Raw genomic sequence first — 56,992 nt, 5'->3', positions numbered from 1 at the left:
GATAGGCAGGCTGCGCAAGTGCCTTGAACCGCGCGTAGAGACGGCCAATCACCACCCCGGGATCGCTATGTTCCTGTGCCAACCGCGCGCTCATGCCGGAACTTTCTCGCTGCGGTCTTCGCTCAGCATGGCGGCGAAGCTGCCAATGGTGGCAAATTGTTCCGGGCGCAGCGCGCTTGGGTCGATCTCCAGCCCCGGCAGCCGCTCTTCCAGCATCATAAAGAGTTCAAGCAGAAGCCCGCTATCAATGCCCAGATCATCTTCGATCCGGCTGGCGGAGGTGATCGTGTCGCTGCTGTCCATGTCCAGAAGCTCTGCGACGGCGGCGATTACGTGGGATTCATATGTCTGTGTCATGGTTTTCTCTGTCCTGTCTTAGGTTGCGGGTTGCAGCGTGGCGGCCTGGCCCGATGCCAGAACGGCGCGGTCGATCTTGCCGTTTTGCGTGCGTGCAAGGCTTGTGTAGGTTTTGATTTTTGCGGGCACCGCCTGCGGATCGAGCCGATCACGGCACCATGTCAGCAACGCCTGAACACTGGTGCCGGTTTCCACATGCGCGACGCAGATCTGCCCGTGAACCGGATCTGCCTCGCCCAGCACACAGGCGGCGGTCACCTCGGGATGGGCGATCAGCGTGGTTTCGACCTCGATCGGCGCTACCTTCTCGCCGCCGATCTTGAGAATGTCATCGGAGCGCCCCACGAAATAAAGGAAACCATCCGCATCAATCCGGCAGGTATCGCCGGTATAGAGCACCCATTCGCCCGCCAGCGGACCGGGCTTCAGCCTTTTTGCGGTGGCCGTCGGGTTCTTCCAGTAGCCCTTCATCACCGTGGCGCCCCGGATCACCAGCTCGCCGGTGGCGTTGCGGTGATGCGCAGTGCCGGCCTCGTCCACCACCCACATTTCAGTGTTGGGAATGGCGATGCCGACACTCATTTTGCGGCCCTCCAGCTCTTCCGGCGGCAGATAGGTGCAACGGTGGCATTCGGTCAGCCCATACATTGAAAAGACGGTCGCCTTGGGCAGCATCGCCTGGAGCCGGTCGATGACGCTTGGATGCAATGCCGCTGCGGTCGAGGACACCAGCCGGATTGCGCCAAGGTCAAACCGATCCGCCAAGGGCGCGATGATCGGCACCATGCTCGGCACGATCGGAAATACCGTCGCCTCAGTGTCCTGGAGACGTTTCAGGGTAAAGAAGGGCTGGCCGAAAGAGGGCTCCGCCTCCACTGCCGCCCCGGTCAAGGCCGCCATGGTCAGCTGATGCAAACCGTAGTCAAAGCTCATCGGAACCGCGACAAAGATGCGATCTTCGGCGCGATATCCGAGGTAGCTTGCAACCGATCGCGCTGCGGAGGTCATGTTGAGATGCGAGAGCATCACCCCTTTGGGATCCCCGGTGGAGCCAGAGGTATAGATGATCACCGCAAGGTCCTGGTCAATCACATCAGGCCGCCGCAGCGGCTGCGCCTCGCCCCGGTCCAGCAGCGCATCCAGCGGGCCCGGCGCGCTTTGCGTCGCTGTTGTCAGCAGCGGGATCTGCTCGGCCAGATCGGCCATGGCGGTGCAGATTTCCTCTGCGGTGTCGCCATCAGCTAGAACCGCGCGGGGCGCACAATTGTCGAGGATATAGGCGAATTTGCGTGCCTTGGTGCTGGGGTTCACCGGCACCGCGACTGCACCGGCGGCCAGAATGCCCCAGAAGCTCGACGCAAAGGCGACCGAATTGGGCATCGACAGGATCACCCGATCTCCGCGGCGCACGCCAAGATCTTCCAGCGCATCGGCAATCCGCGCGGCCGCTGCCGCCAGGCTGCGATAGTCGAACCGACGGGTGGCATCGGCAATCGCCGGCGCATGCGGGCGATTTTGGGCCGCTTCGGCGAGAAAATGGGTCAGCAGTGTTCCTTGAGCATACATTCTGTGGCCTCCGATCTATGTGTGGTGAGGGGGAAAGAGGAAAAATCGGGCGAGGATGGCGGTGGCGGCGTCAGCGAGCAGGCGCCCACATAGCCCCCCATCCCCACCGAGAGCAGGGTCGGCGCTTCGGCCAGGGGCGTCGCCAGCGCCTCGGCCAACAGCAGAAAGGGATCGCAAACGTAGCAATGGCCGACATCGGGCAGCAGGCTGAGCCGGATCCGCGCCTCGTCGAGACTGAACGCGCGGCAAAAATCCTGCCAGGCCAAGCGGTTGACATTGTGCGGCAGCAACAAGCCCTGGCCCTGCCAGTCAAAGCCGGTCAACTCCAGCGCCTCGCCACAGATGCGCTGATGCGCGGCGAAGAATGCGCCGGTTTCCTGCGCCGTGCCGCCGCGACCGGCTGCGAATTCAGGATGGGTGCGCAGCACAATCGGCGAAATCTGCGCGCCACTGGGGTCGAGATCAACCAGCATGCCGCAAAAGGCGTCGCCCATCAGCGTGCAGCCCGGCACATAGCGATCCCCGAGCGGCACACCGATATGGCTGTCTCCGCCCAGCACCAGAACCGCGCGCGCCAGGCCGGAGACCAGCAACGTGCGCGCCAGATCCAGCGCCCAGAACAAGCCGCCGCAATTGTATTGATCCACCTCGTAGCAGCGTGTCACCGAGGCTAGAAATGGCAGCTCTTGGCGCAGCCGATCCATCGGCGAGCGCCCGCGGCCATATTGCAGCGGCTGTCCACGCACATAGATCAGCGCATCGGGCGCCTCGCCGCTATGCGCCGCAGCAAGCCGCGCCACCAGGTCGGAAAATACCCCGTCCAGCGTCTCTCCCGGGCGGGTGGCAGAAACATGCTCCATGCCGAACATGCGCTGGAACACCTTTGCCTCTGCCGGGCTGCCGCCCGCGGCGGCCACGATCTGCGCCGCGGAAATACGGTGATCGGGAATATGTGTGGCAAGCGCAGAGAGTCTCATGACAGATCCTCCCGACGCCGGAAGGCAACCGTGGTCACGCGATCCTCCTCCTGCGACAGCAGAAGCGCATGGCGCGCGAGGCCATCCTGGGCCAGAGCCGCAAAGGGGGCCGAGCACATCCGGCTGGGATCTTGTGCCAGCACCGGCCCCCCGGCAGCCAGCGCTGCACAATGCGCTGGGGCCGCAATCACCGTGGTGTCGCCCCGCGCAATGCCCAGCTCGTCGCAGCGGGCCGCGACCAGCCCTGGCAAGTCGCTTGCATGCAGGCCGCGCCGGGTCTGATAGCCCGCATAGGCAAATTCGCCGATGCCGTCGCGCTCCAGCACCATGACGCAGGCCGCATTCTGCGGCTCCAGGCGCGCGATGGAGGGCGAACGATAAAGCAGGTGTTTCTGATCCATCACCATCACCAGCGCCTTCTTGCGCGTGTCCCGCAGCATCCGCTCGGCGCAATCCAGCGCGTAGAAGGGGGCCGACAACCCCCGGTCGGAGATCGCAAAACCGAACCCATCCACCAAACCCAGCTTGTGCAGGGCGAAATTGGTGACCGAGCTGCCCAGGTGCAAATCCGGGGTCCAATGGGCCAGCAACACCAGATCAATGTCCCCAAGGTTGCAGCGCGCCTGGAGCTGTTCCAGCAAGACATCCGACATCGCCGCAAAGGACGCCCGGTCCGGTGCCGTCAGCCAGGTTGTTACATTGCTGTCCTCGGACCGGGAGTAGGTCAGCCCGTTGGATTGGAAGAACCGCGCATTGTAATCCTCCCAATAGTCCTGCTGGTCGAGCCAATTGGGATCCACCTGCTCCAGCGTCTCAAAGACATCCGCCAGCAGGCTGTCGCGTGAAAGAAAGAGCGTCATGCCCGCACCTCCGCGAGATAGGCGCGGAAGGCCGCCATCAGGTTGATGTTGGAGGTGCCCTCCATATACTCGAACGCCTTGGCGTCGCGCATCTTGCGCCGGAGCAACGCATCACTGAGCATGGCGTCTGGTGCCTCGGCGCCGATGCGGGCCACCAGCGCATCGGAAAACGCCACCGCCTGCACCTTGATCTCGCTGACCCGATGCGCGCGGGGGCGGCCTTGCATATAGTCGTGCAGAACCGCCGCGAGCCGCGACAGCAGCGCCCGATAGCTGCCTTCGGCATCCTCAAAGCCAAGGGCGCCCGCCTGCTTGAGCCGATCCAACATGCCGCGCGCATTGCCCAGGGCCAGGGCCGCCACCACCGGGCGATTGCGCTCGAACACGCCGTTGATCGCCATGAAACCGTCGCGCAGGCCAGCCGTTCCGGCCGCATCGCTGCCCAGCACCATCTCGGGCGTGACCGCGACATCCTTCATGTCGATACGGCAGAGATCCGCCCCGCGCAGCCCGGTTGTCGGCAAGCGGGTGATCTCGACCCGGGATCCGGCCTCTGCCAGATCCAGCATCACCAGCGCCGGCCGCCCGGTGTCGCTGCGGCGGGCAAATACCAGACCGATCTGCGCCCGGGCGATATTGCCGACCAGCATCTTGCTGCCAGAGAGCGACATCCGGCCATCGGCAGCACTGTCGAGCCGGGTCTGGCCCGCCGAGGCGTCAGAGCCGACCTCGGGCTCCGTCACCGCAAAAAATGTGCCCTGCGGCCCGTCACGATAGGCGCGGAAAAACCGCGCGATCTGCGCCTCGCTGCCCGCAGCGAGCACCGCCCCGCCCGACAGCGACGGCCCCGGCAGTGCCATGATGCAGCTCGCATCAAACCGTGCCAGCCGCTCGATGATCGCCACATGGAGATCATAGGGGCAGTCCTCCAGGCCAAGCGAGGTCTCCGACAATGGAAACCCGTTATAGGCGGCGGGCACCCCAATGGTGGTCAGGGCCCGCAGCAGCGGGTTCTGCCACAGAAGCCCCCAGGCGTCGGGGTCGCTTTCCAGCTGCCCGCCGACCTCTTCACAGAGCCCCTTGAGACCCCAAAGCTCATCCAGCATTCCGCTGCCAAAGGGGCCGGGCGTCGCCGGGGCCTGCGCCGCGATATCGTCAGCCGCCGGCAGCAGCTGCGGGGCCTGCGCCCTGAGCCGTTGACGCCAGTCCGGCGCGGCCTGCACCAGCGTAAGCCTGTCACCATCGGCCATCACCTCGGCCGGGGTGCCAAAGCCCAGGAAATTCACCGGCGAATGGCTCGGCCCATAGGCGCCCGACTGGTGAATGCAGATCAGATCACCCGGCTGGGGATCCGCCAGATCGACGCCAGCGGCGATCACATCCATCGGCGTACAGAGCGGCCCGGTCACCGACCAGCGCGCCACCGGCGCGTGCTGCATGGCGGGTGTCTGCGGGATCAGCGAAATCGGGAAATTGCGCCGCATGAAGCCCTGCCCCGCTGCCGCCGCATGCACGTTGGAGCCACCGTCACAGACCGCGAAATGCTCTCCCTTGCTGGTCTTGCGACGCAGCACGCGGGTGCAGAACAGCCCCGCCTCCGCCACCATGAAACGGCCCAGTTCTATGGCAACATGGGTATCGCAGTATTTGTCGCGAAAGGCGGCGATCAGCGGGCGCAACGCGGCGCCGACCTCTTCCAGGTCCAGCGCGGTTTCCTTGTCGGAATAAGGAACGCCGAAACCGCCGCCCACATCGACAAACTCCAGCGGCATCGCCGCCTCGTTGATGATCTCCTCGGCCAGCGCCAGCACCTGCCGGGTATTGGCCGCCAGGGTCTCCGCCGACAGGATCCGCGTGCCCATATACACATGCAGCCCCGCCAGCCGCAGATGCGGCAGCTTCGCCAGCAGCGCCAGCGCCTGGGTCAGGTCCGTTTGCTCGATGCCGAACTGCGTGGCCTTGCCGCTCATGGTCAGCCGCGCGCCGGTGACGGTGAAATCCGGGTTGATGCGCAGCGCCACCGGCTGGTGACGCCCCTCATCGGCGGCAATGCGATCAATATCGCGCAGCTCCTCCAGGGATTCCGCGACGATGGCCTTCAGGCCAAGCTGCACTGCCCGGCGCAGCTCCTCCTGTGACTTGCCCGGCCCGACCATCAGAATGCGAGCGGGCACAACCCCCGCCGCCAGCGCGGTTTCCAGCTCCAGCCGCGAACAGACCTCGGCGCCGGGGCCTTCCTGGGTGAGCGTGCTCACCACCGACAGATTGGGGTTGGCCTTCAGCGAATAGAAGAACTCCGCCTGCGGCAGCGCCGCCCGCAGGGCCGCCACCCGGGCGCGCAGCCGCGCCGCATCATAGAGATAGAACGGCGTGCCCACCTGCTCGGCAACGCGCTGGAGCCGCTGTGCGTCGCTCGGGGAAAGAGTGAAATCCGACATTGCTCAACCCATCATCGCTTGGGGCGCGTGCTGCGCGGCCAGGAAATTCGACAGATCGGCGATGTCGCCGCGACCGCCTTCGGTGCGGACCTGATCCATGAAATCATAGACATCGACGTCGGTGTTCTCGCTCAGGGTGACGATGAACTGCACCAGCTCGATGGAGTTCAGCAGCCCCCCCTGCCCCAGCAGCGGCTCCCCGTTTGCGGCGCGCTGCAGGCGTTGCGGACCCAGACCAACCTCGCTGAGGCTGGCCAGAACGGTGGTGGAATAATTGGTCATCTTGAGTTCTCCTATTGGCAATTTCTGGAACGATGCAGGTTCCGGGTTGAGGACGTGGAGGGAGCGAAAGGGGCGCGTCTCAGCGCACCTCCAGGAACGCGGCAGAGGCGGTCGCGCCAAGCCCGATACTGAACAAGAGCAGCCGGTCGCCGGCACTGAGCCGCCCGCCGCGGGCGGCGGCATCGAGGTTGAGAAAGGGATCCGCGCCAAAGCAATGGCCAAACCGGCCAAGGGTCGAAAGCTCGATCATGCCGGAGGCGAGACCCAGCTTGCACGCGATCTGATACCAGGACGGCGCATTCACATTATGGGGCATCACCCGCGCGATGTCGCTCAGCGCGATCCCGGCGCGCGCCGCTGCCGCCGAGATCGCCTGCGTGGCAAACTCCAGATAGGCTTCGTCAAACCCCTCCAGATAGTTTTCGCCGCGCAGACCGGTGTTGCGCCAGAACTTGGTGGCGTGTTGGCGATGGGTATCCAGCAGCGCATAGGGGCCTTCGGTGTGACCAACCGGCACCGCGACGGCTGCTTCTCCCATGATCGTGGTGTTCTCGATGACCCGGATCGCGGGGTGAAAGGCTTTCTCTCCGATCAGGATCAGACCGGTTTGCCCCTCCTCCAGAAGATCGGCCATCACCCCCAGCATGCTGAGGCCCGTTGCGCAATGGTTCATCGTGGCGCTTTGGCACTCCAGCCCACGCCGCCTGAAAGGGGCCAAAATATCCGACGTCTGACCGTTGAACGGGCTGGTCGAGGGCAGCGTGTGGCAATGCACCACCTGAGCCAGGGTCGCGTCGTGATCGGGGTTGCGCGCCAGCACCGCATCACTGGCGCGGGCGATCATCTCGTCCAGCGGCTCGCCCGCATCGCAATGAAACTGTTCAAAGCCGAAAAAGCGGGAATAGAGCCGCATCTGATCGCGGCTCAGCGATAGCTCCTCCTGGAGGTCGCTCAAGGCTTCCTGCCGCTCGGGATAGGCGATGGCGATATCGAGGATATGAAGCATCAGACTGCGCTTTTCTGGTTGGCGTTGCGGGAGAGGAAAGCCACGACCGCGCCCTGAAGACGTTGATCGGACAGAATGCTGTGATGGTTGCACCGGTCGAGGATGAGTGGCCGCGAGGCGGCAAGCGCCGCGATCTCATGCGCTTCGGCAGGCGGCACCTGCCAGTCGCGCGACGCGTGCACCACCAGCAGCCGGCCCGGAAAACGCCGGTAGACACGGGGACCGACCTGACGCGGATCCTCGCCGTCGCGGCGTCCGTACCAGGACAGAAGCGGCGCCAGCAGATCGGGCGAGGCACCGCTCACCCGCAGATAGCCTTGCAGCATCTTGGCCATCGACAGATGGCCGCAAACCGTGACCAGCCCTTTGCTGTCGAGACCGGCCTCGATGGCCAGGGCCGCCACCAGCGCGCCTGCCGAATGGGCGATCACCGCATCAAAGCTCTGCCCCTCATAGGCCCGCGCCAGCCGCTGTGCCTTTTCCGCGAAACTCAGCCGCTCGGCGTGGTTGTCGCCTTCGCCCGGCAGATCCGGGACGATGACCGCAATGCCAGCGCCCGCCAGGGCCTCGGCCAGTGGCATCACCATCCTGCGATCCGCGTTCCAGCCGTGCAACAGCAGCACCCGGATCGGGCTTGCCCCGTTCAAACTGCGCTGCGCGAGGGGGGCGCCCTGGCGCCAATCCGGCCGCCAGATCCGCTGCCGGATCCGCCCCCCGCCCGGGCGCATGCCTTCAAAGCGGGACAATACCACCCGGGCGCCCCGCTCCGGCGCAAAACGCGCCAGCAGGGCGATTTCCTTTCGTTCCATCCGCCCACGCAGGGCGCGAAAGGCAAACGGCGGGCGGGGGCTGCGGCGGCCGGTCACCGCACCGGTGAGGCAGCGCAGGGTTTCCGCCAGGCACAGACCCGGCAAGGCCAGCTCAAACAGCATCCGCATAGCCTCCGACGGGCTGCGGCGCGCGGCGTCCGAACTGGCGCAACAGCAGCAGCAATTGCAGAACGAAGAGGCCAAAGCTCAGCAGGGCAAACCCGGTCAGGATTTGCAGCACCAGCGCCATGTCGCCCTGGCTCTGCGCCCAAATCAGCGCCACGCAGGTGCCCCCCTCGCAGAGCACGGTGGTCACCAGAACCAGCCCACCGCGTCCCAACTGTTCCAGGATCACCTGCAACATGGCCGCCGCCGGGGTCAGGAAAAAGGTCAGCAGCAGGCCCTGGAACATCAGCTCCGTGGCGTGACGCAGGGCGGCGGATTGGCTCGGCACCAGAAGATCCAGCATTCCGTTCCAATGGGGCAGCGCCGCCGCGGCCAGCGCATAGGCGGCCAGCATGATCGGCACACCATAGGCCAGATAGCGGAACCGCGCCTGCCCCTCGCCAGCCTCGGCCAGCTGATTGACCAGAATGGCGATCGCCGATCCGATCGCGATCGCCGGGATCATGAAGGCAATCCGGTAGCGCAGGACCACAAAGAACGCAGCCGCATTCTCGGACCCGAGGTCGGACAGGATCGGGTAGGCCACCGAGGCGCTGACAAAGCCGACGATGATCGAGGCAAAGACCGGTATGCCAACCCCGGCCAGCAATTGGCGCAACCGGGCGCGGCTGGCCTCGCTGTTCGGCATCTCACCGCCGCGCACCTCCCGCCACAACAGGGTCGCAATGACGGGCAAGGCGATCAGCGGTCCGGCGACATTGGCCAGCAACACCGCGTCAAAGCCCCACCCCAGCCGGTCCGCGAGGAAATACAGCACCCCGAGGTTCACCACCATCAGCAGCGCAAAGGGCAGCAGCCCATGCAGGATCCGCCCCTGCCCGCGCAGGGCCCCGTAGAAAATATCGAAGATCACAAAAGGGATCATCGACAGCACGAACATCGGGAAATGTTCCAGCGTTGTGGCGATCACCGGGTTCGCCACCGGCAGAAAGTGATGCACCGCTTTGCCGACAGCGGCCACGAGACCAAAGATCACCAGCCCGATCGCGCAAAGCTGCAAGGTCACCCGCCAGACCCCGCGACGTGGCCAGTTGTGCCGGGACCGGGCGCTGAACACCTGATTGGTGATCGCCAGCCCCTCCATCAGGGCCAGGACCAGCAGGAAACTCGGCTGCATCAGCGACAGCACATGCAGGGCGCCGGTATCCGTCACCCGGGACAGCAGCGCGACATTTCCGAGGTTGAGCGCAGAGGTGATCGCCGCACCTAGCGCAAAGGGGATAGCCAAGGCGAGGATGCGGCCCAGCGATCTCGGGATCGAGGGTGTCTGCATCGCAGGCTGAATCGTGTTGGCATCACTGGGCATCAGGGGGTCTCCTGTTGAAAGGGCGTGGCAATGGGTCGGTCAAAGGCGGTGTCACGACCAAGCAAGAGGTATCGCAGCGGTGCACGGCTGGGGGTTTCACCAGAAAACAGACGATGAGTCGGATCGTTCAGCACCAGCACCCGCTGGGCCCCCTGTGCGAGCACCCGGGCGAAATCGAGCGCATCGCGCAACGCCCGGCGGCTCTCGACCCGCAGCGCATGCACCGGGCCGCGATAGGCGATCCGCGCCAGCAGCGGCGCCAGGATCGGATTGCGGGTGTCTTCCTGATGGCCCCGATGCAGATAGACCAGCAGCGGCTCTTCACCCAGCGCGCGCAATTGGCGCCAGTGGCTCTCCAGGTCTGCCGGGTGCAAAGCCGTCTCACTGCCGTTGCGAAACAGCGCAACCTGAAGCGGGCACTCCGGCGCGACGTCGTGAAAGGCGCGCCAGGCGTGGGTTCTCGGCCCGCTTTCGGTGCAGTGGCGCGGCTCCGCTCGGAAGGGCAGTGCGCCCGTCGCCAGTACCGAAACTGTCCCAAGGGAGATACGTGCCATTCGCTCACCCCCTCTCTGCAACCGGCGTCAGCGTCGCCCGCAAGAGACCGGAGAGATACTCCAGCCCGTTGACCTCACCTGCGCGAAACCCGTGCCCGCCCATCAGCTTGGCGGCCTGCTGGCCGTGCTGGTCGATCTGGTCGTGCAGCCGCGTTGTCGCGATCTCGCCACCCTGCTCCAGCTCCTCCTGCACCTGCGAGACAAAGGCGCCGCTCTTGGAAAATTGCGCCTTGATCAACGGTTGGTGCAGCAGCCGCTGGCCAAAGGCCTGACGCGGCTCCAGATGCCGGTAGGACAGATCCAGGATGCGCGCCAGAAGCCCCAGCCGCAGCGCGACAAAGACCTGCGCCAGCTCCGGCGACAGCGCCGTGGCGGGCCGCGCCGCCACCCGCGAGAGGCCAAGACCAAAGGCCGCAAGCGCGGGATCGGCACCGCAGCTCTGCGCCTCTTGTGCCCGTTCGGGCTGATCCGGGTCGATCAGCGGCGCATCCGTGCCATGCACCGCATGGGTGCCGGCCAGCAAGTAGCCCTCCTGCCCGGTCAGCGCCAGGCAGGCTTGTTGCAGCGCGGATCGGGGCGCCAGGCAGCGCGCCGCCTGAAAGGCCTGCGCGCCGGGAGAACATGCGCGCGCATCAAGCATCGACCAACCCCTGGGCTGCCAGAAGCTGAGAGTCGATATAGCTGATCAGACCGCTGGCATTGTTGAAATCGGCCTGTCCGATCGCCTCGGGTTCAAAGCGCAGCCCCGGCAGCCGGTCTTCCAGGCTCAGCAGGAATTGCACAAACATATAGCTGTCGAGGTCGAAATCGCGGTCAAAGCGGGTGGTCTCTGTGATCGTACCGACCTCGCGTTCACAGATGTCGCTGAGCGCCTCGGACAGGGTCTTGAGCAGGGTGTTGGTCATGGGAAGGTCCTCATTCAGGTTCAGAAAGGTTGCGGTTGAAAAGACATGTTGCGAAGGTGACGCCGGTGCCGGCGGCCAGCATCAGCACCTGGCTCTCTTTGCGCCCCGCCGCCTCAAAGGCCGCGAGATTGGCAAAACCATCGGAACAATAGGCGTGACCGGCCTGGGCCAGATCGCCGTGGAAACAGCGGTCCTGCCAGTCAAAGTGACGCAGTATCGCATCGGTGACCGGCCGGTTCAGATTGTGCGGCAGGAAGACCATATCGGCAGCAAGATCGGCGTCGTATCGCGCCAGGCTTTGCTCGATAAATGAAATGATTTCAGGTGCATAACATTCCTGCAACGCCTTGCGATCCGCGCCGCTCATCCGGTCCGGGTTCTGGTGGAACCGGGACAGGTGGCGCAGGTGGCTATTCACCAGATGCCAACGGGCGGGGCCGGCATTGAACAGCGCCGCCGCCGGGATCTCGGCCAAGAGCCCTACCGGCAGGCGGCTCACCGAGGGGTGAAAGGCTTTCTCGCCGGTCAGGATGATCATCGGTTGGCCCTCGGCGAGGCCGCCAAGCCGCGCCACATGCATCTGCACCAGTGCCGAGGCGCAGCTGGTCAGGGTCAGCGCGGATACTTCCCAGTCCTCAAGCCCGTGATCATCGGCCAGGCGGCGCAGCCAGTTGCGGTCGCTCAGCGTGTTATGGGTTTGGGTGCGACAATAGATGAGCCGCCCCGCGGGGGCCTCCGCTGGCAGGGCCGCGACTGCCTGCGCCAGCGCCCCAGCCAGCATATCGCCCAGCGTTTCGTGGCTCTGCGCCACCGCTTGCAATCCGAAAAAACGCTCATACATCAAGGCCGAGCGGGGCGTCAGCCCATGGCTTTCGCCCAGGGCGTCAAGCGGGCGGTGCACGATGCCATGCGTGGGCAAAGCAAGAGAACAGAGAGCGGACAAGGCAGATATCCTTCACGAGAGCGATGCTGGCACCGGCCCGCCGAACCATGGGGATCTTGCCGACGGGGTGTCCTCTATTGGCTATCTGCCGCGCCAATCGCTTGCGTCCTGTTTCAAGAAACAGGACAGACCAGATCGCGTAATTGCACCTCAGAACAGGCTGGGACGCGCGTTCAACATCACGATAAGATTTTGATTTTATGATGTAATATCTTAGATCGCGCCGTTTTGTCCGATGCGGATCAAGGGCCTGCCGATGCGGGATTTCCGGGCGTTGAACGCTGCGACTGCATCCCTTGGAAAGCGCCACGTCCTACATTGCGCAGCGGCGATCCGGTTGCTGGTCCTCGCTGCATCATTCAGGATCAGTCAGGATCTTGCACGACGGGGCGCAGCGCAGCAGCAACGCCGCCCGCATCCCCGTGTCCCGGTCCAGATCCGGGGTCTTGGTCGTTGCACATCACAGGATCAGGAAAAAAGCGGCCTGCCAGAATCGCATGGCAAGACCACAAAAGCGTCAGCGCGCGGTGTGATCCGCGCGCTGGTCTGTTGGTTTATCTGGTTTGGAGGTCGCAGCCGAAGGCCGCGCGGCGGCGGCGTCAGATCACGACAGATGCGCCGTCGCCTCAATCTCCACCAGCGCCTCGTCCTCGACGAGGCCCGCGACCACAACCATGGACATGGCGGGAAAATGCTTGCCAAAGACATCGCGATAGGCGGCGCCGACCTCGGCCTGCCGGGCAAGATATTCGGATTTGTCGATCACGAACCAGGTCAGCCGCGTCACATCCGACACCTGCCCGCCCGCTGCGGTCACGATATCGGCGATGTTTTGCAGGGCCTGCCGCATCTGGCCGACAAAGTCTGTGGCCACGAACTGCTTGTTGCCGTCCCAGCCGATCTGGCCCCCGATATGCAAGGTGCCATCGCTGGTCAGCACGCCGTTGGCATAGCCTTTCGCAGGCAGCCAGCCCTCTGGCTGAATGATTTGGTGGGTCATGATGTGTCCTCTTGTAATTTCTTGCGTATGGCATCGGGCCACGCAGTGGGTTTACCGGCCTGATCGACATTGACCACCGTGGCCTCGGCCTCAAAGCGTGTCTCTTGGCCGCAGGTTGCGTCTATCCGGTAGCTCAGCGACGAGCGCCCGCTCCGCGTCACCGTCAACGCCAGTTGCACGTGATCGCCGTGACGGCTGGGCGCCAGGAACCGGGTTGAAATCTCCGCCGTTGGTACTCCGTTGGTTTGCAACAGCACCTCGAACGGCCAGTCCAGGACCGCGTCGAAGAAATGTTCGACGCAATCGTTGATCATCTCGAAGTAGCGCGGGAAAAACACGATGCCCGCCGGGTCACAGTGTTTGAACAGGATCTTTTGATCAAAGGTGAAACGCACCCCCATGGCTCAGCTCCCCCGCACCTGGGTCCGCGGCAACGTCGCCCTGGCTAATGCCGCCAAAAGCCGGGCGGGCGCGCATCGGTTCAAAAAGCGACCACTCACGTCACAATTCCCCCCTGAGCGCCCAAAGCTCCGGGAACAGCTCAACCCCCAGCATGCGGCGCAGATATTGCACGCCCGAGGTGCCGCCGGTGCCGCGCTTGAAGCCGATCACCCGCTCCACGGTGGTGACGTGGTTAAAGCGCCAGCGGCGGAAGTAATCCTCCAGATCGACCAGCTTTTCGCCCAGCTCGTATAGCGTCCAGTAGCGGTTTACGTCGCGATAGACGGTTGCCCAGGCGGCCTGGATTTCAGGCTGCGCCGTATGCGGGCCGTCCAGTTGGGGCGCGGGCATCGCATCGCGGGTGCCGTAGACGTCGTCAAACAGCCGCCCGACAACATCGTCATAGAAACTGGGACGGGCCAGTTCCGCAGCCAGCCAGTCATGCACCTGCGGCACATGCTCGTGGGGTTGCAACATATTGGCGTTGCGGTTGCCCAACACGAATTCGATCATCCGATACTGGTAGGACTGAAACCCCGAGGAATTGCCGAGGGTCTGGCGAAAATGCGTGTAGTCGGCCGGCGTCATGGTGCGCAGCACGTCCCAGGCATTGTTGAGCTGCTCAAAGATGCGGCTGACGCGGGCCAGCATCTTGAACATGGTCGGCATTTCGCCCAGCCGCAGCGCCTCGCGCGCGGCGGAGAGTTCGTGAATGGCCAGTTTCATCCACAATTCGCTGGTCTGATGCTGGATGATGAACAGCATCTCGTCATGGGCGCTGCTGAGCGGCGCTTGCTGGGACAGGATCTCGTCGATCCTGAGATAATCCCCATAGGACATGGCCCCGTCAAAACTCATGCGGGCGCCGTCCTGTTCGGGGTTGAAGGGTGTGCTGGTCATGACGGATCCCTCAGGCGAAAGCGCTGGATCTTGCCGGTTGCGGTCTTGGGCAGCGTCTTGGCGAACACGATCGAACGGGGATATTTATAGGGGGCGATCGTCGCCTTGACGTGGTCTTGCAGTGTCTTGGCCATTGCCGTGCTGGGCACTTCGGCGGCGCTCAGCACAACATGGGCCTCTACGATCTGGCCGCGCTCCTCGTCGGGCACGCCGATCACCGCACATTCGGCCACCGCGTCATGGGCCAGCAGTGCGGCCTCGACCTCTGGGCCGGCGATATTGTAGCCCGACGACAGGATGATGTCGTCATTGCGGGCGGCAAAGTGGAAATAGCCGTCTTCGTCCTGCACAAAGGTATCGCCGGTGATGTTCCAGCCATCCTGCACATATTCCGCCTGCCGCTCACCAAAGAGATACCGACAACCGGTGGGGCCCCGCACCGCCAGCCGCCCGGGCTCGCCCCGTGGCAGCTCGGCACCATCGGGGCCGACCACCTTGGCCTCGTAGCCGGAGACCGGTTTGCCGGTGCAGGCGGGGCGGTGGTCCTTGAACCGATTGGTGACAAAGATATGCAGCATCTCGGTGGCGCCGATGCCGTCCAGCATGGGCTTGCCGGTCTTGGCCTTCCACGCGTCATACACCGGCCCGGGCAGGGTTTCCCCTGCTGAAACCGCCGCCCGCAAGCTCGACAGATCGGCCCCCTCATCCATCGCCTGCATCATCGCGCGATAGGCGGTCGGCGCGGTGAAACAGACCGTGGCACGGTATTTTTCGATGATCTCGACCATATTCGGCGGAGAGGCGTTCTCCAGCAGGGTCGCCGCCGCCCCAAAGCGCAGCGGGAAAATCGCCAGCCCGCCAAGCCCGAAGGTAAAGGCCAGCGGCGGCGAGCCGACAAAGACATCCTCCGGCGTCACCTCCAGCACCTCGCGGGCGTAGCCGTCGGCGATGATCATCAGATCGCGGTGAAAATGCATTGTGCCCTTGGGGTCGCCGGTCGAACCGGAGGTAAAACCGATCAGCGCCACGTCGTCCTGCGCCGTCTGCACCGCGTCAAAGCGCACGGGTTTCTCCAGCGCCAGCTTGTCAAGCGCGGCATCGTGGTTCGAGGTGCCATCAAAGGCGGTGACCGAGGTCAGCACCGGGCATAGCGCGGCGCAGGCGGTCATTTCCTCCATCAAGCGGCTGTCACAAAGCGCATGGGTGACCTGCGCCTTTTCCACGTATTTCGCCAGCTCCGCGGCGCGCAGCATCGGCATGGTGTTGATCACCACCGCCCCCACTTTGGTGGCGGCAAGCCAGCAGGCCACCATCGCCGGATTGTTGGCCGAACGGATCAGCACACGATTTCCCGGCTTCACGCCCAGATCCTCGACCAGCACATTCGCCAGCCGGTTGGTCCAGTCGCTCAGCTCCTTATAGGTGCGCCGCCGTCCGTTGCCGATCAGGGCGGTGTGATCGCCAAATCCCTTTGCAACCATCGCATCGGTCATCTCGACACCGGCGTTCATCCGGTCGGGATAGTCGAACCCGTCGAGCAGCAGGTCGGGCCAGCTGTCCGGCGGCGGCAGGTTGTCGCGCGCGAAACTGTCCACATGTGCCGATTGTCCAAGCATGCTAGTGTCCTCCCATGGCCGCCTGTGTCTGGCGCGCGATCACCACGCGCTGCACGTCCGATGCGCCTTCGTAGATCCGCAAGGCGCGGATTTCGCGATAGAGCTTCTCCACCGTCTCGCCGGATCTGACCCCGTCGCCACCATGCAGCTGCACGGCGCTGTCGATGACCTTCTGCGCGGCCTCGGTGGAATAGAGCTTGGCCATTGCCGCCTCGCGGGTGACACGCGGCGCGCCCATGTCCTTGGCCCAGGCGGCGCGATAGGTCAGCAACGCCGAGGCATCCACGTCCAGCGCCATATCCGCGATATGCCCCTGCACCATCTGCAAGTCGATCAGCGGCGCACCCTGCACGTGCCGGGAGGTGACACGTGCAAGGGCCTCGTCCAAGGCGCGCCGGGCAAAGCCCAGTGCCGCCGCCGCCACGGTGGAGCGAAACACATCCAGCACCGACATCGCGATCTTGAACCCCTGCCCCGGTGCGCCCAGCATCGCGGATGCAGGCACCCGGCAATCGCTAAAGCGCAAGGTCGCCAGCGGGTGCGGCGCGATGGTCTCCTGCCGCGCGGCAATCTCGAACCCAGAAAGCCCCGCTGGCAGGATAAAGGCCGACATGCCCTTGGCCCCCGGTGCCTCGCCGGTGCGGGCAAAGAGCGTGTAGACATCCGCAATGCCGCCGTTGGAGATCCAGGTCTTTTCGCCATTCAGCACGTAGTCGTCCCCATCGCGCACGGCGGTCATGGTGTTGCTGGCGACGTCGGAACCAGAGCCCGGCTCGGTCAGCGCAAAGGCGGAAATCGCCTTGCCCGCGCGGGTCAGGGGCAGCCATTCGGATTTCTGCGCCTCCGAACCAAAGAGCGAAATCGCCCCGGTGCCCAGACCCTGCATGGCAAAGGCGAAATCGGCCAGCCCGTCATGGCGCGCCAGCGTTTCGCGGATCAGGCAAAGGCTGCGCACGTCCAGCCGGCCATCCATCGCACCGGAATGCGCGGCAAAACCTGCCTCGCCCAGCATCGTGACCAACTGGCGACACGCGGCATCCGTGTCCCTGTGATCGACCGTGCCAAGGTTGGCGGCGGCCCAATCGTCCAGCGTGATCGCCAGTTCGCGGTGCTCAGGCGCGAAGAACGGCCAGTCAAGAAAGCTGCGGTCAGTCATCAGTTGCCCTCGAACACTGGTTTTTCCTTGGCGACAAAGGCGTGATAGGCGCGGTGGAAATCCTGCCCCTGCATGCAGATCGCCTGCGCCTGCGCCTCGGCCTCGATCGCTTGCTCCAGCCCCATTGACCATTCCTGCGCCAGCATGGTCTTGGTCATCATATTGGCAAAACCCGGCCCGGCCGCGATCCGTGCGGCCATGTCCTGCGCGGTGGTCAGCAGATCATCCCGCGCCACCACGCGATTGAAGAAGCCCCAGCGCTCGCCCTCATCCGCCGACATCGCCCGCCCGAGATAGAGCAGCTCCGCCGCGCGGCCCTGGCCGATGATCCGTGGCAGCATTGCACAGGCCCCCATGTCGCAGCCCGCCAGCCCGACCCGGTTGAACAAGAACGCCACCTTGGCCTCCGGCGTTGCCACCCGCAGGTCCGACGCCATGGCGATGATCGCCCCTGCCCCGGCGCAGATCCCGTCCACCGCAGCGATTATGGGCTTGCCGCAGCCAATCATCGCCTTGACCAGATCGCCGGTCATGCGGGTAAAGGCCAACAGCTCTTTCATGTTCATCTTTGTCAGCGGGCCGATAATGTCATGCACATCGCCGCCCGAGCTGAAATTGCCGCCATTGGAGCCAAAGACCACCGCCTTGACCTCGTCATCGTAATGCAGGTCGCGAAACCAGTCGCGCAGCTCCGCGTAGCTGTCAAAAGTCAGCGGGTTCTTGCGGTCGGGACGATCCAGCGCCAGATGCGCGATCCCCTCCTCGATCCGGCATTGAAAATGGGTCACGTCGCTGCGCATGTCAGCCCTCCTCCAGCGTATCAGAGAGGGGGTCGGCCCCCTCCCCCACCCCCGCCACATCATCGGCGTTCAGCCCGGTCAGGATTTCGTCGATCCAGGCTTCGTGACGGCTGGCGTGTTCGGCAAAAACCGCCTGTCCCTTGGGTGTCAGCCGCACCAGATTGGCGCGTCGGTCGTCCGGCACCGCGACCCGCAGGGCTATGCCTTCTTCGGTCAGCTTGTCGACGATGCCGGTGATATTGCCGTTCGAGACCCGCAAGCGCCGCGAAATCTCGCTCATCTTCAGGCCCTCGGGGGTGCGCGCCAGCGCCGACATCACGTCAAAGCGTGGCAGGGTGGTCCCCAGTTCGGCGCGCATCCGGCGGCGCAGCTCCTCTTCGATCAGGCCCGACGTCTTTAGCAGCCTCAGCCAGAGCCGCAGCCGCGATTTCGACAGCGGATCGCCCTGGTCGGTTTCTGCCAGTTTTGGTGTCATATCTCGCCCCCCGCAACCGAGAGCGCATGGCCGTTGACCGAGCGCGCCGCCTCGGAGCTCAGCCATAGCGCGGCGCCCGCCACCTCATCCGGCTGAATGAAGCGCCCTTGCGGATTGCCCGCCACCAGATTGGCCCTTGCGGCGGCCTCGTCCATGCCGGTCTTTTCCATGATATTGTTGATGGAGCGTTCCAGCAGCGGCGTCTCGATGAAACCGGGGCAAATCGCGTTGGCGGTGATCCCGCTGCCGCCCAGCTCCTGCGCCAGCGAGCGGGTCAGCCCGACAACCGCGTGCTTTGCCGCCGCATAGCCCGACACATAGGCGAACCCCTTGAGCCCGGCGGTCGAGGCGACAGCGATCAACCGCCCCCAGCCCTCGGCCTTCATATCCGGCAGACCAGCTTGCCAGACATTGACCACACCGCCAAGGTTGACCGCCAGCATGGATTGCAACTGCTCCGGGGTCATGCGGTGGAAGGGCACGCTTTCGGCGGCGCCGGCATTGGCCACCACGACGCTGACCGGACCATTGAGATCACGCGCCTGACCAAAGGCGGCTCTCACCGCCTCCGGGTCGGTCACATCGCAGCACACCCAGCCGATGAACTTGTGCTGTTTGGCCACCTCGCGCAACGGCGCCTCGCGGCGGCCCATGATGGTAACCTTGGCCCCCGCATGGGCAAAGGCCTCGGCCATGGCGCGGCCCACGCCGGTGCCGCCGCCAGTGACGATGATGTGACGGTTCTCAACGCTCATACCCGGATTGTCTCCGCTTCGCGGTCCGCCAGACGCCAGGCCTGATCGCGACCGGCAAGATAGGGCAGCGGCCAGTCCGGGGCCGCCCGATCCCCGAGGCGCGCGGCCTCGTGCAGGGTCCAGAACGGATCGGCAAGATGCGGACGGCCCCCCGCCACCAAATCGGCACGCCCCGCCATCAGGATCGAATTGGCATGATCGGCCTCAAAGATATTGCCGACGGCCATGGTGGCGATCCCGGCCTCGTTGCGGATGCGATCACTGAAGGGGGTCTGGAACATGCGGCCATAGACCGGCTTGGCCTCGGTGCTGGTCTGGCCGGCGCTGACGTCGATGATATCCGCGCCCGCCTCCGAGAACAGTCGCGCAATCTTGACCGCCTCTTCGGGGGTGACGCCATCCTCGCCCAGCCAGTCATTGGCAGAGATCCGCACCGACATCGGCTTGGCCTCGGGCCAGACCGCACGCATGGCCTGAAACACCTCCAGCGGATAGCGCATGCGGTTTTCAAGGCTGCCGCCATACTCATCCTGGCGCTGGTTCGACGCTGGCGAAATAAAGGACGAAATCAGATAGCCATGCGCCGCGTGAAGCTCGATCATGTCAAAACCGGCGCGATCCGCCATTTCCGCAGAGGCCACAAACTGGTCGCGAATTGCGTCCATCTCCGCACGGCTGATTTCGCGCGGCGCCGGGTTATTGGCAGACCAGGCAATGGCAGAGGCCGAGACGGTCTCCCAGTTGCCGCTCTCCAGCGGCGCATCCATCTGCTGCCAGCCCAGCTGCGTGGAACCCTTGCGCCCCGAATGCCCGATCTGGCAGCAGACCTTGGCGTCGGTCTGATCATGCACAAAATCCGTCAGCCGGCGCCATGCGGCCTCATGCGACGGGTCATAGAGACCCGGACAGCCCGGGGTGATCCGCCCCTCGGCCGAAACGCAGGTCATTTCGGTATAAACCAACCCCGCCCCGCCCTTGGCGCGTTCGCCATAATGCACCAGATGCCAATCGGTGGGGCAGCCATCCTCGGCCTTGTATTGCGCCATCGGCGACACCACGATGCGGTTTTTCAGCGCCATCTCGCGCAGCTGGAACGGCGCGAACATCGGCGCGCGCACCGGCGCATCCTCGGCCACGCCCGCGCGGGTCTGGAACCAGCGCTCGGCGCTTTCCAGCCATTTCGGATCGCGCAGCCGCAGGTTTTCGTGGGAAATCCGCTGCGAACGGGTCAGCAGGGAATAGTTGAACTGCACCGGATCCAGGTCGAGATAACGCTCGACCTGTTCGAACCACTCCAGGCTGTTGCGCGCCGCCGATTGCAGACGCAGCACCTCCAGGCGGCGCTCCTCCTGATAGCGCTCGAAGGCCGCTTCCATCGTCGGTTCGGAATGCAGATAGCTGGCCAGCGAGATCGCACTGTCAAACGCCAGGCGTGACCCCGACCCGATCGAGAAATGCCCGGTCGCCGCCGCATCGCCCATCAGCACCACGTTTTCATAGTGCCAGGTCTCGCAGATCACCCGCGGGAAATTCATCCAGACCGCCGCGCCGCGCAGATGCGCGGCATTGGACATCAGCTCATGCCCGCCCAGGTGGGACGCAAAAATCTGGCGGCAGGTTTCGACGATCTGCTCCTTGGACATGCCCTCGAAGCCCCAGCGCTCCCAAGTGTCCTGCTGGCATTCCACGATGAAGGTCGCGGTGTCGTTGTCGAACTGGTAAACATGGGCCCAGACCCAGCCATGTTCGGTCTTTTCAAAGATAAAGGTAAAGGCCCCATCGAATTTCTGATGAGTGCCGAGCCAGACGAATTTACATTCCCGCACGTCGATATCAGGGCGGAACTCCTCGATATACTCGGAGCGCACGCGCGAATTGATCCCATCCGTCGCAACCACCAGATCATAGTCCTTGCGGAACACTTCGGCGTTGTCGAATTCGGTCTCAAAGCGCAGATCCACGCCCAATTCGCGCGCACGTTCCTGCAACAGGATCAACATCTGCCGCCGCCCGATCCCGGCAAAACCATGGCCGCCCGAGACGGTGCGCACCCCATCATGGATGACCGCGATATCATCCCAATAGGCAAAATGATCGCGGATCGCCTGAGCGCTGACCGGGTCGTTGACCTCCAGGTTTTCGAGCGCGTCATCAGACAGCACCACCCCCCAGCCGAAGGTGTCGTTGGCGCGATTGCGCTCGAACACGACGACCTCATGCGACGGGTCACGCAATTTCATCGAGATAGCGAAATAGAGACCCGCCGGACCTCCTCCGAGACATGCAACACGCATTGTTGGCTCTCCCTGCCGGTAATTCATCCGGGGTCTGGCCCGACCCTTGAGCAAAGCCTAGGTAAGAACCGAATTTACTTCAAGTATAAAATATTCATACCTGAAAGAAACTGCACTCCGCCACACGGTGCCAACAGGCTCTCAATCGGGAACCATTGCAGGAACTCGCTGACCCAATTCATGCAGGGTGATGAGTTTGGCGGGTCACGGGTGTGCGAAGACGTGGCAGACACATGTCCGGGCAGAAAAAAACCCTGCCGCAATGGCAGGGCTTTTTTTCAGTTTCATCAGCTTTTTGCCAATGATCGCAGCATCCAGGCCGCCTGTTCGTGGAAGGCACTTCGCGCGGTGGCCATATCCTCGGTCACCGGATCCTTGCGCTCGCCCGCCAGTTCAATCAGCGCATGCAAGCGATGGGCCAGTTTTTCGTGATCTTTCGCCAGGTCAGCCACCATCGAAGCTGCATCGCCCTGTGCATCAGGGTCTGCCACCCGGGACTGTTCGATCACATCCTCCAACCGGGAAGGCGCCAGATGGCCCAAGGCACGGATCCGCTCTGCCAGCTGATCGGTTGCCGCGAACATATTGCTGTACTGCTCTTCGGTCAGTTTGTGCACGGAATAGAAGAGGGAACCTTCAACATTCCAGTGACAGGCATGGGTCTTGAACACCAGCCGATAGGTGTCGGACAGAACATGTGACAGCGCGTCGGCCAGGGTCGCGGTATCGCGCACGCCGGTCGATACGCTGCTTTCGGACGGGACAACTTTCAGGGCTTCAGCCATTGTGTACTCCTATGTTGCGTTCAGTGAGACAACGCGCGCAGGTCGCGAAGGTTCCGAAAACACAGACCGAATAGGCAGAATAGCGGCGGAACTGCCTGACATGACGCTCCGGCGCCAAAGCAGCTCGGTTGCAGGATGGCGTCGCGCCATACCGCAAAAGACATGAACAGCCCGGCGACAGACCGTGTGGGAGCGACGGACATAATCGTGAGGCGCATTGCCAAGTGATTTTCCGCCGCAGCGACATCCCGCGCGGGCCATGGCCTGGGACAAAGAGGCCAGATCAGTCCTGATCGCGCCCTTTGTCCTCCACCGGTGTCCAGGTCAAGAGCAGCGCATAAGCTGCCCAGGCGCCGACCGCGCCGAACATCAACGCCCAGCCGGGGCTGCCTGTTGCAAGCTCGACCAGCGCCCAGCCCGAAGCCATCACAACCGTCAAAACCCGCCGCCACAGCGGGTTAAAGAACGGGTGGCGCAGGTCAAACATGCGGCTTGGCCGGGGTGGGTCGACCCGCCACCGACAGCCCGGCGGCATTGCACAGCATCGCGATGTGATCATATCCGATCTTCGAATAATCATAGGGCGGCGCCTTGGCCGGGTCCTGTTCGGCCTCGACGACGATCCAGCCTTCATAGCCCATGCCCGCCAGCTTGTTGGTCACGGCGGCGAAATCAACACTGCCCTCGGCATCACCCGGCACCGTAAAGGCCCCGGCAATCACCGCATCCAGAAACGACCAGCCTTCGGCGCGCGCCCGTGCTGCGACATCGGTGCGGACATCCTTATAGTGCACATGCCGGATGCGATCACCCCATTTGTCGAGCGTGCCAAGCACATCCGCCCCGCCAAAGGCCAGATGCCCGGTATCAAAAAGCAGCGTCACCTCGGGCGAGGATCCCGCCATCAGCGCATCCACATCTGCCTGATCCTCGATCATCGAGCCCATGTGGTGGTGATAGGCCAGGGCCATGCCCTCATCCGCCATCCATTTCGCCAGCTCCGAAAGCTTGCCCGCATAGGCGGTGATGTCATCGCGCGAGAGTTTTGGGCGGCGGCCAAGCGGCACCGCCTGATCACCCTGCACCGTGTTCGAGCATTCCGCATAGACAAGGCAGGGGGCGTTCAATGCCGCAAACTGGGTGACCTGTTCGCGCACCGCTTCGATTTCCTCGGCGACCGTGTTTTTCATCAGATTGCCGGAACACCAGCCGCCGCAGAGCGCGATGTCGTAGCGTTCCAGATAGGCCCGCAGCCCCTCGGTGTCGGCGGGCATGCGGCGGCCGCGTTCGACGCCGGTATAGCCGATCTCGCGCGCCTCTTTCAGCGCCTGCTCCATCGTATAGGCGGCGGTCAGCTCTGGCAGGTCGTCGTTTTGCCAGGCGATGGGAGAGATACCAATGTGGATCATGGTCAGTCTTTCTTAATCCGCGCGCTGCTGCGCGGTTTGTTTTACATATTGGGCACGGGCCGCGCGAACCTCTTCGCGTTCGGACACCTCGGGCACCGCCACATCCCACCAGAAGCCACCGGCGCCGGTGCCGGGGTAGGGGTCGGTGTCAATGACGATCACCGTCGGAATGTCGCGTCCGCGCGCCGACTGGATCTGCTCTTCCAGCTCAGCTATCGACGCCGCCTTGACCGCATGAGCCCCCATGGCGCCCGCATGGGCGACAAAGTCGATCTCGGGCTGCGCCTCCACATCGGTCGAGCTGTACAGATTGTTGAACTCCGCGCCGCCGGTGCCCATTTGCAGCCGGTTGATGCAGCCGTATCCGCGGTTGTCGGTCAGCACCACGGTAAAGGGCACCCGGCGCATCACGGCGGTGGCCAGCTCGGAGTTGGCCATCATGTAGGAGCCATCGCCGACAAAGCAGATCACGTCACGATCCGGGTTTGCCTGTTTGATGCCCATCGCACCGGCCACCTCGTAGCCCATGCAGCTATAGCCGTATTCCATGTGATAGCCGCCCTGCCCTGCCCGCCACAGCGTGTGCAGCGCGCCCGGCATGGTGCCCGCGGCGCACATCACCACCGTGTCGGGCAGCGCCTGCCGCTGCACCGCGCCGATCACCTGCGCGTCACTGGGCAGCCCAGAGCCATTGGGCGCCGCCATCACCGCATCTGTTGTCTCGTACCAAGCGGCGCGCGCGGCGCTGTCATGGTCGGGCCAGCGCTGCGCTCCCAGCGCATCGCTGATTTTCTCCAGCGCCACTTTGGCATCGGCAACGAGGCTGATCGCATTGTGTTTGGCGGCGTCGTAGCCGGTGACGTTGATCGAAATCAGCCGCCGTGCGGGATTTGCAAACACCGTCCAGGACCCGGTTGTGAAATCCTGAAAGCGGGTGCCGACGCCAATCACCAGATCCGCCTCGCCGAGCGCCCGGTTGGCCGCATCGCCCCCGGTCACCCCCGCCGGACCCAGATTGCGCGCATCATCCCAGGCAATGGCCGACTTGCCGGCCTGGCTCTCGACAAAGGGGATATTGTGCTGCGCGGCAAAGGCTTGCAGGCGCGCCTCGGCAGCGGAATAAATCACACCGCCCCCCGCAACGATCACCGGACGTTGCGCGGCCTTGATCGCAGCCACGACCTCCGCCAGCTCTGCGGCGTCCGGTTCCGGGCGACGGATGCGCCAGGTCTTGGGCGCAAAGAAGCTCTCCGGGTAGTCAAAGGCTTCGGCCTGGGTGTCCTGACAGAAGGCCAGCGTGACGGGGCCGCATTTGGCTGGGTCGGTCATTGTTTGCAGGGCACGCGGCAGCGCGGTCAGCAGGTGCTCGGGGCGGCTGATCCGGTCGAAATACCGCGACACCGGCCGCAGGCAGTCATTGGCGCTGACCATGGCATCATCGAAATCCTCGATCTGTTGCAGCACCGGATCCGGCGCGCGGTTGGCAAAGACATCACCGGGAATGAACAGCACCGGCAGGCGGTTCACATGCGCCAGCCCCGCCGCAGTCACCATATTCGTGGCGCCCGGCCCGATCGAAGAGGTCACTGCCATCGCCCGTCTGCGCTTGCTTGCCTTGGCATAGGCGATGGCGGCATGGGCCATGGTCTGTTCGTTCTGGCCGCGCAGGGTCGGGAAATCCTCGCGCGCGTGATAAAGCGCCTCGCCCATGCCCGCGACATTGCCATGGCCAAAAATTGCCCAGATGCCTTCGATAAAACGGCTGGGCTCTGCTTGGCCTGCTGTCTCGCCGTCGTCGATCATCTGCACGGAGAGCCATTTCACCATGGCCTGCGCCGCCGTCAGCCTGATTGTTCCGCTCATTGGTTTATTCCTCGTTCAGACGGGCCCCGGCCCGTGCCTTGTCCCAGATCGCGCAGAGCCGCGCATAGCGCCCGGCCATCTGCTCTACGGCCTCTGCATCTGTCATCTCACCCTTCAGCCAGGCGCGCGCCGCATCGCCAAAGATGGTGCGCCCCACCGCAAACCCTTTGACCAGGGGCTGTTTTGCCGCCAGCGCAAAGCTCTCCGCCAGGGCGGCTTCCGGCGCGTCCAGCCCCAGTACCACAATGCCGCGGGTTCGGGGATCGTTGCGCATAATCGCGTCAACCGCCTTCTGCCAGGCGGCATCGGTCTTGAAGGGCTCCAGCTTCCACCAATCGGGATAAACACCGATATCATAGAACTGCTGGATCAGGGTTGCGGTGCTGTCGTCATCCACTGGCGCGACTTTGGAGGGGATCACCTCCAATAGCGTCTCAAGCCCCGCCCGCCGCGCTGCGGTAAACAACCGTTTGACGCGCTCTTCCTGCATCGCGCGGGTCTCGGCGCTATCCTCCGGGTGGCAAAAGACCAGCAGCTTGACCACATTCTCGGCGGCCCATTCCCGCAGGCCACCAAGATCAACGCCAAGCTCGGGTTCAAATTTGATCGGACGCGAGCCGGGCAGCTCGGTCGGGCGACCGATCCACAGCCCACTGCCAGAGGCACGATGCAGCGCCGCGCGGCCAATGCGATTGTCGCATAAAATGCCATAGCCCGGTTTGCCGTCCTGAACCCTTAGCGCCGCATCGAGGCAGAGTTCCTTGAAGGCGCTGCCTTTTTCGGGGGTATAGCCCGCCATTTCCTCCAGCTGCTTGCGGTGATCAAAGGCAAAGCTGCGCAGCGCCTGCCAGTCGCCGCCGGGACGCGTATGGCGGGTGCTGGCCCAATGGACCTGCTCCAGTTCCGCATCATTGCGCAGATCGGGCTGTTTGATGCCGCGCTCAAAGAAGAATTGCAGCTCATCCCAGGTCGGATACGCCGGGGTGCAGCCATGGCGACTGACCGCAAAGGCACCGCAGGCATTGGCGTATTTCAGCGCGGTGGGCCAGTCTTCCCCGTCGAGCCAGCCCTTGAGCAGCCCGGACATGAAGCCATCCCCGGCCCCCAGCACGTTGAAGACCTCGATGGGGAAACCGGGGCCGGTCTGGCCGGCATCAAGGCTCTCGGGGATATCGCCGGTGAAGGCCACGGCCCCCATCGGCCCGCGTTTGCACACCAAGGTCGCGCTTGAGACTGCCCGCACCGCGCGCAGGGCTTTGATCGTGTCGGTAGAGCCACCGGCGATGTGGAATTCCTCTTCTGTGCCGACGATCAGGTCAAACAGATGCAGGGTGGATTGCAGCTTTTCGGTGACCTCGGCGCTCTCGGCAAAGCGGCTCTCGCCATCGCCGTGCCCCAGCACCCCCCAGAGGTTTGGCCGATAGTCGATGTCCAGCGCCGTCTTCACGCCGTTTTCCCGCGCAATGGTCAGCGCCTTCAGCACTGCGGCGCGGGTACGCGGGTGGCTCAGATGGGTGCCGGTGGGCACAACGGAGCGGGCGCTCTTGATGAACTCCGGGTCGATATCCTCTTCGCAGAGCGCCATATCGGCGCAATTCTCGCGATAAAAGATCAGCGGAAACTGCTCTTGGTCGCGAATGCCGAGGATCACCAGCGCGGTCAGTCGCTCGGGGTCGGTTTTGACGCCGCGTGTCTCGACCCCCTCGCGGGCCAGTTGTTCAAGGATGAACCGGCCCATATGTTCCGCGCCAACCCGGCTGATCAGCGCCGATGTCAGCCCCAGCCGCGCCGTCCCGCAGGCGATATTGGTGGGCGAGCCACCGATATATTTGTCAAAGGAGGCCATATCCTCCAGCCGCCCGCCGATCTGCGCGCCGTAGAGATCCACACCGGCCCGGCCGATGGTGATAACATCAAGCGGTTTGGTCATTTTCAAAATCCTCAAGTCTTATGGTCCGCCCCTCTGAGGCCGCCATGGCATGTATGATCCGCTCGATCTTCAGACCTTCGGCAAAATCGGGGCCGCAGGCGGGGCCACCAGCGATGGCACGGCACAGATCGCGCGCCTCGATCACCTTCTGTTCGTTGAAGCCGAAGTTATGCCCGGGGGCCGGGCAGAAGGCGGAAAAATCGGGCTGTTCGGGGCCGGTCAGATGGCGGGTAAACCCGGCTTCTCCTGCGCGATGAACCCAGAGTTCGTTCATGTTTTCCTGATCAAAAACGATGCTGCCGTCGGAGCCGTGAACCTCCCACTGCAAGCGGCATTTGCGCCCCCGCGCCACCCGCGAGGTGGCAAAAGAGCCCTGCGCGCCGCTTTTGAAGCGGATCATCGCCAGCGCGCTGTCTTCGTTTTCGACCGGCTTCATCCCATCCGGCGCGCGCCGCTCGGGGATGGCGATCTGGGTGATCGCGCTGAGGTCTTCGACATCGCCCATCAGTTGCAGCATCTGGCTGACCAGATGGCAGCCCAGATCCCCAAGCGCACCAAGGCCGCCGCCCGCATGGGTCATGCGCCAATGCCAGGGCAGGTCGGGGTCGGCGCTGTAATCCTCGTCATAGACCCCGCGAAAGCTGCGGGGCGTGCCGATCACTCCCTGGCGCAGCATCTCGACCGCGGCCTGAAAGGCGGGCGCGCGGGTGTAGTTGTAGCCCAGAATGGTGACCTGCCGCGGGTGGCGGCTGGCCAGCCGGGCCATGGCGCGGGCATCCGCCAGGGTCAGCGCCATGGGTTTTTCCAGCCACAGGTGCTTTCCCGCCGCCAGCGCCGCCTCGGCGATGGGGCGGTGCAAGCCGTTTGGAACCGTGATCGACAACACATCGACGGCGGGATCCCGCACCGCCTCCTGCCAGTCCGCCGTGGCCCGGGCAAACCCGAATTGCGCGGCAAAGGCGCGGGCCTTGTCCTGCGGCGTGTCGCACAGAAGCTCAAGCCGCGGATGCGCCCCGCCAAAGACCGCCGCAACATTGCGCCAGGCCAGGGCGTGACATTTGCCCATAAACCCGGTGCCGATCAGCGCAACACCCAGTGGTTTTTCCGGCATGATGGTGGTCATCCGCAGCTCCTTTTCCCGCCTGCCGTCACAGCAGGACGGCTTGCCCGCTTTTGGCCGATTGCAGCGCCGCATCCGCCAGTTCCAGCGCCCGCAGCCCGTCCTGCCCGGTTGTCTCGGTCGGCTGGCCCTGCTCCAGCGCCGCGACAAAGGCGGCGATCTCCGCCGCATAGGCCGCCGTGTAGCGCGACATGAAGAAATTCAGCAGCGGCGGCTTGGTGTAGCCCTCGCCATTGGCGATCTCGATATTGGCTTCGCGCTGGTTCATCGCAGAAACCGAACCTTTGGAGCCATGCACCTCGATGCGCTGATCATAGCCATAGCTGGCGCGGCGGCTGTTGGTGATGGTGCATTGCTTGCCCGAGGCGGTGCACAGGATCACATTGACGCTGTCATAATCGCCGAGTTCCTCGATCTTGGGATCGGTCAGCACCGAGGCCTGCGCCATGACGCTTTCCACCTCTTCGCCCAGAAGCCAGCGCGCGACGTCGAAATCATGGATGGTCATATCGCGAAAGATACCGCCCGAGCGGGTGATATAGTCATGCGGCGGCGCGCCCGGATCGCGCGAGGTCAGGGTGACCATCTCGACTTCGCCAATGCGGCCCGCGTCGATGGCGGCCTTGAGCGCGCGGAAATCCGGGTCAAAGCGGCGCTGAAAGCCGACCATGAGCACGCCATCTTCGGCCTCGACCGTCTCGATCACCTGACGCGCCCGCGCCACGTCCAGATCAACAGGCTTTTCACAAAAGACCGCCTTGCCCGCCTTTACGAAGCTTTCGATCAGATCCGCATGGGTGTCGGTCGGGGTGCAGATGATCACCGCGTCGATGTCGTCCGATTGCTCGATCTGCTCGATGCTGCGGATGTCGCAGCCATATTGATCGTGCAGCGCCTGCGCCGCGGCCTCGATCGCATCCGCCACGGCAACAAGCGTCGCGCCGGGCACCTCCGAAATCGCTTTGGCATGCACCTGCCCGATCCGCCCGGCTCCCAGGACTCCAAATCTGACTGTCATTTTCTTTCTCACTCTTGGTCGCCGGCGATGGCCGGGCGGTTCGGCATAAACGGGCAAGCCCGCGATGTGGTCTTGATCGGTCCGTGGCCCGATCTGTCAGGCCGCGTCGGAATATTCCGGTTGGGTCTTGGCGCCGGTGATATAGGCGACGACATCCTCGCCCGTCACCTGCTGATTGCGGATATCGAGGTTGGCGCAGATGCGCCCCCTGCGAAACACCACGATACGGTCGCACAGATCCATCACCTGCCGCATGTTGTGGCTGATCAGGATCAGCGGCTCGCCTTGCTCCTTCAGCGTGCGGATGATGTTTTCCACCTGCGCGGTTTCCTGCACCCCAAGCGCGGCGGTTGGCTCGTCCATGATCGTCAGCTTGCTGTGAAAGGTCGCGGTGCGGGCGATCGCCACACATTGCCGCTGGCCACCGGACATACGTTCGATGGTGCCGCGAATGTTGGGGATTTTCACCCCGGTTTTCTCCAGCGCCTCGATGGTGCGTTCCCGCATCGCCTTGTAATCCAGGATCGAAAACGGCCCCAGCCTGAACTTCACCAGCTCGCGGCCGAGGAACAGATTGTCGGGCACATCCAGCTGATCGGCCAGCGCCAGCGTCTGGAACACGGTTTCGATCCCGGCATTGCGGGCGTCCATCGGGTTTTCAAAATGCACCGGCTTGCCGTCGAATATCACCTCGCCCCGGGTGCGGGTCTCAACCCCGGTGATCTGGCGCACAAAGGTCGATTTCCCGGCGCCATTGTCCCCCATGATCGCCACATGTTCGCCCCGGCGCAGGGTGAAATTCGCATCATTCAGCGCCTGCACGCCGCCGTAATGTTTGGTCAGGTTGCGGGTCTCAAGAATGATATCGCCCAGGGCGGCACTCTTGCCTGTGTTGGTTTGCACGTCGCTTGCCATGATCTTCCTCCCCTAGGACCGTGCGGCGGCACGATGACGGCGCCATTGGTCCAGAACCACGGCTGCCACAATGATCACGCCCTTGACCATTTCCTGGTAATAGGCGTCGAGGCGCAGATAGGTGAAACCCGAGATGATGACCCCAAAGATCAGCGCCCCCAGCACGGTGCCCACAATAGAGCCGCGCCCACCGGCAAGGCTGACACCGCCGATCACGGTCATGGCGATGGCGTCGAGCTCATACATCACGCCCATGCCCGCCTGCGCCGTCAGGTTCTTGGAGGCCAGCACCAGCGCCGACAGCCCCGCGAGCATCCCGGCGATCGTGTAGACCAGCACCTTGTGGCGGTCGACCTTGATGCCCGACATGCGCGCCGCATCCTCGTTGGAGCCGATGGCATAGGTGTGTTTGCCATAGACCGTGTATTTCAGGATCAGGTGGAACAGCAGCGCCAGCCCGACAAATATCACCACCGGCGACCAGCCGGACATGCCGTTCCCGATGCTCGAAAAAGGCTCCGTCGGAAAGGAGATCGGCTGCCCCTTGGACCACCATTTCGCCGCGCCGCGTGCGGTCACCATCATGCCGAGCGTGGCGATAAAGGGTGGAATACGGGTATAAGCGATCAGCAGCCCGTTGATTGCACCCGCGATGATGCCGACGGCAAAGGCCACCGCAATGGGGACCAGCACCGGCAGATCCATCCAGCCCTCGCCAAACACAGCCTTGGGGTTGGGGTTGCCGTTGACCAGCGCCGTCTGGGCAAAGCTCATGGCGATCATCGCCGTCAAGCCGACAACAGAGCCGGGGGACAGATCAATCCCACCCAAGAGGATCACCTGGGTTGAGCCGATGGCGATCATGCCGATAATCGACACCTGAAGGATGATGATCTTCAGACGTGCCATATTCAGAATGGTGCCGTCCCGCGCCGTATTGAAATCAAACAGCAGGCTCTGCCCCTTCATATAGGGCAAGACCTGCCCCAGGACCTCAAAGATAATCACGATCGCGACCAGCGCGATAAGAACGTTCATCTCGTTCGGCCAGGCGCGTTTTTTCGAGTCGAACGTCAACCCGCCAATTCCATGGGACGTCTCGGACATCCTGTCTTCTCCCTTTTTCGCGACCTTGTCTTTGTGATCAAACCGAACGGCGCCGCGTCCGCCCGTTAGACCAATGTCGCGTTTGCCTGCCTGGTCCCTGCCCTCGCGCCGGAACCAGGCGGAGCGGCGCCCAAAGGCACCGCCCATGCGTTTTTATCGACCTCAGTTTTTCGACATATACATGTCGAGCGTCGCGGGGGTGACCAGCTCGAAGGGGATGTAGACCTTCTGCTCCACGTCCTCGCCCCGGGCCAGTTTCAGCGCCGCATCCAGCGCGCCGGCGCCCTGCCCTGCGGCGTTCTGGAACACGGTCACATCCAGATCGCCCGCTTCCATCGCGGCTAGCGCGTCCTGGGTGGCATCGACACCGCCGACAACGATATCCGCCATATCCAGCCCCTGCGCCTTCATTGCCTGAATGGCACCGATCGCCATTTCGTCGTTGTTGGCGATCACCGCGTCAAAGGCTTCGCCGGTGGACAGCCAGTTGGTCATCAGATCCTGTGCTTCGTCGCGCGACCAATTGGCGGTCTGCTGATCGACCACCTCGATAAAGCTGCACATGTCGGTGCCGAGGATGTCCTCGACATCCTTGGTGCGCTGCACGGCCGCCTGGTTCGACAACTCGCCCATCAAGACATAGGCCTTGGCGCCGCCAGATTTGCCCATCGCGCGCAGCATCTTGCAGACCTCAAAGCTCTCGAGCGTGCCGGATTCGATTTCGTTCGACGCTACAAAGGCCTGATTGTCCGGCAGCGAATCCACATTGATCGGCTGGCGGTTCACATAAACAAGCGGAATACCCGCATCGGCGGCCGCCTTGGTCATCGCAGCGGTTGCCGAGGTATCGACGGGGTTCACGATGATCGCATCGACACCCGAGGCCGCGAAGTTGTTGATCTGGTCCAGCTGCTTGGCGACGTCGTTCTGCGCGTCCTCGATCTGGACATCGACACCCTCCATGCCGTCGGCCAGGTCCTGGATCCCGTTGCGCAGCACGGTCAGAAAGTTGTCGTCAAACAGCGCCATCGACACGCCGATGTTTTCGGCCATGGCAGTGGTGGACATGAGCGAAGCCAGGCCCGCCGCAATCAAGGTCTTTTTCATGGTTTTCCTCCCTTTGATGGTGTCCGGCGCACCGTTCCTCTGCCGGAAACCCCCTCCTCAGGGGCCGTTGCGCCTCTGGCTCAGCCTGCGTTCGGCTGAAGCGCGGAAGCGATAAAATCAAACGAGCGCTTGAGCGCCGCATATGGCTCACTCATCGCGTGAACCTCGGGGGCGAAGCATTCAAAGGAAATCGCCCCTTCGTAGCCCGCCGCGCGCAGCGCCTTGATCTGCTCGATATTGCCAAGACGATCATCGGCGTTGACCAGAACGCGATGTTCGTCCTCCATCTGCGCCACGGACGGCGCCGCATCCACAACACCGGACACATGCAGGATGCCGGTCTGCTTGGCGAACATCGCATCCTCTTCGGCCAGCCTGTGATGAAACGTGTCATGCACCAGCTTGTAGTGATCGCCGGCGCCCAGATCCTCGATCACATCGACCAGCTCCGCCTTGGAGCGCAGCGACGAGCGGGCAAATCCCAGCGGCTCTACCAAGGCGACCATATCCGCCGCTTGCAGCATCGGCAGGATTTGCTTGAGCGCGATGCGCAGATTGGCCTGCCGCTCGCCATTGCCGGTTTGCGTGCCGTCATTGCGCGGGATCAGGCTGATGGTTTCCGCTCCCGACGCCTTGGCCGCAGACAAAAGCGCCTCGACCTTGGTGCGGATCTCATCGGACCAGGAGTTGAAGGCGTAGACTTCGCTCAACCCCAACAGGCGCAGGCCCCGGTCCCGCGCCATTGCACCGGCCTCTGCCGCGTCCAGCCCGTCAAACAGCGGACGGCCCAGATCATTGCGCACCTCGACGCCGACACACCCCAGCGCCTGCGCCAGATCCAGAAACGCGGTATAGCCAAGACGGCGGACCGTCATCTGGTTCAACGCTGTTTTCATCCTGACCCTCTCCCCGACACCCTGTTTGGTGTGGGCGGACGCTGCGCCATGTCAGGGGAACGGTCAATTCATCGCCGCGTGGTTTTCGCCAAGAATGACGTTTTTCCGCGCATGCACGGTGACGTATTTACGTCATCACAACATTTCAGACAGCACCAGATGCGGGTCGAGGAAATGCTGCCCGGCGATGCCGTCATCACCTTCCTGAACCGAACGCACCATATGCCCAACAAGATCCGCACAGAGGGCGGGGAGCGGTGTGGTAATCGCCATCAACACATATCCGTCGGCCAGGGCGGCGCTGCTTTCCTTGGTGACCTCATTGACGATCAGCGCCACACGCGGGCTGGCGTGGGCCTCGCGCAGGGCCGCGATCGCGCCCTCCATGCCACCACCGGCGACATAAATCCCCTTTAGATCAGGATGTCTGCCCAGCAGATCCAGCGTCGCCTCATAGGTCAGCTGCCGGGTTTCCAGGTTCACCAGCGTATCGAGAACAGAAAACGACGGCGCGTTTTCCCGCACAAAGGAGCGAAACCCGACCTCGCGCAGATCATGCCCGTGCCAGCGATTGCCGCCGACGAAAATTGCCAGTTTTCCCGGGATTGGCACCGTCTTGGTGATCATCCAGGCGGCAACGCGCCCGATTTTCATATTGTTCATACCAAGATAGTTCCGGCGCACGCCCTGGGCAAAATCATTCAGCAGGGAAAAGACAGGCACGCCTCTTTGCTTCAGATCGCTCACGACCTGCGCCATCAGCTGATGATTGACCGCCGTCGCAGCGATGGCATCGCAATGCGCGAGGCTTTCCAGCCCCTTTGCAAAATCCTCAGGGCTCTGGGAGGAGGCAAAGCGCACAACGGCCCGCCCCCGGATATCCGACCGCGCCGCGACCGCCTGTTCAAGCTCGCGCGCGAAGTTCTGGTAGAACTCCTGGTTTTTCTTGATGAGCAGGAAGCCAAAGGTCATCTCCGGCACTGCGGCATCAAGGTTCCGTTCGATCAATCCGCGCGCGTGATAGCCAAGCTTATGCGCTGCCTGCGCGATCTTGCGCATGGTTTCCTCGCGCACCTTTGCCCGGCCATTGAGCGCGCGATCAACGGTTGTGACGCTGACACCGGCCTCTCGGGCGACATCCTGGGTGGTGGGGCGACGAGCCATGAGAGTCTCCATGACGGTTTTCCATCATTGGGCTACCCCAAACCTTCGTCTTCCGCAATGCCAGCGCAGTGGGGCCCCTCGCCAGTTGCGCCACCCGATGGGCGTCACCTCATGGCCGGATGATCCTGCTGCGCGATTTTGCGGCTCAAATACTCCAGCGGATGCAGCGCGCGCGCACCGGCAAAGCGCTTGACCTGAGAGCGGCAGGAGAACCCGGTCGCCAAGGGGGTTCGGGTCGGATCGGCAATCTCATCCGCCCAATGCATCTCGAACAGCTGTTTTGACATCGCGAGATTGCTTTTCTCATGACCAAAGGTCCCCGCCATGCCGCAACATCCCGTTTCCTGAACAGCGAGGCGCAGCCCCAGCGCGTCAAAGATCGCCTGCCAGCGTGTGGAAACTGCGGGATCGGCGGTGCGCTCGGTGCAATGGGCCAGCAGCACCGCATCTTCAGCCCGCGCCAAACGCGGCAGCCTGATGTCCCCTGCGCGAATTTCCTCCGCCAGAAACCTGTCGATGCTCCAGAGCGTGTCGCAGCGCAGACCCAATTGGGCATAGTCGTCCCCGGCCATGGCAGAAATCGCGGGCTCTATTTCAACAAGCGCATCATACCGCGCGGCATGGCGCATCAGGCTGTTGTAGCGCTGTCTGGCGATGCGCTGGAACCGGTCGCGAAAGCCCAGAACTGCCTCCGCCTTGCCGCTCGCCAATCCTGACAGACGCGTCACGCGGTATCCCAGCGCCTCCAGCACGATCTCGGCGGCCTCGATGACGGAACCATCAAAGGTCGCATTGAAATTATCCGCAACCAGCAGGACGGATTTGCCTGCCCTGTTCACAGCCCGTCGCTTGCGGGCCGGCGCCACATGCGGCAGATCGACAAGGCCGATCCTGTCGCTCAGGGGTCGCATCAGGCGCAGGCCAACATTAAACAGCCCCGGCGCCGTGCGCATCAGCGCGCCGAGCGGTTCCATCATCAACAGCAGGCGATGGCGCAACGGACGGCGGCGGCTGGCGAAATACTGCGCCAGGAATTTCGACTTCATCGCCGGGATATCGACCTTGACCGGGCAACGCGAGGCGCAGGCCTTGCACGAGAGGCAAAGCGCCAAATTCTTGTAAAGCGCCTCTTCCGCCGTGGTCTGCGCCGCCCTGTCGTCACCGTCGCGCAAACGCAACCAGTCGCGCAGGAGCGCGGCACGCCCCTTCGGCGCATAGCGGCGGTCGTTGGTCGCCTTATAGCTCGGGCACATGGCATCCGACACGGTGCGGTTGAAGCAGGCCCCATTGCCGTTGCATTGCACCGCCTTGCCGAAGTCTGACAGATCCTGTGGCGCGATCTGCGCATCCCGGGGGCCGCGAAACGGCACTGCATCGAGAGCAGTCAGCGCCGCTTGCGGCGAGGGGGTCGCGATCTTGCCGGGGTTCAACAGGTTGTCAGGATCAAAGGCCGCCTTGATCTGGCAAAGCGCCTGATAGAGACGATCGCCAAAGACATTCGGCACAAATTCACCCCGGAACCCTTTGCCGTGTTCGCCCCAGAGCACCCCACCATGGGCGCGGGCCAGCGCTTCGACCGCGTCAGAGACATCCCTGATCCGCGCGGCATCTTGCGGCTGACGCATGTTCAGGGCGGGGCGCACATGGATGCAGCCCACATCCGCGTGGCCAAACATTCCATAGGCCAATCCGCGCTGATCCAGAATCTCGCGAAAGCCAGCCACAAAATCCGGCAGATGTTCGACAGGAACGGCCGCATCCTCGACAAAGGGCGTGCCCTGGCGGGTTGGGTCCATACGACCCAAGAGCCCGACGCATTTCGCCCGCAAGGCCCAGACCTGAGAGATGACCTTTGCATCCTCGACGGTATTGGCACTGATCACCGATGCGGGGGCATCCGCCTGGAACGCCTCCAGCCGCGCGATCGCCGCCGCCAGCTCCGCCCGGTCCTGCGCCTGAACCTCGACAAAATTCATGCCCTTCACGGGCCGGTCACCGGAGATATCAAGGATGGGCGCAATATCGGCCCAGACGTCATCGTCCTGTGCCAGCCCCAGGATCTTGTCGTCGATGAATTCCACCGCCGTGGGGTCCGCCTGGGTCAGGCGACCGGCATCCGCCAGCGCGGCAAGCGCATCATCATAGGCCAGAACCAACAGCGCCCGCAGCGGCGCCTTGGGCAGCAATCGCAGTTTCATCCGTTTGGTGAGCGCCAGCGTGCCCTCGGACCCGGCCAGCAGCCGGCTGAGCACCATGCCGCCGTCTGCTGTCATCGCGTCGCGCAGATTGTAGCCGGTCAGCCCCCGGTTCATATCGGGAAAAACCCGCGCGATCTCGTCGCGTTCCTGAGCGCAAATATCCCGCAGGCTGCGGTGCACCCGGCCTGCGATACCGTCTTGCGCGCAGACCTGTTCCAGCTCCGCACCAGTCAGCGGGGCCGCATGCCAGTCGCTGCCGTCCGAGAGCACCACATCCATAGCGAGGATATGATCCGAGGTACGACCAAAGACGCGCGAGCCCTTACCGGAGGCATCCGTCGCCGCCATGCCGCCCAGTGTCGCCTGCGCGGCGGTCGAGACCGTCGGCCCAAAGAACAACCCATGCGCCGCAGCGGCGGTGTTCAACTGCTCCAGAATGACACCGGGCTGCACGATCGCCGTGCGCGCCTCCGGGTCGATCATCTCGATCCGGGTCAGGTATCGCGAACAATCGACCACGATCTGATCGGTCAGCGATTGGCCGTTGGTTCCGGTCCCGCCGCCCCGGGCGGCAAGCGGCAGTTTGCAAATGCTTGCTGCCCGCATGATACGGTTCAGATCGTCGGGTTCGCGGGGGAAGAGCACCGCGCGTGGCACAAGTTCATAGACCGAATTATCGGTGCCGAAGACGCTGCGCATGTCACCGTCTTCGGAAAACGCGCCCCTATAGCCCTGCCGTTCAAGCGCGGCCAGGAACGCCGCAATCGACGCCTGACCGAGCGAGACCTCCCCCGCGCCGTCCATCACGCGACCTTCAAGACGTCCGCAACAAGGTGCCCCTGCCCCAGTATGTCCAGCGCCGCTTTCAGGCTCTCTGCCTCGGTCTTGGCATAGAGCGCCTGCTCGTCAAAGACCTTGGTCTGGATCGCAGCCTCGAAAATCTCCTGGTTGGAGGAAAGGCCGAAGTTGGATTGCTCGTCCGAGCCGAGGTTTGACTGAAAGATCCCGGCGGCGGAGACCGGCAGGAAATCTTCATAGGTCTGCGGATCGGCGATCAGATCGCCCGAGGCAATCAGATCCTCGATCGAGGCAGCCGCCGGTACATTCTGCCCCTTTGCCCCGAAACGGAAATAGGCGAGGTTCTCGCGCCGCAGGGTGGTCAGATCGTCAGGAAAGGCGGCAAATTCCTCGGCCAGGGCCGCCATGTATTCCTCTGCGCGCTCGCCATTGGGGCCAACGGAAACCCGCGCCCGGGTCTTGGCAAGGCAATCGTCATACAGCGCCCGGCCCGCTGGTTTCAGGGCGACGCCGCGCTGTTCGATCTCGCCGAACCGGGCGGTGTGGGTGCCGGAAACGCCGTCAAAGCTCACGTCTTCCTCCAGCGCCTTGAAGGAGGTCTGGCGCAGCAGGATGCTGGCGGCGCGCTGCGGCGGGCCTTCGACGATGGCCTTGGGGGTGATGCCGCGTTCGGGCATGCCTTTCTGCACCGCGTCGATGTCGAGCGTGCGCGGGGTCAGGTGGTTGATATGCGGGCCACGGAAACAGACCACATCGGCGATCAGACGATGCGCCTTCAGAAGCGCCGCATAGGTCTGAGCCGACACCGTGGCGTCGGAATGCCAGCGGAAGGTTTCCAGCGCCTCGGTGACAAATCCCTGCGCCAATGCGGCGGTCAGACCACCCTCGGCCTCGGCCAGGTCCAAAAGCTCCAACGCGCGGTCGGTGACGATCTGACGTTTGGACAGGATGACCTCGGCCTCGCGGGCAAGCTCTTGATCTTCCAGCAGATCAAGCCGGATCAGCGAGCAGAACACCCGAAACGGGTTGCGCGAGAGCGAGGCATCCTCGATCGGGCGGAAGGCGGTGGAATGCACCGGCAAACCGGCGACGGAGAGGTCGTAGTAGCCCACCGGATACATGCCCATCACCGCAAAAATGCGGCGCATATTGTTGATTTCCTCGGCGGTGCCGACGCGGATGGCGCCGTGACGCTCGACGCTCAGGCGGGACAGCTCGCCCGCATCCTCCAGCTGGCGGCGCAGGTCTGGATTGGCGGCCAGCGTCGCCGCGTTCACGTCCTGCACCAGGTCGATCAAGGTGCCGTATTGCGGCACCTCTTCGCGGTACATGTCTGACATCGCGGTGGAAAACAGCGTGCGAATATCGTCGGGATGCATTTTTTCGGACATGGGTCTTCCTTAGGCTCGTTTGGCCGAACTGGTTCGAAGTGGATTGGGGGAGACAGCGTGGGTGAGGGTCGCGCCGAACTCGTAGTAGGCCGCGCGGGGGGCGCGCAGGGACTCGGCATAGGCCGGGACGATATCAAGCGGCAGCGCATCGACCTCGCCAAACAGCAGCGCGCGCGCCGCGCGTTTGCCAAAGACGGTGCCGGGGCCGATGCCGCGCCCCGAATAGCCAAACACGCTGAGCGCATCCGGCCCGATTTCAACGACCTTGGGCAGGTGGTCCGAGGTCATGGCTATGGTGCCTTCCCACTCGTGCTCAAACGGGACGCCGGCAAGCTCGGGATAGATTTGCGCCAGTTTCCGGGCGGCCCAGTTGCGATGGATCGCAGCCCCCGGCGCGTTGAGATTGCCGACACCGCCAACAATAACGCGCCCCGCGCGATCAATGCGCAGCGAACTCATCACCAGCGCCGTGTCCCAGCAGCCTTCGCCGCCGGGCAGGATACGGGCGCGTTGCGCATCACTCAGCGGGGCGGTGGCAAACTGGCAGTAATGGAAGGGCACAAAGGCAGGTTTGGGCGCGCCGGAAAGAGCGCCGATATAGCCGTTGGTCGCCAGCAACAGATGCCGCGCGCGAATGCGCCGCCCGTTGCTCTGGACGTGCCAGCCCTCGTCAGAATGGGAAATCTTCGTAACCGCGGAGCGTTCAAAAACACGCGCCCCGGCAGATAGCGCCGCCCGCGCAAGCCCACGGCAATAGCCCAGCGGCTGGATCGCCCCGGCGCGCGGATCGAAAAGCGCGCCAAAAAACGCCTGCGAGCCGGTCCGTCGGATGGTTTCCTCCCGGTCCAGGAGTTGCAGCGGCGCGCCGCTGGCATTGCCCTGGCGGAACCGCTCCTGAAGATCTTCGACACCCTTTGGCGCATGTGCCAGGTGCAGGGTCCCGTTGCGCGTCGCCTCGCAGTCGATGTTATGCGCCTCGATCAGGCGATAGACCTCATCGGGAGCCACCGACAGCGCGTTGATCAGGCGGGTGCCGGGGCCATCGCCGATCTGTTTCTTGATCACCTCGGGCGGCAGCCAGAGCCCGGCATTGACCAGCCCGACATTGCGCCCCGAGCCGCCGTGCCCGATCGTCTGGGCCTCCAGCAGGACAACATTCGCGCCCGATGTGGCCGCTTCCAGCGCGGCGGAGCAGCCGGTAAAGCCGCCCCCGATCACAACGAGATCCGTCTGGAGATCCTCGCTCAATGCCGGGACCTCCAGTGCGCCGTGATCGCTTGCGCGCCAAAGCGAGGTGTGAGGATCAGATGTCAAATTTTACTCCCTGAGCCAGCGGCAATTCTGCCGAATAGTTCACGGTGCTGGTCTGGCGACGCATGTAGCCCTTCCAGGCGTCCGAGCCGGATTCCCGACCGCCGCCGGTTTCCTTCTCGCCCCCAAAGGCCCCACCGATTTCCGCGCCAGACGGACCGATATTGACGTTGGCGATACCGCAATCCGAGCCGACAGCCGACAGGAAAGTTTCCGCTTCGCGCACATTCAGCGTGAAAATACAGGAGGAAAGCCCCTGCGGCACGTCGTTCTGAAGCTCGATCGCCTCGTCCAGCTCCTCGTAGTCCAGAACATAGAGGATCGGGGCAAAGGTCTCGGTCCGCACGGTTTCGGTCTGAGCCGGCATCTCGACCAGCGCGGGGGCGATATAGGCACCACCCGGAACGCCATCGGTGACGATCGCGCCACCATGCACGGTGCCACCATCGGCGCGGGCCTTGTCAAGCTGGGCCACCATCGCATCGCGCGCGGCCATATCCACCAGCGGCCCGATCAAAGTGCCCTCAGCGCGGGGATCGCCGATCGGCAGGTTGGCATAGGCGCCTTTCAGCTTCTCGATCAGCTCGGCCCGGATGGATTTATGCACGATCAGGCGACGCAGAGTTGTGCAGCGCTGACCGGCAGTGCCGACGGCCGAGAACACAATCGCGCGCACCGCCATGTCGAGGTCAGCAGAGGGCGCCACGATCATCGCGTTGTTGCCGCCAAGCTCCAGGATCGCACGACCCCAGCGCGCGGCGACTTTCGGCCCGACGATACCGCCCATGCGGGTCGATCCCGTCGCCGAGATGATCGGCACGGATTTGGAGGCCACCAGCGCCTCGCCCACTTCGGCACCGCCAATGACAACCTGATGCAGCCCCTCCGGCGCATCATCGCCAAAGCGGGCCAGCGCTTTTTCAAAGATCTTTTCGCAGGCCAGCGCGGTCAGCGGGCTTTTCTCGGAGGGTTTCCAGATCACCGGATCGCCGCAAACAATCGCCAGCGCGGTGTTCCAGGACCAGACCGCAACCGGGAAGTTGAAGGCGGAAATCACGCCAACCGGCCCCATCGGCTGCCAGGTTTCGCGCATAGTGTGGCCGGGACGTTCCGAGGCAATGGTCAAACCATAAAGCTGACGCGACAGGCCGACGGCAAAGTCGCAGATGTCGATCATTTCCTGAACTTCGCCCAGCCCTTCCGAGGTGATCTTGCCGGCCTCCAGCGTCACCAGCGCGCCAAGATCGTCCTTGGCGGCGCGCAACTCCTCGCCGAGAAGCCGCACCAGCTCGCCACGGCGCGGGGCCGGAACCTTGCGCCATTCCTTGAACGCAGCCTGCGATTTGGCGATGATTGCCGGCATGTCGGCGGCGTTTGTCTCGGTGATCTTTGCGACTTCTGCCCCGTCGATGGGCGAGGTCACGGCCAAAGTGCCGCCAGTCAGCTCGGCTGCGCTCAGCCCGTTTGCGGCAAGGATATCTGCGTGTGTCATGTCATTTCTCCAGTTGGGATAGCCGGTCGCCCCTCTTCGCGTTTCCATAAAGGGCAGACCGGTTGCGCGTTCCTGATTGTGTCTGAAAACCGGCATGGACCGGCCTTCACTCTGTGCCGGGCGCAGGCGTGCTACGCGGCGGCACAATATTCGTTGATAAACCGCGTGATGCGGTCGAGCCCCGTGTCAAGCGCGCTCTCTGCATAGGCAAAGGACAGCCGCAGGTGACCGGGCAGACCAAAGGCCCGCCCCGGAACCAGCGCCAGGCCGGCCTTGTCGAGCAAGGCGGCGCAGAATTCGGCGTCCGAGCCAAAACCACCGGCCTTGAGCGCGCCGCTCACGTCGGGAAAGGCGTAAAAGGCGCCATCGGGCTGTGGGCAGGTCACGCCCTCAAGCGCGTTCAACGCCGCCACGACCTTGTCGCGGCGCTGGCGCAGGATGTCGCGACGCTCGTTGAGCAAACCCTGATCCCCGGTCAGCGCCGCCAGCGCCGCCGCTTGTGAAATCGAACAGGCGCCAGAGGTTATCTGCCCCTGCACCGCACCCATGGCCTTGATCATCTCGGCCGGTCCGATGCCCCAGCCGATGCGCCAGCCGGTCATCGAATAGGCCTTGGACACCCCGTTGACGATCAGCACCCGCGCCGCAAGTTCCGGCACCACCTCGGTAAAAGAGCTGAAGGGCACGTAGCTCAGATGGGCGTAAATCTCGTCCACCAGGATCAGAACCTGCGGATGGCGGGCCAGCACCTCGCCAAGCGCCTTCTGCTCTGACGCGGAATAAATCGCGCCCGAGGGGTTGGAGGGCGAATTCAACATCACCCAGCGCGTCGCGGGGGTGATCGCCTGTTCCAATTGCTCCGGCGTGATCTTGAACCCCTGCGCCATCGGGCAGGTCACCACAACCGGCGTGCCACCGGCCATGCGGACGACATCGGAATAGCTGGTCCAATAGGGCGCGGGGATGACCACCTCGTCCCCCGCATCCAGCGTGGCGAGCATGGCGTTGGCGATGACCTGCTTGGCACCGGTCGAGACGATGACATTGGCCCGCGTGACCCCGTTCTGGTCGGCAATCACATCGCGCAGCGCAGGTGTTCCCATCGTTGCCGGATAGCGGGTTTGACCCTCCAGCGCAGCCCTGTGCGCCGCTTCCACCACATGCGGCGGCGTTGGAAAGTCGGGCTCTCCGGTGGACAGGGCCACAACATCCTTGCCCTGCGCGCGCAGCTCGGCGGCGCGTTCCGTCAGTTGCACGATTTCCGAAATCTCCAGCGCCGCGATTCTCTGCGCCCGTCGAAAATTCTGCTGAAGGGTCATGGCATATCCACGTCATGTGTTGTTTTCGCTAGGCTAAGCAATAAAATGCACCAAAAATAGTGATGCTTTGTCACTTAATCTGGAGAAAAACTCACATGATTGCCCCAAGGCGTTTCTTGCCGTCGATCAGTTCATTGCTGGCACTGGAGGCGGTCGAGCGTCTGGGAACTGCAAATGCCGCTGCAGATGATCTGGCGTTGACCCACTCGGCGGTCAGCCGGCAACTCAAGGCGCTGGAAGAGCAGATCGGCGTGTCGCTGTTTTATCGTGGCGGCAAGACGTTACAATTGTCGCCCGCCGGTGTCGCCTATGCCAGATCGGTTCGCGAATGCCTCAATGATCTCGCCCGGGCAAGCCTCACGGTGAAGGCAAGCGGCTCGCGCCCCAACCTCAACCTGGCGATTCTGCCCGCTTTCGGCATGCATTGGCTCGGCCCGCGCCTGAAGAAGTTTGTCGAACAGCACCCAAGCATCCTGATCAACCAAAGCTCGCGCATCATGCCGTTTGACCTCGACCTCGACGAGTTCGACGCCGCGATTCACTTTGGCACCGAAGAATGGCCCGGCGTGCACTACCTGCCGCTCCTGAAAGAACGGGTGATTGCGGTCTGTTCACCGGATCACGCAAAGGGCGCGCCGTTCAGCCCGGAACGCCTTCTGGACGAGCCACTGCTCCACCTCAAAAGCCGCCCCGGTGCCTGGGAGGAATGGTTCAAGGCCCATGGCATTGATGCGGTGAAACTGCGGGGCATGTTGTTTGACCAGTTCGCCAATATCACCGAGGCCAGCGTCGAAGGCTTCGGGATGTCTCTGCTGCCGGAATTCCTGGCCGAGCACGAGTTCAAACGGGGCCGCCTTGTTCCTGCGAGTTCCCGCTACATTGACGTCGAAGGCACCTATTATCTGGTCTGGCCCAGGCACAGGCCAGTTTCGGAACCGCTCCGCGCGCTGCTCGATTGGCTTGGTGGCTGACGCCGCCTTTAGTCCGCCGGAGCAGGTTGCAGGCCTGCTTCGGTTGCGATCCGATCAAAATCGGACAGGCGCGCAAAACTGGCGGGGTTGACCACCCCGAACTTGGATTGATCCGCAACCAAGATCCGGTTCTGCGCCCGGGCCATCGCCGTCTGTTTCAATCCGGCCTCGCGAAAGGTGGTACAGGTGACGCCAAGGGACTCCTCTACCCCCGCCGCCGACATGAACGCATGGTTGATCGCATAGGCATCCAGGGTCGCGTCGTCCTGCGCCGGATAGAAGGACGCCGTCGGTGCGTGATAAACGCCGCCCAGCAGAACCAGCTGAAGATTGGGCTTGCGCACGACCATATCCGCAATGTTCAAAGCGTAACAAATGATCGTCAGCTCCATATCATCCGGGATCAGGTCGATCAGATGCGGCAGGGTGGTGCCGCAGTCGACGAATAATGTCTCTTCCGGCATCAGCAGCGGAACACAGGCGGCGCAGGCCGCGCGTTTGGCGGCCTCGTTCAGTTCCGCGGCCTGCGCCAGCTCGTAGGGCGCGCGCCTTTGCGCCTCCTGTGACAGAACGATATGCCCACCCAAAAACTGAAATGTTTCAGGTGCTTCCCGCATATCTCGGCGAATTGTCATCTCGGAAACATCCAAGAGCTCCGCCGCATCGCGAATATGAATCGAGCCGTTTCGCTCGACCGTGTCCTTCAGCAACAGAAGCCGAGCCTCCTTGCGGGTTGCCGGGGTGCCGCGATGTTCGGGTTGGCGCATGTTTCTCTCCTGCTCAACAGATGTTATAAAAATAACAAAATTGAGTTGCAATCAAAACATTTGCCGGTAGGCTAGAGGCAATCCAACGCGCATCCGATGATGCGCCACATGCGTCACAAAGGGTTTCGCCATGTCACAAACAGCCGCCCTGCCCGAGGTCACGGCACCGGCAGAGGGTCACGCCCGCAATCCCGGGTTGCCGCTCGATTTGTCCCTTGTGGAATCGGTGCGGGTCAACACCTCGGCGTCCGAACGCCGCGCCGCCGCCCTGCCGGGGCGCCGGGCCGTGAAGGGCGACGCCCAGAGCGCCTGGCTGCTGAAGGCGGTGACCTGCATCGACCTGACCACGCTGAATGGCGATGATACCGAGGGCCGGGTGCGGCGGCTCTGCGCCAAGGCCATCCAACCGGTGCGCCCCGACCTCCTGGCGGCGCTTGGCATGCAGGATCACCGGATCACAACCGGCGCGATCTGCGTCTATCACCGTTTTGTTGCCACCGCTGTGGATGCGTTGCAGGGCAGTGGCATTCCCGTCGCCGCCGTTTCCACCGGCTTTCCGGCAGGGCTGTCGCCCCATGCTACCAAACTGGCCGAAATCGAGGCCTCGGTGAAGGATGGCGCAGAAGAGATCGACATCGTCATCACCCGCGAACATGTGCTGACCGGCAATTGGCAGGCGCTTTATGACGAGATGCACGAATATCGCGCCGCCTGTGGCGATGCCCATGTCAAGGCGATCCTGGCCACTGGTGATCTCAAGACCCTGCGCAATGTCGCCAAAGCCAGCCTTGTCTGCATGATGGCCGGGGCCGATTTCATCAAGACCTCGACCGGCAAGGAAGGCGTCAACGCCACGCTGCCGGTGTCGCTGACCATGGTCCGCGCCATACGGCAATATCAGGAGATGACCGGCATCAAGGTCGGCTACAAACCTGCCGGGGGCGTGTCCAAGGCCAAGGACGTTCTGACCTATCTTGCCCTCATGAAAGAGGAGCTGGGCCATGACTGGCTGCAACCTGACCTCTTTCGTATCGGTGCCTCGTCCCTGCTGGGCGATATCGAACGGCAACTCGAACACCGCGTGACGGGCGCCTACAGCGCCGCACGCCGCCACCCGATCGGATAACCCAAGATGACCGTAGCGAGCTTTTTCGACAGCATGGATTACGCCCCGAGCACAGAAGACGACACCAGCGCCCGGCAATGGCTGGCCGCGCATGAGGGGCGCTTTGGCCATTTCATCGGTGGCAGCTTCACCGCCCCCGCCGACGGGTTTGACACCCAGGAACCCGCGACGGGCAAGCGCCTCGCGACCGTCAGCCAGGGCCGCGCGCAGGATGTGGACAGCGCCATCGCCGCGGCCCGCAAGGCGCAGAAATCCTGGGCCGCGCTGCCCGGTCACGAGCGGGCGCTGAAGCTCTATGCCCTGGCGCGGATCATCCAGCGCAACGCGCGGATCTTGTCGGTGGTGGAGGCGCTCGACAATGGCAAGCCGATCCGTGAGGCCCGCGACATCGACATCCCGCTTGCCGCCCGGCATTTCTATCATCACGCCGGTTGGGCGCAGCTTCAGGACAGCGAATTCCCCGGCTATGATCCGGTCGGCGTGATCGGCCAGGTGATCCCGTGGAACTTCCCCTTCCTGATGCTCGCCTGGAAGGTCGCCCCGGCGCTGGCGCTTGGCAACACGGTGGTGCTGAAACCGGCCGAAGCCACGCCGCTCACCGCGCTGCTCTTTGCGGAGCTGGCGCAGGCGGCTGGCCTGCCCGACGGGGTTTTGAACATCGTCACCGGCGATGGTGAAACCGGCGCGCTGATTGCCGCCAATGAGGGGATCGACAAGGTCGCCTTTACCGGCTCCACCGAGGTGGGTCGCAAGATCCGCGAGGCCACCGCTGGCAGTGGTAAATCGCTGACGCTGGAACTGGGCGGCAAATCCCCTTTCATCGTCTGTGACGATGCCGATCTTGATGCCGCGGTCGAGGGGGTCGTGGACGCCATGTGGTTCAACCAGGGGCAGGTCTGCTGTGCGGGTTCGCGCCTGATCGTGCAGGAAGGCGTGGCCGAGGATTTCCACGCTCGCCTTGCCGCACGGATGAAAACGCTGCGCATCGGCGCATCGCTGGACAAGACCATCGACATGGGCGCAATCATCGACAGCACCCAGCGCGACCGGATTGCGGGCATGGTGGATCGTGCCGTCGCCGCAGGGGCAACGCTGGTGCAGGCCGAGATGAGCCCACCCGAGGGCGGCAGCTACTATCCGCCGACCGTGTTGCAAAACATCCCCGCCACCTGCGAAGCGGCGACCGAGGAAATCTTTGGCCCGGTTGCGGTCTCCATGACCTTCCGCACCCCGGCAGAGGCGATACAGCTCGCCAATCACAGCCGCTATGGCCTCGCCGCCAGCATCTGGAGCGAAAACGTCAACCTGGCGCTGGATCTGGCGGCCAAGGTTCAGGCCGGAATCGTCTGGGTCAACTGCACCAATGTCATGGATGCGGGCGTCGGCTTTGGCGGCGTCAAGGAGAGCGGTTTTGGCCGTGAAGGCGGGCGGGAAGGCTGTTTTGACTACCTCAAACCCCGCGCTTTCGCCAAGGCCACGGAGCGTAAACCGGCACAGGCTGCCAAGGCCAAGGGCTTTGCGCTGGATACGGTGGACCGCACCGCGAAATTCTACATCGGCGGCAAGCAGGCCCGCCCAGACGGGGGGCATGCGCAACCGGTTGTGGGCGACAAGGGCGAGGTGCTCGGCGAGGTTGGGGTCGGCAACCGCAAGGACATCCGCAACGCGGTGGAGGCCGCAACCGGCGCCGCAAGCTGGGGCTCCAAGACCCAGCACAACCGCGCTCAGATCCTTTATTACATGGGCGAAAACCTCTCTGCCCGAGCCGAGGAATTTGCGGATCGCCTGCGCGCGCAGACCGGCGTGAAATCCGACAAGGCCCGCGCCGAAGTCGCCGCCGCCGTGTCCCGGCTGTTCAGCTATGGCGCCTGGGCCGACAAATACGAGGGCGTGGTACATATGCCGCCGATGCGCGGGCTGGCGCTGGCGGTGCCCGAGGCCATCGGCGTCGCGGGCGTGATCTGCCCCGAGGAGTCGCCCTTGCTGGGTTTCATCAGCACCACCGCGCCGCTGATTGCCACCGGCAACCGGGTGGTCGCCGTAGCCTCCGAGGCGCATCCGCTTTCGGCGACGGATTTCTATCAGGTGCTGGAAACCTCTGATGTGCCGGCGGGCGTGTTCAACATCGTCACCGGCAGCGCCGAGACCCTGGGCGCGGAGTTGGCCAAGCACAACGGCGTGGACACGGTCTGGGCCTTTGGCTCGCGGCAACTCTCTGAAACGGTAGAAAGATTGTCCACCGGCAACCTCAAACGGGTGTTCACCGATTATGGCCGCGCCTGGGACTGGACCACGCCAGAGGCCGAAGGCGCGTTGTTCCTGCGCCAGGCGACGCAGGTCAAAAACATCTGGGTGCCCTACGGCGAATAATGCCCAGGTGCCATATTGCAGAGGAGCGGAGCACGCCTCTCGGCAAGTTCAGGAAAACCGATCCCGCGCGCTCTGGGCCGCATGACGCATGCCGCGCGCAAACAAGGTGACGTCGATCTCGGTGGCGATGAAACTCGCCCCGAGCGCGCGGCATTGCTGTTGCAGCTCAGCATCCAGCGTCAGAATGCCGGCCGCCTTACCGGAAGCGACGATCCGTGTGATCGCCTCCAGAATGACGCGCCTGACCTCGGGGGCCTCGGCCTGACCAAGATAGCCCATATCCGCCGCAAGATCCGACGGGCCGATAAATACGCCATCGAGCCCCTCCACCGCGAGGATTTCATCCAGCGCCGCAAGCCCCTTTTTGTTCTCCACCTGCGCCAACAGGCAGATTTCTTCGCGCGCGGTGGTGAGATAATCGCCAATCGCAGAGAAATCGGAGGCCCGCGCCAGGGCAGCGCCGACCCCGCGCACCCCATGCGGCGGATAGGTCACCGCATCCACAAGCGCCTGCGCCTGGGCGCCGCTTTCCACCATCGGCACCAGCAGGGTTTGCGCGCCGACATCCAGCAACTGCTTGATCATCCAGGTCTCGCTGATCGGCGGGCGCACGACCGCGGTGCTTGATCGCGCGGCGATCACCTGAAGCTGCGCCGCGATGGATCGCACGTCATTGGGCGCGTGTTCGCCATCGACCAACAGCCAGTCAAACCCGGCGCCGGCGCTGATCTCGGCGATGTACGGATCGGCAAGACCGAGCCAACAGCCCAGTTGCAGCTCGCCCCTGGCGATGGCGTGTTTGAACGGATTTCGGGGTGCAGGCATACTCTGTCCTCAGGCAAAAGAAATGGCAACATCGCCAAACGGGCCAAAATCGGCAGCAATCTGGCTGCCGGGTGGGCATTCGACGGGGCGGATAAAACTGCCGGACAGGATCACCTGACCGGCTTCGATGCTCTGGCCATACTGCGCCATGCGGCGGGCCAGCCAGACGATGCTTTCAACGGGATCATTCAGCACCCCGGCACCCAGGCCGGTTTCTTCGACCACCGCGTCACGGAAGGTGATCGCCCCGACCCAGCGCAGATCAAAGGCATCCACGGCATGACGCTGCGGCCCCAGAACGATGCCGGCATTGGCCGCGTTGTCACTGATGGTGTCAAAGACGCTGCGTGACTTTCCGCTTTTGGCGTCCTGACGCAGGATCCGGGTATCAAGGATCTCGATCGCGGGGGCGACATAATCCGTTGCGGCGATCACCGCGTCGCGGCTCACATCCTCGCCACCCAGCGCGGATTTCATCACAAAGGCGATCTCGGTTTCGATCCGCGGCTGGATAAACCGGCCTGCGGGCACGGTCGCGCCATTGGCAAACAGCATGTCATCAAACAGGATGCCGCTGTCGGGAATGTCGATCTCCAGGGCCGATTGCATCGCCCGGGAGGTCAGCCCGATCTTCCAGCCAATCACCCGCCGCCCCTGCGCAAGCTTGGCCGCGCAGAGCGCGCTTTGAATGGCATAGGCGTCATCCATGCCGATCTCAGGGTGGCGCAGGCTGAGCAGACCGATCTGAGAGCGGCTCTGCTCGGCGGCCAGAAGATCGGCGGCGGCGCGGGCGTGATCGTCGGGGGTCATTGCTGTTCATCCTCGATGGTGTTGCGCAGGGTGCCGATGCCCTCCACCTCGATTTCCACCACATCGCCCGGTTGCAGGTATTGCGGCGGCTCCAGCCGCGCGCCAGATCCTGTCGGCGTGCCAGTGACGATGATATCACCGGGCTGAAGCGTCATGAAGGTCGAGATATATTCGATCTCGCGCCGGATCGGATGCATCATCCGGGCCAGCACATCGTCCTGACGCAGCGCGCCATTCACCCGGGTGATGATCCGCGCCTCGTCCAGTTGCGCCGCATCGGTAAAGGGCACCAGCCAGGGCCCGAGCGAGCCGGAGTTGTCCCAGTTCTTGCCCTGCGTGACGTTGAACTTTGCATGCCGGACCCAATCACGGATGGTGCCCTCGTTGCACAGCGTCAGCGCGGCGATATGATCATAGGCATCGGCCTGCGCGATCCGCCGCCCCTGCTTGCCGATGACGATTGCCACCTCGCCCTCGTAGTCCAGCATGTGGCTTTCCGGCGGGCGGATCAGCGGGCGGTCATGGCCGGTGAACCCGCTGGCAAAACGCGGAAACAGCGACATGAACTTTGGCTGCTCGGAGCCGTCCTTGTATTCCGCATTCCGGTCAGGAAAATTCACCCCGACACACAGAATGCGCCGCGCGTTGGGCAAGACCATCTCATACTGGAAATCTGTATGCGTGACGGGTTTGCCCGCCGCCGCTCTGCCGAGATCTGCCAGACTGCCGGCCTGAACGGCATCAAACAGCGTTGGCCAGTGCGGAAAATCCTCGTTCAGCGCGATCATGCCATCCCCGGCCACGGCCCCGTAACGTGTTTTCCCGCCGGCGGTATAGGTCGCAAAGTTCATTTGATCTGCTCCCAAATATCCTGAACAACGGCACGAACCATCATGACGTCATCACGTGTCGTTTCGAACTGGCCCACCTGAACACGGATGATCTTGCGCCCCTCAAAGGCGCCTTGCGTCAGATAGATCCGCCCGTCGTCATTGATCGCATCGACCAACCTCTGCTGGGTGTAATCATCACCGGGGCAGCGAAAGGAAAACAGGCTTAGGATCGGCTCGGTCACGATTTCAAACCCGTCCAGCCCCCGGATCGCCTCGCAGAGCGCCTGCGCCCAGGTCACGTGATTGCGGATGCGGGCTTGCAGCCCCTCCAGCCCATAGGCGCGGATCAGGAACCACAGCTTCAGCGCACGGAACCGACGCCCCAGCGGAATGGTCCATTCCGAATAATTGGTCACCGCCGCGCCGGTGGTCTTGAGGTACTCCGGTTCAATCTTCAGCGTGTTCAACTGCGCCGTGGCATCGCGCAGGAACTGCACCGAGCAATCAAACTGCGCCCCCAGCCACTTATGCGGGTTAAAGACAATGCTGTCATAGCCCGCCACACCCTGCCAGTACTCGGCGCGGATCTCGGGGCAGATCATCGCCGAGCCCGCCCATGCGGCATCGAGATGGGTATAAAGATCATGTGCTCTGGCAACCTCAAGGATCGGCCCCAGATCATCCGAGGCGCCGACCCCCGTGCCGCCGGTGATCGCAATGACCCCCGCAGGCGTGTAGCCCGCCGCGATATCGGCCCTGATCGCCCGATCCAGCGCCCCCGCGTCCAGGCCATAGCGCGGCCCGGTTCCGGGGAGCTTGACCAGATTGTCCTGCCCGATCCCCGCCACCCAGCAGGCGCGGTCGATCGAGGAATGCACCTGATCGGAACAATAGATCCGCAAGGGGCCCTTGCCCGCCAGCCCTTCGCGGTTGCCGCTATATCCGGTGGCCCGTTCGCGCATGGTCAGCACCGCCGACAGCGTCGCCGAGGAGGCACTGTCCTGAATGACGCCGGTATAGGGTTCCGGCAGCCCCATGGCCTGGCGCAGCCAATCGACCATGACCCCCTCGACCTCGGTCGCGGCGGGCGAGGTCTGCCAGAGCATACATTGCGCGGCGACAGTATTGACAAGCTGTTCCGCCAGCATCGACGGCGGCGTGGCATTGGCCGGAAAATAGGCAAAGAAGCGTGGATGCTGCCAATGGGTCATGCCCGGCATCACGATCTCTTCGAAATCCTTCAGGATCGCGGCCATATCCTCGGGCTCTGCGGGCGGGTGTGCTGGCAGCTGCGCGGCGATCGCGCCGGGCTTGCTCTGTGCTCGCACCGGCCGATCCCGCAGCGTCTTGTGATACTGCGCGCCCCAATCAGCGATGTCCTTGCTCCACTTGGCAAAATCGTCCCAGTCCATGCGCTACTCCGCCTCTATGCCATGTCCACAGATGTGTTTGATCGCCCGCGCCCCATTGCGCCGCCGAAGGGTCGCAGCACGCCTCATGGTGCGATGATCGGGCTGGCCTTGATGTCAGACTCCCGGGTCTTTACGTCAACAAAACCGGAGCCATGGGTGAACCAGCTTTCCGGTGCCGGCGCACCCCAGAGCGTCTGGCGCTGCGGGTCCCGAAGATCCCATTTGATCGGTTCCAGATCCGGGTCAACCGTCTGATAATCCGAGCAATATATCTCGATCCGGTGGCCGTCTGGATCCAGGATATACAGGAAGAACGCATTGGAAATGCCATGTCGGCCCGGGCCGCGTTCGATATTGCCGACATGGCCGGTGGTGGCCATCAGATCAAGCAGGTCGATGATATTGAGCGGCGTCGGCACCCAAAAGGCCACATGATGCATGCGCGGGCCGGTGCCATTGGTAAAGGCCATGTCATGCACGCCACCCTTGCGGTGCATCCAGGCGGCCCAGAGCTTCTTGCTCTCTTCGTCCTCGGTATATTCCGTCACCCGAAATCCGAAATCGGAATAAAACGCAACCGAGGCATCGACGTCGCTGCTGAAGCAATTGAAATGGTCGATGCGCAGCGGCTTGACCCCACGATAGAGCGCATAGCTCTGGTGGATCGGTGCCAGCCGGTCCATCTTGTGATAAAACTCCAGCGGAATGCCCAAGTTGTCAGCCGTCAACAGGCTGCGCCCCTGATAGGGACGATCCACCCAGCGGGTGGGGCGGCCCCTGGATTTGAAATAGACCTCCGCCCGGTCGAGATCCTCTTCATCAAAGGTCTTGAAGCCCAGCACCTCGACCGTTCCCGGCTGATCGGAGGCTTGCAGGACCACCGAGTGGTGGCCGCGTTCCTCCATGGCGCGCAGATAGACATGGCGGTCGTTTTCATCGGTGACCTGAAAGCCGAGGATCTCGGTATAGAACCTCCGCGAGGCCGCCAGGTCGGACACGTTCAGACAAACGTGGCTCAGACGAATGGTATTGAAATCAGGATAAAGATTAGGGGCGGGAACGGGCATGAAGGGCTCCTGTCGGGCGAGGCTTGCGCGCAAATGACCAAGGTGGTGTCAGACCCCCAGGCGGGGGATCTTGTGCTGGCCGGTGGCAAAGGCGATGTTTTTCTGCTCCATATAGAATTCAAAGGACCAGTCGCCGCCGTCGCGGCCGATGCCGCTGGCCTTGACCCCGCCAAAGGGCGTCGGCAGGTGGCGGACGTTTTCGGAATTCACCCAGATCATGCCCGCTTCGAGCCTGTCCGTGACGCGCAGCGCGCGGGTCAGGTCGTTCGTCCAGACATAGCCGGTGAGCCCATAGGGCGTGTCATTGGCAATTTGCAGCGCCTCTTCTTCGGTGCGGAAGGAAATCGAGGTCAGCACCGGGCCAAAGATCTCTTCCTGCGCAATCCGCATCTGGTTGCTGGCGCCGGTGAACAGGGTCGGACGCACGAAATAACCCTCATCGCCAAGAGTGACCCCGCCCGCCGCAACGGTGGCGCCATCCTCGCGGGCGATATCGAAATACCGGGTGACCTTGTCGAAATGCTCTTTGGTCACCAGCGGCCCGATTTCCGTGGCCGGGTCCAGCGGATGGCCGACCTTGATGGCGTTGACGCGCGCGATCAGCTTTGCCTCGAACTCCTCCCGGATACTCTCCTGCACCAGCAGACGGCTGGAGGAGGTGCAACGCTCACCATTGATCGAGTAGATCATGAAGATCACCGCATCCAGCGCGCGCTCCAGATCAGCGTCGTCAAAGACGATCACCGGGTTCTTGCCGCCCAGCTCAAGGTGGTTGCGCTTGAGCGTATCAGCGCCCTGTTTGGTGATCAGGCTGCCGGTGCGGGACTCGCCGACAAAGGCGATGGCCTTGATCTTGGGATGTTCGCAGAGCGCCCGGCCCGCGCCTTCGCCAAAACCGTTGACGGTATTGAGAACCCCCGGCGGCAGCCCCGCCTCCTCGGCGATCTCGACCAGGAGCCGCGCGGTCAGGGGCGAGGCTTCGGCGGGTTTGTGCACCACGGTGCATCCTGCCGCCAACGCCGGGGCGATCTTCCAGGTGGAAAGCATAAAGGGCGTGTTCCAGGGCGTGATCACCCCAACCGGGCCGATGGGCGTGCGGGTGGTGACATTCATCAGCGTTGGCGATTTCAGGTGCTGACCGTCGCGGGCCTGCACCACCTGATCGGCGAAATAGCGGAAGTTTTCCGCCCCGCGCAGCGCCGCCTTGGACATGAACCGATAGGCCTGGCCGGTGTCCCAGCATTCGCATAATGCGATCTCTTCGGCGCGCGCTTCGATCCCTTCGGCAATGCGGATCAGGATCGCCTTGCGCTCCAGCGCCGGCATATCACGCCAGGCACCAAAGGCATCCAGCGCCGCCAGCGCCGCGCGGTCGATGTCGTCCGCCGCGCCCAGTGCCACGTCGCAAATCACACTTCTGTCCACTGGCGAGATCGACTGGAAAACGCCCTGGCTGCCCGCCACATCCTGCCCTGCAATACGGTTTGCCACCCCGCTCTCGCGAAAGCGCGCAAGATATCCGTCCAGGGTTTTCAGCTTCTCGTCCAAGACGCGCATGGCAATCCTCACTTATGGCCCGACAGGCGGGCGTGGATGGGGGTATCTTTCCAGCTGAGTTCCGGGTCGAGCACCCGAATTTCCAGCGAAAGCGCAAAATACGGCGTTGAAAGCGGCTCTTCGAGAAAACTCTGCGCCGCGGCAAAGAGCGCGTTGCCCGCGTCTTTCAGCTGGGCGTGATCGCGTCCCGCCCCGACGCTGAGCGTCATGGCGAGGAAATCGGTTTTTGCATCACCGTCGGCAACAATCGCATGATCGGCCCTATGGGCGCGCACCCGAATGCCTGCGGTTGGGAAATCCGGCGACGCCACAAGCGCCGCATGCATAATCCGACAGAATGCCGCCACATCCACCCGCGAGTCGAGCGATGGCGAATAGTCGATGGATAGATGCGGCATATGTTGTCCTCCCAGGCCAAAATAACATGTTAAATATTCCACCCCCTGTCAATACATAACGTGTTAAATAAATTCACAGCCAAATGCATCCGGGGGGATATAGAAAATCCCGGCCAGCCACGCGCTGCCCGGGATCACATCAGATCAATCACCTGCCGAAAAGGGGCTTAGCTGCGCCCGTCTGCGGCGGCGGCGGCAAGCGCCTCGCGCAGGATCTCACGGTCGCCGATATGATTGGCCAGCAGCAGGATCAGCCGCGCATTGACGGCCATGCTTGCATCATCGGACAGCCCATCATGCACATCGAGAAGCTCTGCGTAGAACCCATCGGGGTCGGTGATATTGGGATCGGTATTCAAAGACATGATCACTCCTTTCCCAAGGCGCGCGCGACTGCGGCGGCAACCTTGTCCGGCTCATAGCCCGGCCAGCGGGCCGCGACATGTTGGTCGGGGCGGATGAGATAGACCGCCGTTTCGGCATCGCCGAGATAGCGCGCGTTGAGCTCTTGCCCCGCCTGCAAGGTCAGCCCGCGCAGGCTCAGCCCCTCGACCTCCTGCATCTGTGGCACCGCGACCCCCAGCCCGAGCAGCATAAAGCCGCCCCCGAGCTGATCCAGCAGATAGCCCGAGTCCAGCGGCGCATCGGGGCAAGGCGCACCGGGGCGCGCCCGCGCCGGGGCATCGGGCAGGGCATCAGGCGTATTCAGCGGCAACCCGTCATAGACGCAGGGCACCGACAGCCGCCCGGAATTCACCAGGGGCCGGGCAAAGGCATGATGTTCCGCCAGATCCAGCACAGCATTGCGGAAGACATGGCTCACCTTGGATTTCGGCGTGATGAAATCGGTGGCGCGGGAGGAGTTCAGAATGTTTTCATCCGCACCATGACAGCGCTCGGCGTCATAGCTGTCCAACAGCGTGTCGGGCGCCTGACCATTCAGCACCAGTCCCAGCTTCCAGCCCAGGTTGTCCACATCCTGCATGCCCGAATTCGCACCACGCGCGCCAAAGGGCGAAACCTGATGCGCGGCATCGCCGGCAAACAACACCCGGCCATGGCGGAACTTCTTCATGCGCCGGCACTGGAACGTGTAGATCGAGGTCCAGACCAGCTCATATTCCACCTCCGGGCCCAACATGGCGGCCAGGCGGCGGCGGATGTTTTCCTCTTTCATCTCCTCGGCGCGGTCGATGTCCCAACCCAGCTGGAAATCAATCCGCCAGACCCCATCGGGCTGCTTGTGCAACAGGGCACTGTCCCCCGATTTGAAGTGGGGTTCGAACCAGAACCAGCGCTCGGAGGGGAATTCCGCCTTCATCGTGATGTCGGCGATCAGGAAGTTGTCCTCAAACACCCGGCCTTCGAAATCCAGCCCCATCATCCGGCGCAGCGGTGACGACGCGC

The 56,992-nt window shown here is 63.4% G+C and carries 52 protein-coding genes and 1 pseudogene (1 of these 53 cut by a window edge); 3 read left to right on the top strand and 50 right to left on the bottom strand.

Annotated elements, in window-relative coordinates; translation table 11 throughout:
- From HCZ87_RS04210 to HCZ87_RS04015, 40 genes and pseudogenes are all read right to left on the bottom strand, one after another.
- A pseudogene (locus tag HCZ87_RS04210) lies at positions 1-94 on the bottom strand (D-alanine--poly(phosphoribitol) ligase); its annotated part reaches 139 nt to the left of the window's first position; the annotation flags it as partial.
- Positions 91-357 carry a phosphopantetheine-binding protein gene (locus HCZ87_RS04205; protein ID WP_167642522.1) on the bottom strand — a complete coding sequence of 89 codons (267 nt, stop codon included), beginning with the start codon at positions 355-357 and terminating at the stop codon, positions 91-93. The gene HCZ87_RS04205 and the pseudogene HCZ87_RS04210, both read right to left, overlap by 4 nt.
- An 18-nt stretch (positions 358-375) precedes the next feature.
- The gene (locus HCZ87_RS04200) at positions 376-1,923 is read right to left on the bottom strand and encodes a class I adenylate-forming enzyme family protein (RefSeq protein ID WP_167642521.1); all 1,548 of its coding nucleotides are present in this window, start codon (positions 1,921-1,923) and stop codon (positions 376-378) included.
- Positions 1,899-2,900 carry a hypothetical protein gene (locus tag HCZ87_RS04195; RefSeq protein ID WP_167642520.1) on the bottom strand — a complete coding sequence of 334 codons (1,002 nt, stop codon included), beginning with the start codon at positions 2,898-2,900 and terminating at the stop codon, positions 1,899-1,901. Before HCZ87_RS04195 ends, HCZ87_RS04200 begins: the two co-directional genes overlap by 25 nt.
- Positions 2,897-3,760, bottom strand: a complete 864-nt coding sequence (locus tag HCZ87_RS04190) for a hypothetical protein (protein ID WP_167642519.1) — start codon at positions 3,758-3,760, stop codon at positions 2,897-2,899. Before HCZ87_RS04190 ends, HCZ87_RS04195 begins: the two co-directional genes overlap by 4 nt.
- Complete coding sequence (locus HCZ87_RS04185) at positions 3,757-6,198, bottom strand: acyl-CoA dehydrogenase family protein (RefSeq protein ID WP_167642518.1); 2,442 nt, start codon at positions 6,196-6,198, stop codon at positions 3,757-3,759. Before HCZ87_RS04185 ends, HCZ87_RS04190 begins: the two co-directional genes overlap by 4 nt.
- 3 nt (positions 6,199-6,201) lie before the next feature.
- Positions 6,202-6,480: a hypothetical protein gene (locus tag HCZ87_RS04180; RefSeq protein WP_167642517.1), complete on the bottom strand. Its 279-nt coding sequence runs from the start codon at positions 6,478-6,480 to the stop codon at positions 6,202-6,204.
- 79 nt (positions 6,481-6,559) lie between these two features.
- Positions 6,560-7,486 carry a 3-oxoacyl-[acyl-carrier-protein] synthase III C-terminal domain-containing protein gene (locus HCZ87_RS04175; protein WP_167642516.1) on the bottom strand — a complete coding sequence of 309 codons (927 nt, stop codon included), beginning with the start codon at positions 7,484-7,486 and terminating at the stop codon, positions 6,560-6,562.
- A complete protein-coding gene (locus HCZ87_RS04170; protein WP_167642515.1) occupies positions 7,486-8,424 on the bottom strand; it encodes a carboxylesterase in 939 nt (312 codons plus the stop codon). The genes HCZ87_RS04175 and HCZ87_RS04170 overlap by 1 nt, the downstream gene beginning before the upstream one ends.
- A complete protein-coding gene (locus HCZ87_RS04165) occupies positions 8,408-9,787 on the bottom strand; it encodes a hypothetical protein (protein WP_167642514.1) in 1,380 nt (459 codons plus the stop codon). Before HCZ87_RS04165 ends, HCZ87_RS04170 begins: the two co-directional genes overlap by 17 nt.
- On the bottom strand, positions 9,787-10,341 hold the full coding sequence (locus HCZ87_RS04160; protein ID WP_167642513.1) for a hypothetical protein: 555 nt from the start codon (positions 10,339-10,341) through the stop codon (positions 9,787-9,789). Before HCZ87_RS04160 ends, HCZ87_RS04165 begins: the two co-directional genes overlap by 1 nt.
- 4 nt (positions 10,342-10,345) lie before the next feature.
- Positions 10,346-10,981, bottom strand: coding sequence for a hypothetical protein (locus tag HCZ87_RS04155; protein ID WP_167642512.1), 636 nt, complete (start codon positions 10,979-10,981; stop codon positions 10,346-10,348).
- Positions 10,974-11,246 carry an acyl carrier protein gene (locus tag HCZ87_RS04150; RefSeq protein WP_167642511.1) on the bottom strand — a complete coding sequence of 91 codons (273 nt, stop codon included), beginning with the start codon at positions 11,244-11,246 and terminating at the stop codon, positions 10,974-10,976. The genes HCZ87_RS04155 and HCZ87_RS04150 overlap by 8 nt, the downstream gene beginning before the upstream one ends.
- Positions 11,247-11,256: 10 nt before the next feature.
- On the bottom strand, positions 11,257-12,147 hold the full coding sequence (locus HCZ87_RS04145) for a hypothetical protein (protein ID WP_368484080.1): 891 nt from the start codon (positions 12,145-12,147) through the stop codon (positions 11,257-11,259).
- Between the two features lie 646 nt (positions 12,148-12,793).
- A complete protein-coding gene (locus HCZ87_RS04140) occupies positions 12,794-13,189 on the bottom strand; it encodes a RidA family protein (RefSeq protein ID WP_167642509.1) in 396 nt (131 codons plus the stop codon).
- A complete protein-coding gene (locus HCZ87_RS04135; RefSeq protein ID WP_167642508.1) occupies positions 13,186-13,590 on the bottom strand; it encodes a thioesterase family protein in 405 nt (134 codons plus the stop codon). The genes HCZ87_RS04140 and HCZ87_RS04135 overlap by 4 nt, the downstream gene beginning before the upstream one ends.
- A gap of 100 nt (positions 13,591-13,690) precedes the next feature.
- A complete protein-coding gene (locus HCZ87_RS04130) occupies positions 13,691-14,530 on the bottom strand; it encodes a tryptophan 2,3-dioxygenase (RefSeq protein ID WP_167642507.1) in 840 nt (279 codons plus the stop codon).
- A complete protein-coding gene (locus HCZ87_RS04125; RefSeq protein WP_167642506.1) occupies positions 14,527-16,146 on the bottom strand; it encodes an AMP-binding protein in 1,620 nt (539 codons plus the stop codon). Before HCZ87_RS04125 ends, HCZ87_RS04130 begins: the two co-directional genes overlap by 4 nt.
- Before the next feature lies 1 nt (position 16,147).
- Positions 16,148-17,302, bottom strand: a complete 1,155-nt coding sequence (locus HCZ87_RS04120) for an acyl-CoA dehydrogenase family protein (RefSeq protein ID WP_167642505.1) — start codon at positions 17,300-17,302, stop codon at positions 16,148-16,150.
- Entirely contained in the window at positions 17,302-18,102 is an 801-nt protein-coding gene (locus HCZ87_RS04115; RefSeq protein WP_167642504.1) for an enoyl-CoA hydratase family protein, read from the bottom strand. Before HCZ87_RS04115 ends, HCZ87_RS04120 begins: the two co-directional genes overlap by 1 nt.
- 1 nt (position 18,103) lies before the next feature.
- Positions 18,104-18,577 carry a MarR family winged helix-turn-helix transcriptional regulator gene (locus tag HCZ87_RS04110; RefSeq protein ID WP_167642503.1) on the bottom strand — a complete coding sequence of 158 codons (474 nt, stop codon included), beginning with the start codon at positions 18,575-18,577 and terminating at the stop codon, positions 18,104-18,106.
- Entirely contained in the window at positions 18,574-19,332 is a 759-nt protein-coding gene (locus HCZ87_RS04105; protein WP_167642502.1) for an SDR family NAD(P)-dependent oxidoreductase, read from the bottom strand. The genes HCZ87_RS04110 and HCZ87_RS04105 overlap by 4 nt, the downstream gene beginning before the upstream one ends.
- On the bottom strand, positions 19,329-21,626 hold the full coding sequence (locus HCZ87_RS04100) for a bifunctional salicylyl-CoA 5-hydroxylase/oxidoreductase (RefSeq protein ID WP_167642501.1): 2,298 nt from the start codon (positions 21,624-21,626) through the stop codon (positions 19,329-19,331). Before HCZ87_RS04100 ends, HCZ87_RS04105 begins: the two co-directional genes overlap by 4 nt.
- A 287-nt stretch (positions 21,627-21,913) precedes the next feature.
- Complete coding sequence (locus HCZ87_RS04095; RefSeq protein ID WP_167642500.1) at positions 21,914-22,411, bottom strand: Dps family protein; 498 nt, start codon at positions 22,409-22,411, stop codon at positions 21,914-21,916.
- Between the two features lie 283 nt (positions 22,412-22,694).
- A complete protein-coding gene (locus HCZ87_RS04090) occupies positions 22,695-22,898 on the bottom strand; it encodes a hypothetical protein (RefSeq protein WP_254868516.1) in 204 nt (67 codons plus the stop codon).
- The gene (gene iolE / locus HCZ87_RS04085; protein ID WP_167642498.1) at positions 22,891-23,820 is read right to left on the bottom strand and encodes a myo-inosose-2 dehydratase; all 930 of its coding nucleotides are present in this window, start codon (positions 23,818-23,820) and stop codon (positions 22,891-22,893) included. The genes HCZ87_RS04090 and iolE overlap by 8 nt, the downstream gene beginning before the upstream one ends.
- A gap of 12 nt (positions 23,821-23,832) precedes the next feature.
- Complete coding sequence (iolD, locus tag HCZ87_RS04080) at positions 23,833-25,683, bottom strand: 3D-(3,5/4)-trihydroxycyclohexane-1,2-dione acylhydrolase (decyclizing) (protein ID WP_167642497.1); 1,851 nt, start codon at positions 25,681-25,683, stop codon at positions 23,833-23,835.
- Between the two features lie 4 nt (positions 25,684-25,687).
- Positions 25,688-27,613 carry a 5-dehydro-2-deoxygluconokinase gene (gene iolC / locus HCZ87_RS04075; RefSeq protein ID WP_167642496.1) on the bottom strand — a complete coding sequence of 642 codons (1,926 nt, stop codon included), beginning with the start codon at positions 27,611-27,613 and terminating at the stop codon, positions 25,688-25,690.
- Entirely contained in the window at positions 27,597-28,736 is a 1,140-nt protein-coding gene (locus HCZ87_RS04070; protein ID WP_167642495.1) for a Gfo/Idh/MocA family protein, read from the bottom strand. The genes iolC and HCZ87_RS04070 overlap by 17 nt, the downstream gene beginning before the upstream one ends.
- Before the next feature lie 25 nt (positions 28,737-28,761).
- Complete coding sequence (gene iolG, locus HCZ87_RS04065; RefSeq protein ID WP_167642494.1) at positions 28,762-29,751, bottom strand: inositol 2-dehydrogenase; 990 nt, start codon at positions 29,749-29,751, stop codon at positions 28,762-28,764.
- A 96-nt stretch (positions 29,752-29,847) separates the two neighbouring features.
- Positions 29,848-30,666 carry an ATP-binding cassette domain-containing protein gene (locus HCZ87_RS04060; RefSeq protein ID WP_167642493.1) on the bottom strand — a complete coding sequence of 273 codons (819 nt, stop codon included), beginning with the start codon at positions 30,664-30,666 and terminating at the stop codon, positions 29,848-29,850.
- 12 nt (positions 30,667-30,678) lie between these two features.
- Positions 30,679-31,773, bottom strand: coding sequence for an ABC transporter permease (locus HCZ87_RS04055; RefSeq protein WP_167642492.1), 1,095 nt, complete (start codon positions 31,771-31,773; stop codon positions 30,679-30,681).
- Between the two features lie 162 nt (positions 31,774-31,935).
- Positions 31,936-32,880 carry a sugar ABC transporter substrate-binding protein gene (locus HCZ87_RS04050; protein WP_167642491.1) on the bottom strand — a complete coding sequence of 315 codons (945 nt, stop codon included), beginning with the start codon at positions 32,878-32,880 and terminating at the stop codon, positions 31,936-31,938.
- An 80-nt stretch (positions 32,881-32,960) separates the two neighbouring features.
- Complete coding sequence (locus HCZ87_RS04045) at positions 32,961-33,776, bottom strand: TIM barrel protein (RefSeq protein ID WP_167642490.1); 816 nt, start codon at positions 33,774-33,776, stop codon at positions 32,961-32,963.
- 135 nt (positions 33,777-33,911) lie between these two features.
- The gene (locus HCZ87_RS04040; RefSeq protein WP_167642489.1) at positions 33,912-34,940 is read right to left on the bottom strand and encodes a LacI family DNA-binding transcriptional regulator; all 1,029 of its coding nucleotides are present in this window, start codon (positions 34,938-34,940) and stop codon (positions 33,912-33,914) included.
- Positions 34,941-35,044: 104 nt separating this feature from the next.
- A complete protein-coding gene (locus tag HCZ87_RS04035) occupies positions 35,045-37,942 on the bottom strand; it encodes an FAD-binding and (Fe-S)-binding domain-containing protein (RefSeq protein ID WP_167642488.1) in 2,898 nt (965 codons plus the stop codon).
- The gene (locus tag HCZ87_RS04030; RefSeq protein WP_167642487.1) at positions 37,942-39,327 is read right to left on the bottom strand and encodes a VOC family protein; all 1,386 of its coding nucleotides are present in this window, start codon (positions 39,325-39,327) and stop codon (positions 37,942-37,944) included. Before HCZ87_RS04030 ends, HCZ87_RS04035 begins: the two co-directional genes overlap by 1 nt.
- A 9-nt stretch (positions 39,328-39,336) precedes the next feature.
- On the bottom strand, positions 39,337-40,641 hold the full coding sequence (locus HCZ87_RS04025) for an FAD-binding oxidoreductase (protein WP_167642486.1): 1,305 nt from the start codon (positions 40,639-40,641) through the stop codon (positions 39,337-39,339).
- Positions 40,631-42,130, bottom strand: a complete 1,500-nt coding sequence (locus HCZ87_RS04020) for an aldehyde dehydrogenase family protein (protein WP_167642485.1) — start codon at positions 42,128-42,130, stop codon at positions 40,631-40,633. The genes HCZ87_RS04025 and HCZ87_RS04020 overlap by 11 nt, the downstream gene beginning before the upstream one ends.
- 131 nt (positions 42,131-42,261) lie before the next feature.
- Complete coding sequence (locus HCZ87_RS04015; RefSeq protein ID WP_167642484.1) at positions 42,262-43,449, bottom strand: pyridoxal phosphate-dependent aminotransferase; 1,188 nt, start codon at positions 43,447-43,449, stop codon at positions 42,262-42,264.
- Between the two features lie 95 nt (positions 43,450-43,544).
- Here HCZ87_RS04015 and HCZ87_RS04010 point away from each other — a divergent pair, with 95 nt between their 5' ends.
- A complete protein-coding gene (locus tag HCZ87_RS04010) occupies positions 43,545-44,420 on the top strand; it encodes a LysR family transcriptional regulator (RefSeq protein WP_167642483.1) in 876 nt (291 codons plus the stop codon).
- Positions 44,421-44,428: 8 nt separating this feature from the next.
- Here the strand turns inward: HCZ87_RS04010 and HCZ87_RS04005 are convergent, their stop codons facing one another.
- Positions 44,429-45,187 (bottom strand): DeoR family transcriptional regulator, encoded by a 759-nt coding sequence (locus HCZ87_RS04005; RefSeq protein ID WP_167642482.1) that lies wholly within the window; start codon positions 45,185-45,187, stop codon positions 44,429-44,431.
- 130 nt (positions 45,188-45,317) lie between these two features.
- Here HCZ87_RS04005 and deoC point away from each other — a divergent pair, with 130 nt between their 5' ends.
- On the top strand, positions 45,318-46,313 hold the full coding sequence (gene deoC / locus HCZ87_RS04000; protein WP_167642481.1) for a deoxyribose-phosphate aldolase: 996 nt from the start codon (positions 45,318-45,320) through the stop codon (positions 46,311-46,313).
- A gap of 6 nt (positions 46,314-46,319) precedes the next feature.
- Positions 46,320-48,683: an aldehyde dehydrogenase family protein gene (locus tag HCZ87_RS03995; RefSeq protein WP_167642480.1), complete on the top strand. Its 2,364-nt coding sequence runs from the start codon at positions 46,320-46,322 to the stop codon at positions 48,681-48,683.
- Positions 48,684-48,731: 48 nt separating this feature from the next.
- On the opposite strand, the gene HCZ87_RS03990 is transcribed toward HCZ87_RS03995, so the two are convergent.
- The 9 genes from HCZ87_RS03990 to HCZ87_RS03950 all read right to left on the bottom strand — a co-directional run.
- Positions 48,732-49,508 (bottom strand): aldolase/citrate lyase family protein, encoded by a 777-nt coding sequence (locus tag HCZ87_RS03990; protein ID WP_167642479.1) that lies wholly within the window; start codon positions 49,506-49,508, stop codon positions 48,732-48,734.
- A gap of 9 nt (positions 49,509-49,517) precedes the next feature.
- Complete coding sequence (gene hpaH, locus HCZ87_RS03985) at positions 49,518-50,318, bottom strand: 2-oxo-hept-4-ene-1,7-dioate hydratase (RefSeq protein WP_167642478.1); 801 nt, start codon at positions 50,316-50,318, stop codon at positions 49,518-49,520.
- On the bottom strand, positions 50,315-51,169 hold the full coding sequence (locus HCZ87_RS03980) for a fumarylacetoacetate hydrolase family protein (protein ID WP_167642477.1): 855 nt from the start codon (positions 51,167-51,169) through the stop codon (positions 50,315-50,317). Before HCZ87_RS03980 ends, hpaH begins: the two co-directional genes overlap by 4 nt.
- Complete coding sequence (locus HCZ87_RS03975; protein WP_167642476.1) at positions 51,166-52,563, bottom strand: pyridoxal-dependent decarboxylase; 1,398 nt, start codon at positions 52,561-52,563, stop codon at positions 51,166-51,168. The genes HCZ87_RS03980 and HCZ87_RS03975 overlap by 4 nt, the downstream gene beginning before the upstream one ends.
- 83 nt (positions 52,564-52,646) lie before the next feature.
- Positions 52,647-53,630 carry a 3,4-dihydroxyphenylacetate 2,3-dioxygenase gene (gene hpaD, locus HCZ87_RS03970; protein ID WP_167642475.1) on the bottom strand — a complete coding sequence of 328 codons (984 nt, stop codon included), beginning with the start codon at positions 53,628-53,630 and terminating at the stop codon, positions 52,647-52,649.
- Positions 53,631-53,678: 48 nt separating this feature from the next.
- On the bottom strand, positions 53,679-55,187 hold the full coding sequence (hpaE, locus tag HCZ87_RS03965; RefSeq protein WP_167642474.1) for a 5-carboxymethyl-2-hydroxymuconate semialdehyde dehydrogenase: 1,509 nt from the start codon (positions 55,185-55,187) through the stop codon (positions 53,679-53,681).
- A gap of 8 nt (positions 55,188-55,195) precedes the next feature.
- Entirely contained in the window at positions 55,196-55,585 is a 390-nt protein-coding gene (locus HCZ87_RS03960) for a 5-carboxymethyl-2-hydroxymuconate Delta-isomerase (protein WP_167642473.1), read from the bottom strand.
- Positions 55,586-55,752: 167 nt separating this feature from the next.
- Entirely contained in the window at positions 55,753-55,950 is a 198-nt protein-coding gene (locus tag HCZ87_RS03955) for a DUF2783 domain-containing protein (protein ID WP_175582147.1), read from the bottom strand.
- A gap of 2 nt (positions 55,951-55,952) precedes the next feature.
- A partial coding sequence (locus tag HCZ87_RS03950; protein WP_175582146.1) for an FAD-dependent monooxygenase occupies positions 55,953-56,992 on the bottom strand: 1,040 nt, incomplete at its 5' end.

The sequence above is a fragment of the Phaeobacter sp. HF9A genome, from assembly GCF_011806385.1.
In the GTDB taxonomy this organism is placed as follows: Bacteria; Pseudomonadota; Alphaproteobacteria; order Rhodobacterales; family Rhodobacteraceae; genus Epibacterium.
This window is presented reverse-complemented; position numbering and strand designations above follow the sequence as displayed.

What these genes read in the sequence shown, in the direction of transcription:
- HCZ87_RS04205 (WP_167642522.1), bottom strand. Translation starts at nt 357, where the DNA reads ATGACACAGACATATGAATCCCACGTAATCGCCGCCGTCGCAGAGCTT.
- HCZ87_RS04200 (WP_167642521.1), bottom strand. Translation starts at nt 1,923, where the DNA reads ATGTATGCTCAAGGAACACTGCTGACCCATTTTCTCGCCGAAGCGGCC.
- HCZ87_RS04195 (WP_167642520.1), bottom strand. Translation starts at nt 2,900, where the DNA reads ATGAGACTCTCTGCGCTTGCCACACATATTCCCGATCACCGTATTTCC.
- HCZ87_RS04190 (WP_167642519.1), bottom strand. Translation starts at nt 3,760, where the DNA reads ATGACGCTCTTTCTTTCACGCGACAGCCTGCTGGCGGATGTCTTTGAG.
- HCZ87_RS04185 (WP_167642518.1), bottom strand. Translation starts at nt 6,198, where the DNA reads ATGTCGGATTTCACTCTTTCCCCGAGCGACGCACAGCGGCTCCAGCGC.
- HCZ87_RS04180 (WP_167642517.1), bottom strand. Translation starts at nt 6,480, where the DNA reads ATGACCAATTATTCCACCACCGTTCTGGCCAGCCTCAGCGAGGTTGGT.
- HCZ87_RS04175 (WP_167642516.1), bottom strand. Translation starts at nt 7,486, where the DNA reads ATGCTTCATATCCTCGATATCGCCATCGCCTATCCCGAGCGGCAGGAA.
- HCZ87_RS04170 (WP_167642515.1), bottom strand. Translation starts at nt 8,424, where the DNA reads ATGCGGATGCTGTTTGAGCTGGCCTTGCCGGGTCTGTGCCTGGCGGAA.
- HCZ87_RS04165 (WP_167642514.1), bottom strand. Translation starts at nt 9,787, where the DNA reads ATGCCCAGTGATGCCAACACGATTCAGCCTGCGATGCAGACACCCTCG.
- HCZ87_RS04160 (WP_167642513.1), bottom strand. Translation starts at nt 10,341, where the DNA reads ATGGCACGTATCTCCCTTGGGACAGTTTCGGTACTGGCGACGGGCGCA.
- HCZ87_RS04155 (WP_167642512.1), bottom strand. Translation starts at nt 10,981, where the DNA reads ATGCTTGATGCGCGCGCATGTTCTCCCGGCGCGCAGGCCTTTCAGGCG.
- HCZ87_RS04150 (WP_167642511.1), bottom strand. Translation starts at nt 11,246, where the DNA reads ATGACCAACACCCTGCTCAAGACCCTGTCCGAGGCGCTCAGCGACATC.
- HCZ87_RS04140 (WP_167642509.1), bottom strand. Translation starts at nt 13,189, where the DNA reads ATGACCCACCAAATCATTCAGCCAGAGGGCTGGCTGCCTGCGAAAGGC.
- HCZ87_RS04135 (WP_167642508.1), bottom strand. Translation starts at nt 13,590, where the DNA reads ATGGGGGTGCGTTTCACCTTTGATCAAAAGATCCTGTTCAAACACTGT.
- HCZ87_RS04130 (WP_167642507.1), bottom strand. Translation starts at nt 14,530, where the DNA reads ATGACCAGCACACCCTTCAACCCCGAACAGGACGGCGCCCGCATGAGT.
- HCZ87_RS04125 (WP_167642506.1), bottom strand. Translation starts at nt 16,146, where the DNA reads ATGCTTGGACAATCGGCACATGTGGACAGTTTCGCGCGCGACAACCTG.
- HCZ87_RS04120 (WP_167642505.1), bottom strand. Translation starts at nt 17,302, where the DNA reads ATGACTGACCGCAGCTTTCTTGACTGGCCGTTCTTCGCGCCTGAGCAC.
- HCZ87_RS04115 (WP_167642504.1), bottom strand. Translation starts at nt 18,102, where the DNA reads ATGCGCAGCGACGTGACCCATTTTCAATGCCGGATCGAGGAGGGGATC.
- HCZ87_RS04110 (WP_167642503.1), bottom strand. Translation starts at nt 18,577, where the DNA reads ATGACACCAAAACTGGCAGAAACCGACCAGGGCGATCCGCTGTCGAAA.
- HCZ87_RS04105 (WP_167642502.1), bottom strand. Translation starts at nt 19,332, where the DNA reads ATGAGCGTTGAGAACCGTCACATCATCGTCACTGGCGGCGGCACCGGC.
- HCZ87_RS04100 (WP_167642501.1), bottom strand. Translation starts at nt 21,626, where the DNA reads ATGCGTGTTGCATGTCTCGGAGGAGGTCCGGCGGGTCTCTATTTCGCT.
- HCZ87_RS04095 (WP_167642500.1), bottom strand. Translation starts at nt 22,411, where the DNA reads ATGGCTGAAGCCCTGAAAGTTGTCCCGTCCGAAAGCAGCGTATCGACC.
- HCZ87_RS04090 (WP_254868516.1), bottom strand. Translation starts at nt 22,898, where the DNA reads ATGTTTGACCTGCGCCACCCGTTCTTTAACCCGCTGTGGCGGCGGGTT.
- iolE (WP_167642498.1), bottom strand. Translation starts at nt 23,820, where the DNA reads ATGATCCACATTGGTATCTCTCCCATCGCCTGGCAAAACGACGACCTG.
- iolD (WP_167642497.1), bottom strand. Translation starts at nt 25,683, where the DNA reads ATGAGCGGAACAATCAGGCTGACGGCGGCGCAGGCCATGGTGAAATGG.
- iolC (WP_167642496.1), bottom strand. Translation starts at nt 27,613, where the DNA reads ATGACCAAACCGCTTGATGTTATCACCATCGGCCGGGCCGGTGTGGAT.
- HCZ87_RS04070 (WP_167642495.1), bottom strand. Translation starts at nt 28,736, where the DNA reads ATGACCACCATCATGCCGGAAAAACCACTGGGTGTTGCGCTGATCGGC.
- iolG (WP_167642494.1), bottom strand. Translation starts at nt 29,751, where the DNA reads ATGACAGTCAGATTTGGAGTCCTGGGAGCCGGGCGGATCGGGCAGGTG.
- HCZ87_RS04060 (WP_167642493.1), bottom strand. Translation starts at nt 30,666, where the DNA reads ATGGCAAGCGACGTGCAAACCAACACAGGCAAGAGTGCCGCCCTGGGC.
- HCZ87_RS04055 (WP_167642492.1), bottom strand. Translation starts at nt 31,773, where the DNA reads ATGTCCGAGACGTCCCATGGAATTGGCGGGTTGACGTTCGACTCGAAA.
- HCZ87_RS04050 (WP_167642491.1), bottom strand. Translation starts at nt 32,880, where the DNA reads ATGAAAAAGACCTTGATTGCGGCGGGCCTGGCTTCGCTCATGTCCACC.
- HCZ87_RS04045 (WP_167642490.1), bottom strand. Translation starts at nt 33,776, where the DNA reads ATGAAAACAGCGTTGAACCAGATGACGGTCCGCCGTCTTGGCTATACC.
- HCZ87_RS04040 (WP_167642489.1), bottom strand. Translation starts at nt 34,940, where the DNA reads ATGGCTCGTCGCCCCACCACCCAGGATGTCGCCCGAGAGGCCGGTGTC.
- HCZ87_RS04035 (WP_167642488.1), bottom strand. Translation starts at nt 37,942, where the DNA reads ATGGACGGCGCGGGGGAGGTCTCGCTCGGTCAGGCGTCGATTGCGGCG.
- HCZ87_RS04030 (WP_167642487.1), bottom strand. Translation starts at nt 39,327, where the DNA reads ATGTCCGAAAAAATGCATCCCGACGATATTCGCACGCTGTTTTCCACC.
- HCZ87_RS04020 (WP_167642485.1), bottom strand. Translation starts at nt 42,130, where the DNA reads ATGACACACGCAGATATCCTTGCCGCAAACGGGCTGAGCGCAGCCGAG.
- HCZ87_RS04015 (WP_167642484.1), bottom strand. Translation starts at nt 43,449, where the DNA reads ATGACCCTTCAGCAGAATTTTCGACGGGCGCAGAGAATCGCGGCGCTG.
- HCZ87_RS04010 (WP_167642483.1), top strand. Translation starts at nt 43,545, where the DNA reads ATGATTGCCCCAAGGCGTTTCTTGCCGTCGATCAGTTCATTGCTGGCA.
- HCZ87_RS04005 (WP_167642482.1), bottom strand. Translation starts at nt 45,187, where the DNA reads ATGCGCCAACCCGAACATCGCGGCACCCCGGCAACCCGCAAGGAGGCT.
- deoC (WP_167642481.1), top strand. Translation starts at nt 45,318, where the DNA reads ATGTCACAAACAGCCGCCCTGCCCGAGGTCACGGCACCGGCAGAGGGT.
- HCZ87_RS03995 (WP_167642480.1), top strand. Translation starts at nt 46,320, where the DNA reads ATGACCGTAGCGAGCTTTTTCGACAGCATGGATTACGCCCCGAGCACA.
- HCZ87_RS03990 (WP_167642479.1), bottom strand. Translation starts at nt 49,508, where the DNA reads ATGCCTGCACCCCGAAATCCGTTCAAACACGCCATCGCCAGGGGCGAG.
- hpaH (WP_167642478.1), bottom strand. Translation starts at nt 50,318, where the DNA reads ATGACCCCCGACGATCACGCCCGCGCCGCCGCCGATCTTCTGGCCGCC.
- HCZ87_RS03980 (WP_167642477.1), bottom strand. Translation starts at nt 51,169, where the DNA reads ATGAACTTTGCGACCTATACCGCCGGCGGGAAAACACGTTACGGGGCC.
- HCZ87_RS03975 (WP_167642476.1), bottom strand. Translation starts at nt 52,563, where the DNA reads ATGGACTGGGACGATTTTGCCAAGTGGAGCAAGGACATCGCTGATTGG.
- hpaD (WP_167642475.1), bottom strand. Translation starts at nt 53,630, where the DNA reads ATGCCCGTTCCCGCCCCTAATCTTTATCCTGATTTCAATACCATTCGT.
- hpaE (WP_167642474.1), bottom strand. Translation starts at nt 55,187, where the DNA reads ATGCGCGTCTTGGACGAGAAGCTGAAAACCCTGGACGGATATCTTGCG.
- HCZ87_RS03960 (WP_167642473.1), bottom strand. Translation starts at nt 55,585, where the DNA reads ATGCCGCATCTATCCATCGACTATTCGCCATCGCTCGACTCGCGGGTG.
- HCZ87_RS03955 (WP_175582147.1), bottom strand. Translation starts at nt 55,950, where the DNA reads ATGTCTTTGAATACCGATCCCAATATCACCGACCCCGATGGGTTCTAC.